This is a genomic window from Curtobacterium sp. PvP017, from assembly GCF_054060195.1.
Genome location: NZ_JBSSCY010000010.1, coordinates 57672 through 98889, shown reverse-complemented (window position 1 = coordinate 98889; position 41218 = coordinate 57672). Strand labels below are relative to the sequence as shown.

Below are 41218 nucleotides of genomic sequence, written 5' to 3'. Positions count from 1 at the left end.
CCCGGTCACATTCCGAACCCGGAAGCTAAGCCTCTCAGCGCCGATGGTACTGCAAGGGGGACCTTGTGGGAGAGTAGGACGCCGCCGGACTTAACGTAAGAAGATGTGGCCATCGGCCCTCCATCGTGAACTCGTAGGGGAGACCCTCGTTCACGGTGGTGGCCGGTGGCCATTTCTGTTTCGCCGCTCGTCGCTCGACGCCGGCTCCGGTTCGTGATGGACTGGAGCCTGAACGTCGGTCCGACCGACGCGGCACCCAACACAACGACACAGCGGACGAACGCCCGACCTCAGGCTCGGGCACGCGATGAGGAGCAACGGTGGCGAACGACGACGAGCGACGGAACGACGGCGACCGGGGAGATCGACCCCGACGAGACGATCGGGCTCCTCGCCGCGACGGTGCGCCGCGGGGTGACGGTGCGAGCGGAGGTCGTTGGTCGTCTGGCCCTCGTGACTTCGAACGGCGCGAGGGTGACCGTCGCGACCGCCCGGAGCGCTCCGACCGTCCGTTCCGCGACGGTGCTGCGCGTCGTGACAGCGCTCCGCGCCGCGACGGCGACCGTCCGTTCCGTTCCGGTGACCGAGACGATCGTCCGTCGTGGCGGAGCGATCGCGGTGACTCAGGGCGTCCGCCTCGCGGCGATGGCCCTCGGGGTGCCGACCGTCCGCGCCGCGACGGCGACCGTCCGTACCAGGGCGGTTCTGACCGCCCCCGTCGTGATGGGGATCGGCCGTTCCGGTCGGACCGTCCCGCCCGAGATGGCGACCGTCCCGCCTACCGCGGTGGCTCGGATCGTCCGCGTCGTGATGGAGACCGTCCGTACCAGGGCGGTTCTGACCGCCCGCGTCGTGATGGCGACCGGCCCGCGTACCGCGGTGGTTCCGATCGTCCCGCGCGCGATGGTGACCGTCCGTACCGAGGTGGTTCGGACCGCCCGGCTCGTGACGGCGACCGTCCGTTCCGCGGTGGTTCCTCGGATCGTCCGCGTCGTGATGGCGACCGGCCCGCGTACCGCGGTGGTTCCGATCGTCCCGCGCGTGATGGTGACCGTCCGTACCGTGGCGGTTCGGACCGCCCGGCTCGTGACGGCGACCGTCCGTTCCGCGGTGGTTCCTCGGATCGTCCGCGTCGTGATGGCGACCGCCCCGCGTACCGCGGCGGCTCGGACCGTCCTGCCCGCGACGGCGACCGTCCGCGTCGCGACGACGACCGCCCGTCGTTCCGCGGTGGATCGTCGGATCGCCCGCGTCGTGATGGCGACCGGCCGGCGTTCCGTGGCGGCTCCGACCGTCCTGCCCGTGACGGCGACCGTCCGCGCCGTGATGGTGGCGACGACCGACGCCGCTTCGGCGACGGGACGCGTCACGCCGGCGCACGCTTCGGCGAAGCGGCCCGTGACGACTGGGAAGACCGCGACCCGTACGGCACGAAGTCGATCCGTCCGCGTCACGACGACCCGGACATCCCCGACGAGATCGACGCGCGTGATCTCGACCCAGCAGCGCGCATGGAGCTGAAGACGCTCAGCAAGGACAACGCCGACTGGGTCGCCCGGCACCTCGTGGCTGCGGCGCTGTTCGTCGACGAGGACCCCGCCCTGGCCAACGAGCACGCCCTCAGCGCCGCTCGTCGTGCGGGTCGCGTCGGTGTCGTCCGCGAGACCGCTGCGATCACGGCGTACCGCCTGGGTGACTTCGCGACGGCACTCCGCGAGCTCCGTACCTACCGGCGCATCTCCGGTCGCAACGACCAGCTCCCGATGATGGTGGACTGCGAGCGAGGCCTCGGCCGTCCGGAGCGAGCACTCGAGCTCGGACGTTCGGTGGAGCGTGCCGCGCTCGACACCGCGGTGCAGGTTGAGCTCGCGATCGCGATGTCCGGCGCCCGTATCGACCTCGGGAACCCCACAGCCGCGCTCGGTGAGCTGGAGATTCCACAGCTCGACCCGTCCACGGCCTACACGTGGTCGCCGGCGCTCTACAGTGCTTACGCGGCCACGCTCGAGGAGCTGGGCCGGCAGGACGAGGCCGACGAGTGGTGGGCCCGTGTCGACCGTGCGGCAGCGGCCCTGGCCGAAGCCGCCGACGAGAACGCTTGGGAGACAGTTGATGTGGTCGAGGAAACGCTCGAGGTCGAAGAACACGCAGACGCCGGCGAGCTCGACGACGCCGAGCAGCTCGACGACGCCGAGCAGCTCGACGACGCCGACTCCGAAGACGCCTACCTCGCCGACGAACCGGTCTTCGCCGAGCCCGACGTCGTCGGGGAGCCCGGCGAAGCCGACCAGCCCGGCGAGGTCGACGACGACAACCCCCGCGACGTCGACGGCTCCGCAGCCGACTGACGTCCCGACCGCGCCGACGGACGGCGTCGACGTCGTCCTGACGGACCTCGACGGCGTCGTCTACCGGGGGCGGAACGCGATCCCGCACGCGGTCGAGGCGCTCACACGGGCATCGCTGAGCGCCCGCGTCGGGTACATCACGAACAACGCGTCCCGGCGACCGATCGACGTCGCCGAGCACCTCGAGCGCTACGGGCTCGAGGTGTCCGAGGACGACGTCGTCACGTCATCGCAAGCGGGTGTCCAGCTCCTCTCGACGCTGGTGCCCGCCGGCTCGACCGTGCTCGTCACCGGTGGACTCGGACTCTCGAGCATCGTCGAGGCCGCCGGCTTCACGGTGACGAGCAGTGCCGAGGACTCCCCGGCCGCGGTCATCCAGGGCTTCTCCCCGGACCTCGGGTGGAAGGAGCTGGCCGAGGCGTCCTTCGCGCTGGCCGATCCGGCGATCCCGTGGGTCGCGACGAACATGGACTGGTCGATCCCGGTCGAGCGCGGCATCGCGCCGGGCAACGGCACGCTCGTGTCCGCCGTCCACCAGGCCGTGGGCCGCATGCCCGTGGTCGCCGGCAAGCCGGAGCGTCCGATCTTCGATGCAGCGGTCGAGCGCTTCGGCGGCGGGCGGACACTGTTCATCGGTGACCGTCTCGACACCGACATCAAGGGGGCGAACGACGTCGGGATCCCGAGCGTCCTCGTGCTGACGGGCATCGACCAGGCGAAGCAGGTGCTTGCCGCCGACCAACGCTCGCGTCCGGTGTTCGTGCTCGAGGACCTCCGCGGCCTGTCCGAGCCCTACCCGGTGACCGTCCGGCGACAGGACGACGACGGCACGCGGTACGTCACCGTCGGCAGCGCCACCGTGGCGATGCGCGGGCACGTCGTGCGGGTGCTCGATGCGGGGAGCGACATCGATCGCCTCCGCGCCGGTGCGGCCCTGATCTGGGAGTCGGGTCTGGCCATCTACGGCCTCGACGTGGACCCGCAGCTGTACGGCGGCGAGTAGCGTGTCGGACGTGCCGAACCCCGAGCAGCCGTCCGCCGACCTGGAACCGCAGGACGAGTTCGCCGCGCGCACCTCGGCGGCCGAAGCCCTGCCGCTCGTCGAGCGCGCCGACGCGTTCTCCGCACTGCACGACGAGCTGCGCACGCGGCTCGAGGGCGGCGGCTCCGCGAGTGCCTGAACCGGACGGAGCCGTGCCCGACGCGACCCCGGTCCGCCTCGACGCCCTCCTCGCGACGCGCGGACTCGCGCGATCGCGGACCGCTGCTTCCAAGCTCATCCAGGACGGCCGGGTGACGGTCGACGGCCGTCCCGTCGTGAAGCCCGCTGCCCCGACCGCCCCGGGCGCCGACATCGTGGTCGACGCGGCCGACGAGTGGGTCTCCCGCGCTGCCCGGAAGCTCGTCGGAGCGCTCGACGCCTTCGCGGTCGACCCGTCCGGTCGTGTGGTGCTGGACGTCGGCGCCAGCACGGGCGGCTTCACCCAGGTGCTCCTGACCCGTGGTGCTCGTCGTGTCATCGCGCTCGACGTCGGGCACGGCCAACTGCACCCGTCGATCGCGGTCGACGAGCGTGTCGCCGTGGTCGAGGGCACCAACGCCCGCAGTCTGACCCGGTCCGACTACCTCGCGCTCGACGGCGCCGCAGCCGAGACGACCCTGGTCGTCGGCGACCTGTCGTTCATCTCGCTGCGGCTGGTGCTGCCCGCCCTGGCCGAGGCCGTGCCCGCCGACGACTTCGTCCTGCTCGTGAAGCCGCAGTTCGAGGTCGGCCGCGGTGGGGTGCGCGAGGGCATCGTGCACGACCCGGCCCTCCGTGACGACGCCCTGATGAACGTCCTGTGGTCGGCGTGGGACCTCGGCTTCGGGACCACCGGGCTCGCGGCGTCGCCGATCATCGGGACGCACGGCAACCACGAGTACCTCGCGCGCTTCCAGCGTGGTGTCGGTGGCAATCCGACAGAATGGAGAGTCCGGGCAACCGAACTCACAGAGGGGACCGCATGAGCGACGACCGGCACATCCTGCTCGTCTCCCACACGGGTCGCCGTGACTCGATCGATGCTGCGGTGGAGGTCTGCGACCTGCTGCACGCCGCCGGTCTGGTACCGGTGATGCCGTTCGACGAGTACGCCGACATCCGCCGGGCCGAGGCCTCGGTGGGCCAGGTCGACATCCTCGGCGTCGACGTCCAGGCGGACCAGCTCGAGATCGTCATCGTGCTCGGTGGTGACGGCACGATCCTGCGCGCGGCCGAACTCGTGCGCGAGACGCGGGCCCCGATCGTCGGTGTGAACCTCGGACACGTCGGCTTCCTGGCGGAGAGCGAGCGGGACGCCCTCGCCGAGACCGTCGAGCGCGCCCTGTCGGGGGAGTACCACGTCGAGGAACGCGTCACCCTGCAGGTCGACGTCGTCGTCGGCAACCAGATCGTCTACTCGAGCTGGGCGCTCAACGAAGCCACCATCGAGAAGGCCTCGCGCGAGCGCATGCTCGAGGTGGTGACCGAGGTCGACGGTCGTCCGCTGTCCTCGTTCGGGTGCGACGGTGTCGTCGTGTCGACCCCCACCGGGTCCACGGCGTACTCGTTCTCCGGCGGCGGTCCGATCGTCTGGCCCGACGTCGACGCCCTGCTGATGGTGCCGCTCAGCGCGCACGCCCTGTTCTCCCGCCCGATCGTGGTGGGTCCGGACCGCGTCCTCGCGATCGAGGTCCTCCGGCGCACGAGCGGTGTGGGCGTCCTGTGGTGCGACGGTCGCCGGACGCACGACCTGCCGCCGGGCGCTCGGGTCGAGGTCCGACGGTCGCCGGACCCCGTGCGGGTCGCGCGCCTCAAGGACGCCCCCTTCACCGATCGGCTGGTCGCGAAGTTCCGGCTCCCGGTCACCGGGTGGCGCGGGCCGCAGACCGACGAGGACGACCTGTGACCGGCCGACAGGAGGACCACCGATGATCGAGGAGATCGCGATCCGTGACCTCGGGGTCATCGGCGAGACCACACTCGAACTCGGTCCGGGGTTCACCGTCGTCACCGGCGAGACCGGTGCGGGCAAGACCATGATCGTCACCGCCCTCGGATTGCTGCTCGGTGCCCGGGCGGACGCCGGTTCGGTCCGCCGCGGTGCGTCGAACGCCGTGGTCGAGGGCCGCTGGAACGTCCCCGAGCACGCCGCGGTCGCAGAACGCGTCGAGGACGCCGGCGGCGCCGTCGAGGACGGCGAACTGATCCTCACACGCACGGTCTCGGCCGAGGGCCGCAGCCGCGCCACCGTCGGCGGGCGGAGCGCCCCCGTGGCGGTCCTCGGTGAACTCGCCGACCAGCTCGTGACGGTGCACGGTCAGTCCGACCAGATCCGACTGACCTCGTCGACCGCGCAGCGTGCGGCGCTCGACGGCTTCGGCGGAGCGGCCCTCGAGAAGGTCCTGAATCGGTACGTCACGGCGTACGACGCGTGGCAGCAGCACACGGGCGAGCTCGAGACACTGACGCGGGACCGTGACGAGCGGGTGGCCGAGGCCGACCGGATCCGCGCGGCATCGGACGAGATCGAAGCGGCCGACCCTCAGCCCGGCGAGGACGTCGAGCTCGCCGAGCGCGCCGACCGGCTCGGCAACCTCGAGGAACTCCGACTCTCCGCCGCCCTGGCGCACGAGGCCCTGTCCAGCGAGTCGCTCGACGGTGTCTCGGACGTCGTCGGCCTGGTCGAGTCCGCCCGCCGTGCCGTCGAGCGCGTCGCCGACTCCGACGCCGCCCTGCAGCCGGTGCTCGAGCAGCTCACGGAACTCGGGATCCAGGCGGCCGAGGCCTCTGCGAGCATCTCCAGCTACCTCGGCTCGCTCGAGCCCGAGGCCGGGCACGACCTCGAGCTCATCAACGAACGACGCGCGCTGCTCGCCGGCCTCACCCGCAAGTACGGCGACACCGTCGACGACGTCATCGCCTACGGGCAGCGTGCCAGTGACCGCCTGCTCGAGCTGGACGGCGACGACGACCGCATCGCGGCGCTCCAGCAGTCCGTCGAACAGGACGAGCAGGCACTCGGGGCGGCGGCGGCGGCGTTGACCGCTGCTCGCACGAAGGCGGCAGCGGACCTCGCGAAGCGTGTCACGACTGAACTGAAGACCCTCGCGATGGCCGGCGCCACGCTGGTGGTCGAGGTCAGCGACGCGGGCGAGTACCGCCGGCACGGACGCGACCAGGTCTCGATCCTGCTGCAGCCGCACTCCGGCACCGACCCCCGGCCGATCGGCAAGGGCGCGTCGGGTGGCGAGCTCTCACGCGTCATGCTCGCGATCGAGGTCGTGATGGCCGGCAGCACGACGGTGCCGACGTTCGTCTTCGACGAGGTCGACGCCGGCGTGGGCGGTGCGGCGGCGATCGAGATCGGTCGTCGGCTGGCGAAGCTTGCCGAGCGCACGCAGGTCATCGTCGTCACGCACCTCGCGCAGGTCGCGGCGTTCGCGAACAACCACCTCAACGTGGTGAAGGACGCCAGTGGCGCCGTGACCTCGTCGAGCGTGCGACGACTCGAGGGCGAGGACCGCCTGCAGGAGATGGCGCGGCTGCTCTCCGGCCTCGGCGACAGCGCCAGCGGCGTGGAGCACGCCCGCGAACTGCTCGACGTGGCCGGCCAGACGGCCTGACGACCGCCGGCCGGCGGCCGAGCGCGAGCGCGCCCCGAACACCCGACCGCCGACCGCCGACCGCCGGCCGGCGGCCGAGCGCGAGCGCGAGCGCGGCCCGAGCACCCGGCGACCCACCCGCGCAACGCCCACGGCGAACCGGGGTCGCGCCTCCCGGCAGTTCTGACGTACGATGGAATCCCGTGGCGGACACTCTCAGCAGCGGTACCCAGGCAAACACCCCGACCCCGAAGGTGACGAAGCAGATCTTCGTGACCGGCGGGGTCGTCTCGTCTCTCGGCAAGGGCCTGACGGCAGCAAGCCTCGGCAACCTCCTCACGGCTCGCGGCCTCAAGGTCGTCATGCAGAAGCTCGACCCCTACCTCAACGTGGACCCGGGCACCATGAACCCGTTCCAGCACGGCGAGGTCTTCGTGACCGACGACGGTGCGGAGACGGACCTCGACATCGGGCACTACGAGCGCTTCCTCGACATCAACCTGGCGCAGTCGGCGAACGTCACGACCGGCCAGGTGTACTCCACGGTCATCGCCAAGGAGCGCCGTGGCGAGTACCTCGGTGACACCGTGCAGGTCATCCCGCACATCACCGACGAGATCAAGCGCCGGATGCGCGAGCAGGCGGAGAACGACCCGCAGCCCGACGTCATCATCACCGAGGTCGGCGGCACCGTCGGCGACATCGAGTCGCAGCCGTTCATCGAGTCGGCACGCCAGGTCCGCCACGAGCTCGGCCGCAACAACGTGTTCTTCGTGCACGTGTCGCTTGTTCCGTTCATGAACGCCTCGGGCGAGCAGAAGACGAAGCCGACGCAGCACTCCGTGGCTGCGCTCCGCTCGATCGGCATCCAGCCCGACGCGCTCGTGCTGCGGTCGGACCGTCCGGTGTCGGACTCGAACAAGAAGAAGATCGCGCTGATGTGCGACGTGGACGAGGACGCCGTGGTGAACGCCGTGGACGTCCCGTCGATCTACGATCTGCCGACGCTGCTGAACAACCAGGGCCTCGACCAGGTCATCGTCGATGCGCTCAAGCTCGAGGCCGGCCCGGTCGACTGGACCGCATGGACCCCGGTGCTCCGTGCGGTGCACGAGCCGAAGAAGGACGTCACGATCGCCCTGGTCGGCAAGTACATCGACCTGCCGGACGCCTACCTGTCGGTCACCGAGGCGCTGCGCGCCGGTGGCTTCGCGCACGACGCGAAGGTCACGCTGAAGTGGGTCGTCTCCGACGACTGCACCACGCCCGAGGGCGCTGCGAAGCAGCTCGGCGACGTGGACGGCATCTGCATCCCCGGCGGGTTCGGGGTCCGTGGCATCGAGGGCAAGCTCGGTGCGCTGCGCTTCGCCCGCGAGCAGGGCATCCCGACGCTCGGCCTGTGCCTCGGCCTGCAGTGCATGGTGATCGAGTACGCCCGCCACGAGGCCGGTCTCACCGACGCGTCGAGCACGGAGTTCGACCCGGAGACCTCGACGCCGGTCATCGCGACCATGGCGGAGCAGGTGGACATCATCGCCGGCGGCGACCTGGGCGGCACCATGCGCCTGGGCCTGTACCCGGCGACGTTCACGTCGGGGTCGTTGGCCGAGTCGCTCTACGGTGCGCCCGAGGCGTCCGAACGCCACCGTCACCGCTACGAGGTCAACAACACGTACCGGCAGCAGATCGCGGACGCCGGCCTGGTGTTCTCGGGCACCTCGCCCGACGGCACCCTGGTCGAGTACGTCGAGCTGCCGCGCGACGTGCACCCGTTCTACATCGCCACGCAGGCGCACCCGGAGCTGCGCTCGCGTCCGACGAACGCGCACCCGCTGTTCGCGGGGCTCGTCGCGGCCGCGATCGAGCGCCACGAGGCGTCCAGCCTGTTCGACCCGCAGAACGAGGAGCAGGTCGCGTAACGCGATCGGTCTCTGACGGGAGGCGCGGTGCCAGCCGGCACCGCGCCTCCCGTCCGTCAACGGATCCCGTCTACGACTGCTGCGCGCGCTCCAGCACCAGCTCGCGCACGCGGGCGGCGTCCGCCTGGCCCTTCATGGCCTTCATGACGGCGCCGATGATGGCGCCGGCGGCCTGGACCTTGCCGTCCTGGATCTTGGCGAGCACGTCGGGCTGCGCGGCGAGCGCCTCGTCGACCGCGGCGGTGAGCGCCGAGTCGTCGGACACGACCTTGAGCCCGCGGGCCTCGACGACCTGGGCCGGCGAACCCTCGCCGGCGATGACGCCCTCGAGCACCTGGCGGGCCAGGCGGTCGGTCAGGTCACCGGACTCGACGAGCGCGATGACCTCGGCGACGTGCTGCGGCGACACGAGGTCACCGGGCTCGGCGTCCTGCGCGTTCGCGACACGGCTGATCTCACCGGTCCACCACTTGCGGGCGGCCTGCGGCGCGGCTCCGGCGGCGACGGTGCCCTCGACCTGGTCGAGCAGCCCGCCGTTCACGACGTCCTGGAACTCCAGGTCGGCGAAGCCCCACTCGCCCTTGAGACGACGACGGCGAGCCACCGGTGCCTCGGGCAGGGACGCGCGGAGTTCCTCGACGACCGCGGGGTCCGGCACGACCGGCAGCAGGTCCGGCTCGGGGAAGTAGCGGTAGTCGTCGGCGTCCGACTTCGGACGGCCGGCCGACGTGCGGCCGGTGTCTTCGTGCCAGTGGCGGGTCTCCTGCGTGATGGTGCCGCCGTCGGCCAGGATCGCGGCCTGGCGCTGGATCTCGTAGCGGATCGCACGCTCGACGGCACGGAACGAGTTGACGTTCTTCGTCTCGGTGCGGGTGCCGAGCTTCTCCTGGCCGCGGGGGCGCAGCGAGATGTTGGCGTCGCAGCGCAGGTTGCCGCGTTCCATGCGGGCCTCGGAGACCCCGAGTGCCCGGACGAGGTCGCGGATGACCTGCACGTACGCGGCACCGAGCTCGGGAGCGCGGTGCTCGGCGCCGAAGATCGGCTTCGTGACGATCTCGACCAGGGGCACCCCGGCGCGGTTGTAGTCGACGAGCGAGTACTCGGCGCCCTGGATGCGGCCGGTGGCACCGCCGACGTGCGTCAGCTTGCCGGCGTCCTCTTCCATGTGGGCGCGCTCGATCGGCACGTTGAAGATCGTGCCGTCGGCCAGTTCGACCTCGACCTCGCCCTCGAACGCGATGGGCTCGTCGAACTGCGAGACCTGGTAGTTCTTGGGGTTGTCCGGGTAGAAGTAGTTCTTCCGGGCGAACCGCGACGACTCGGCGATCGAGCAGCCGAGCGCGAGCCCGAGCTGGATCGAGTACCGCACGGCCTGCGCGTTCACGACCGGCAGCGACCCGGGCAGCCCGAGGTCGACCGGCGTCACGTTCGTGTTCGGCTCGCCACCGAAGAAGTTCGGTGCGTCCGAGAACATCTTGGTCTTCGTCGCGAGTTCGACGTGCACCTCGAAGCCGAGCACCGGCTCGTAGCGCTCCAGTGCCTCGTCGAAGTCCATGAGCGCGTCCTTCTGCGCCATCAGATCACACCTTCCTGCGCAGCCGACTGCTGACTCTGGTCGAGGTCCGGGATCCGGTCGATGAGCGGGGCACCCCACTGCTGCTCGAGCAGACGCTCGAGCGCCGCACCGTAGCGGTACAGGCGGGCGTCCTCGCGCTGCGGGGCCATGAGCTGCACGCCGACGGGCAGGCCGTCCTCGGGCGCCAGGCCGTTCGGGATGCTCATGCCGGGCACGCCCGCCAGGTTCGCGGGGATCGTGGTGAGGTCGTTGAGGTACATCGCGAGGGGGTCGTCGATGCGCTCACCGATCGGGAACGCGGTCGTCGGGGCCGACGGGCTGATGAGCAGGTCGACCTGTTCGAAGGCGGCCTGGAAGTCCCGCTGCACGAGCGTGCGGACCTTCTGCGCCGAGCCGTAGTACGCGTCGTAGTACCCGGCGCTCAGGGCGTAGGTACCGAGGATGATGCGACGCTTCACCTCGGGCCCGAACCCGGCTTCGCGCGTGGCGGCCATGACGTCCTCGACGGTGGCACCGTTCTCGGGCGTGACCCGGAGGCCGAAGCGCACCGAGTCGAACTTCGCCAGGTTCGACGAGGCCTCGGCCGGCAGGATCAGGTAGTAGGCGCTGATCGCGTAGGCGAAGGACGGGGCGTCGATCTCGACGACGACCGCACCGGCCGACTCGAGCAGGGCGACGGTCTCCTGGAAGCGCTGGGTGACCCCGGCCTGGAAGCCGTCGCCACCGGCGAGCTCCTTGACCACGCCGACGCGCAGGCCGCGCAGCGTGTCCGCCTGCAGTCCTTCGCGAGCGGCGGCGGCCATCGACGGCCAGGCGTCGGGGATCGAGGTGGAGTCGCGCGGGTCGTGCCCGCCGATGACGTCGTGCAGGAGCGCGGCGTCGAGGACGGTGCGCGCGACCGGGCCGATCTGGTCGAGGCTGGACGCCAGGGCGATCGCGCCGTAGCGGCTCACCCCGCCGTAGGTCGGCTTCACGCCGACGGTGCCGGTGACGGCGCCCGGCTGGCGGATCGAGCCGCCGGTGTCGGAGCCGAGCGCGATGGGTGCCTCGTGCGCGGCGACGGCAGCGGCCGAGCCACCGCCGGAGCCGCCGGGGATGCGGTCGAGGTCCCACGGGTTGTGGGTCGGACCGTACGCCGAGAACTCGGTGGTCGAGCCCATCGCGAACTCGTCCATGTTGGTCTTGCCGAGCGGCACGAGGCCGGCGGCACGGAGCTTGGCGACCGGGGTGGCGTCGTACGGCGGCACCCAGCCCTCGAGGATCTTCGAGCCCGAGGTCGTCGGCATGTCCTGCGTGCACAGGACGTCCTTGATCGCGATCGGGACACCGGCGAGGGGCCCGAGGTCGTCGCCGGCCGAACGGCGCGAGTCGATCGACTTCGCGACCGCGATGGCGTTCTGGTTGACGTGCAGGAAGGCGTGCACGTCGCCGTCGACCGCGGCGATGCGGTCGAGGTGGGCCTGCGTGGCCTCGACGCTCGAGACGTCGCGTGCCACGAGGGCGTCGGCGAGCGCTGCGGCGCTCATGCGCGTGATGTCGGTCACTGTTCTTCTCCCAGGATCGCGGTCACTCGGAACCGTTCGCCGTCGGAGTCGGGCGCCCCGGAGAGCGCCTGCTCCTGTGTCAGCGTCTGGCCGACGACGTCGGGTCGGGTGACGTTGCCGAGCGGCACGGGGTGGCTCGTCAGCGGGACGTCGTCGGTCGCGACCTCGGCGACCTTGGCGACGCTCTCGACGATGTGCGACAGCTCCCCGGTCAGCTTCTCGATCTCGTCGGGCGTGAGTGCGATACGCGCGAGGTTCGCCAGGTGCGCGACCTGCTCGCTCGTGATGTCAGGCATGGTGCTCCGTCGATCGGTTCGTGGGATGTCCGACAGTCTATTGGCCCGAACAGTCACTTCCCGTTCTGGTCGCCCGCTGCCGGAGCCGCCGTGGCGGCGGGAGCCGCCGGTGCGGCCGGAGCGGAAGGAGCAGTCGACTGCGTCGGCGTGGTCGGCGTCGTCTGGTCACCCTGTGAGTCCCCCTGTCCAGACGAGGATCCCGAGGACGACTGCGAGGACTGCGACTGCGACGAGTGGCTGGCCTGCCCGATCATCGCCTGGCTCGGAGCGGGCAGCGCGTCCCCACCGACCGTCTGGTCCAGGTACGCCATCATCGACTTCCCGACGCCGAACTTCGCGCTGTACCCGGTGGTCCCCTGCAGGAACGGCCAGTTCGCCAAGCTCACGTTCCCCTGCACGTTGCCGATCCAGGTGGCGTTCGTGTACTTCGTCGACGACGCCACGAGCCAGTTCTGCACGTCGCCGTCGGTCGTGCCGGTCTTCGCGAACTTCGGCACGCTGTCGCCCGGGTTCGCGCTGGCGGCGGTGCCGGAGCCCGACAGCACACCCTGCAGCGCGTAGTCCACGGTGCCGGCGACGTCCGCCGAGACGCCCTGCGTGCAGGACGACGGCGTCGGGGTGATCTTGGTGCCGTCCGACTCGGTGACCGAGTCGATGGCGGTCGGCGTGCAGACGACACCGCCGTTCGCGAAGCCCGCGTACGCCTCGGCGAGGTCGATCGGCGACAGCTCGTTGACGCCGAGGATCGACGAGGGGGTCTGCCCGAGGGCACCGCCGTCGGCGCGGTGGATCCCCATCGACTGGGCGAGCTGCGCGATCCTGCAGAGGTCGAGCTGCTTGCCCATCGCGCCGAAGGCGGTGTTGATCGACTCGACGGTGGCGGCCTGCACGGTCATCGAGGCCGGCACGGACTCGGCGTTCGCGACGGGCCACGTCCCGCCACTGACGTTCTGGCAGGAGTTGGTGAACTCCGAGTTCTGGAAGGTGTGCTCGGTGGTCGACACCGATTCGGACAGGGTGTGGCCGGTCGCGAGCCACTCGGCCAGGGTGAACACCTTGTAGGTCGACCCCGTCTGGAACCCGCCGGAGTTGCCGTACCCGGAGTCCGCGCTGTAGTTCACCGCGGTCGACCCCGCTGCGGCGTTGTCCCCCTGCGTGTACGACGTGTTCTGCACCATCGACATGATGCGTCCGGTGCCGGGCTCGACGGTGACGTTCGAGCCGCCGACGTCGACGCCGGCCATCGTGGACGGCACGTAGGTCGACAGCGCGGTCTGCGCCTGGCTCTGCAGGTCGAGGTCGAGCGAGGTGTGGATCTGCAGGCCCTTGGTGTCGAGGGTCGCGATGCGTGCCGCGGCGGTCTTGCCGAACGCCGGGTCCTGCAGCACCTGGTCGCGGACGTAGTCGCAGAAGTAGCCGGCGTCCGCGTTCGTCGCCGCGGTCGAGCAGCCGTTCGCGGTCTCGGTGATCTTCGGCGTGACCGGCGTCGCGATCGCCTTCGTCATCGCGGCCTTCGTGATCGACCCGTGCGCCTGCATCCGGCGGAGCACGTAGTCGCGGCGCTCCTTCGTCAGCGCGTACCCGTTGGCCGAGCCGTTGTCCTTGTCGCTCGGTACGTCGATGCGCAGGTTCGACGGGTTGTTGAGGATCGCCACGAGCGTCGCCGACTGCACGAGCGACAGGTCCTTCGCGTGCACCCCGAAGTAGTACTCGGCACCGGCCTCGGCGCCGTAGACCCGGCCGCCCAGCCCGACGATGTTCAGGTACCCGGTCAGGATGTCGTCCTTCGAGTACTTCTTGTTGACGGCGATCGCGTACCGCATCTCCTGCAGCTTCCGCTGCGGGGTGACGCCGGCAGCGTCCTGGTAGCAGGCCTCCACCTTCTTCGCCGTGGCGGCCTGGTCCTTGCCGGTGAGCTCCTCGCACTGCTGCACGAGGACGTTCTTGACGTACTGCTGGGTGATGCTCGACCCGCCCTGGACGTCGCCGCCGACGACGGTCGCGGCGACGCCGCGCAGCGTGCCGAGGACGTCGATGCCGCCCTCGTCGTAGTACCGGGGGTCCTCGGTGTCGATCGCGGCCTGCTTGAGCGTGTCCGCCATCTGGTCGGCCGTGACGTTCGTCCGGTTCTCGGCGTAGAACGACGCGATCTTGACCTGCTTGCCGCCCTTCGTCGCGTACACCGACGACACCTGCTGCGGCGTCTGCACGTCGAGGTAGCTCGGCAGGTCCTCGAAGAACGCGACCGCTCCGGAGGTGCTCTCACCCGCGACGGCGACCGCCGGTGTCACCGCGACGGCGACGAGCATGCCGGCGAGCACGGACATCACCACGAACATCAGGAGAGCACCAGGCCATCGCACCACACGCATGCCCGAACCGTAGGGAGGCGGGCTGTACTGGTTCTGCCGTGGAACCGACTGAGGCTGCGCCGTCGCTCAGGTTGCCGCTCAGGCACCACCCGACGCGGGTCGCGATCCGCGCGCGGTCGCGGATCCGGCCGGGAGGCCCGGCGCACGCCCGGCACGTCGGCCACCGGTCACGATCCGGTCACGCCCGGGGCCGCACCGCGTCAGTCGCGCGGCTGCAGGTCCTGTGGACGGACCAGGTACATGTCGATCGACGCCCCGACGACGCCGTCGTCACCGGTGCTGCCACGTCGGACCTGCTCGCGGACGAGGTCGCCGCGGCCGACGCCGATCAGGGCGACGTCGTGCAGCGACGCGGTCCCGGGCTTGAGGTAGTCGTTGTGCCCGACCGGACGGCGGAACAGGTCGCCGGCGGCCAGCACGTCGGCCCCGCCGGCCAGGTCCATCACGGTGGCGCCGAAGGACGCACCGCCGGGATCCGTGCCGTAGTACCCGGACCCCGCGATCGGGTCGCTGTGCGCGACGCCGACGAACACCTCGTCCGAGGCGACGGCCAGCTCCGCCGACGACCGGACGTCGCTGCCCGGCGACCCGAGGACGGTGAGGGTGTCGGCGCTCATCCGTCCGGAGGCGAGCGCCATGAGCGCCATGGTCGACCCGTAGGAGTGCGCCACGATGTTCAGCCGGGGCTGGTCGCCGTCGCGGATCTGCCGCAGACCGTCGACGGTGCGCTCGAGTCGCTGTGCTCCGGTGTCGGCGAGGCTGAGCGACATGATGTTCGACAGGTCGGGCGTGCGGTAGCCCATCCACGCCACGACGGCGACGCCGGACCCGTCACCGGAGCCACCGGCTGCCAGCGGTGCGAGGGTCGCCTGCTCGCTCGCCAGGTCGTTGGCGGTGTTCGTGAAGTCGGCCATCTGCCCCGTCACGGTGAAGAACATCCCGGGCACGATGACGGTGACGTCCGCCGCCGTGTCGAGGTCGCCGATGCTGATCGCCGCTCGTCCCGCTGCCCGGGTGTCGAGCGTGACGAGGAACCGCTGCGGGTCACCGGGCTCGCGCCGCAGCGAGTCCCGTACCTGTCCGAGCATCGCGGCGTGGGCGGCACTCGTGTCGTGGTCGGCGAGGCCGCTGGCCAGGGTCGACCGGTTCGCCCGGTCGCGCACGGCGTAGGGCACGCCCTCGAGGTTGCCGACGATCGACGGCGCGTGCGCCAGGAGCGTGTCCTGTTCGCCGGCGTCGAGCCCCGCCCACCACTGCGCCACGACGGCCGCGGCGGGCGGGTCGTCCTGTGCGGTCGCCACCACGCGTCGGTCGTCCGCGGCACGGCGCAGGTCACCGGCGCCGAGGGTGCGGAGGTCGTCGAGGAAGGCACGTCCGTGCGCGGTCGCGACCGCGTCGACGTCGATCTGTCCCCCGGTCATGACCGGCTGGGGCACCGAGTCGCGTTCGGAGACCAGCGCGACCGTCACGGTGGCCGTGGTGGCGTCGGACGGAGGCGCGACGGGGGCCTCGATCACTCCGAGCGAGTGCATCGAGGCGGTGAGCAGAGCCGCGGCGATGAGCAGCAATCGGGTCTCCCCCTGGAAGGCCGTCCCGCCGTCCCCCTGCAGACGACGGGTGATGCTCTGTCGAGTGTAAGGAGAAAGCCCGAGGATCGGTCATGCGCGTTGCAACTTGTCCCCCGAACTGGGTGCGTCGGACGGCGCGCCGCGGCGTGCGGACACGTCGACGGCGTGCTCGCGGTCGGGCTCAGCCCTCGGCCGTGGTCTCCTCGGGTTCGGGGAGCGCGCTCGGGCCCTGGGTCACGAGCAGGTGGAACTGCTCGGCGTCGATGATCCGGAGGCCTAGCTGCTCGGCCTTCGTGAGCTTCGAACCGGCCCCGGGGCCCGCGGCCACGAAGTCGGTCTTCTTGCTCACGCTCGACGCCGCCTTGCCCCCGGCGGTGATGATCGCCTCCAGCGCACCTTCTCGCGTGTACCCCTCGAGCGATCCGGTGGCCACGACCGTGACACCGCTCAGGACACCGCCCTCGACCGCAGCACCGCCGGGGCCGGGGTGGTCCGGCGTGGTGAACTGCACGCCCGCCGCCGTCCAGCGGTCGATGATCTCGCGGTGCCAGTCGACCTCGAACCACGCGAGCAGGGCGTCGGCGATGATCCCGCCGACACCGTCGACCGCGGCGAGCTCCTCGCGCGAGGCGGCGCGGATCCGGTCGAGGGAACCGAAGTGGTTCGCGAGCGCCCGCGCCGCGACCGGTCCGACGTGGCGGATGCTCAGCCCGACCATGATGCGCCAGAGCGGTTTCGTCTTGGCCGCGTCGATGTTCGCGAGCATCTCGAACGCGTTCTTGGAAGGGTAGCGGCTCGGATCCCCGGTGTAGTCGGCACCGCGGGCGTCGGCGTCGAACGGCGGGTCGGTCTTCTTGCGCGCCCGGCTGAACGGGGTCACGCGCTTCGGCGCGCCGGCGTCGTTGACCTTCTCCATGCCGGTCTCGGCGTCGCGCACGATCACCTCGATCGGGACGATGTCCTGCATCGTCAGGTCGAACAACCCGGCCTCGGTCACGAGCGGCGGGGTCTCCGGGTGCAGCGGCTGCGTGAGCGCTGCGGCAGCGACCTCGCCGAGGCCCTCGATGTCGAGCGAGCCGCGCGAGGCGATGTGCTCCACACGACCGCGGACCTGCGCCGGGCAGCTCTTCGCGTTCGGGCAGCGGAGGTCGATGTCGCCTTCCTTCGCGGGGGCGAGCTCGGTGCCGCACTCCGGGCAGTGCGTCGGCATCACGAACTCGCGCTCCGTGCCGTCGCGCAGGTCGACGACCGGCCCGAGGACCTCGGGGATGACGTCGCCGGCCTTCCGCAGCACGACGGTGTCGCCGATCAGGACGCCCTTCGCCTTGACGACCTGCTGGTTGTGCAGGGTGGCCTGGCGCACGACCGACCCAGCCACCTCGGCCGGGGCCATCACGGCGAACGGCGTCGCACGACCGGTGCGGCCGACGCTCACCACGATGTCGGTGAGCGTCGTGTGGACCTCTTCCGGCGGGTACTTGTACGCGATCGCCCACCGGGGTGCCCGTGACGTCGAGCCGAGTTCCTCGTGCAGGGCGAGGTCGTCGACCTTGATCACGACGCCGTCGATCTGGTGCTCGACCGAGGCGCGGCGGTCACCCGTCGAGCGGACGAAGGCGTTCACCTCGTCGATGGTGTCGAAGACCCGGTAGTGGCTGCTCGTCGGCAGCCCCCACGTCTCGAGCAGCTCGTACACCTCGGACTGCGAGCGGACGTCGGTCTCCTGCTCGAGTTCGCGCACGGGCCACGCGCCGATGCCGTGCACGAGCATCCGCAGCCGCCGGATCCGGTCGACCATGAGCGCGCGCTTCGCCTCGGACTTGCCCTCCTCCTTCTGGCGGAGGGACCCGGCGGCGGCGTTGCGCGGGTTGGCGAAGACCCGCTCCCCCGCCTCGCGCTGGTTCGCGTTGAGCTCGTCGAACTCGGCGACCGGGAAGAAGATCTCACCGCGGACCTCGACCAGGGGCGGGTGGCCGGTGCCCGACAGGCGGTCTGGGATCGTGCCCATCGTCCGGACGTTGCCGGTGACGTCCTCGCCGACCACGCCGTCGCCGCGGGTGGCCGCCGACACCAGCCGGCCGTGCTCGTAGCGCAGGTTGATGGCGAGGCCGTCGATCTTCAGCTCGGTCAGGAAGCGGACGCGCTCGGCACCGGCGTCGCGCTGCACCTTGACGGCCCACTCGGTGAGCTCGTCCGGGCTGAACACGTTGTCGAGCGAGAGCATGCGCTCGGCGTGCTCGACCGGCGCGAACTGCGTGGTCTGCGCCTGGCCGCCGACGGTCTGGGTCGGGCTGTCCTCGGTCAGGAGCTCCGGGAAGCGCTGCTCGATCGCGTCGAGCCGCCGGACCAGCACGTCGTAGTCGGCGTCGGCTTCGGGCGAACCGTTCTCGCCCTGGTAGTAGGCCTGTCGCAGCTCGTTGATGCGTGCCCGCAGCCGGTCGACCTCGCGCCCGGCCTGGGCGGCGTCGAGCCCGTCGGGGTCGATGGTCTCGAACGTGGCGTCGGTCTCGCTCATGCCATCAGTTCTACCGCCTGCCACCGACGCGGTGTGCAGCGAGCGTGTGCCCCGGGAGCGGCGGGGTCAGGCGTCGACGGGGACGGCGCTGACGGTGCTGTCGATCGTGCACTGTCCGAGCACCCGCGTGCCGACGTAGACCACGGCCGTCTGCCCGGGTGCGACCCCGTGCAGCGGCTCGTCGACGTCGATCACGAGCACGTCGTCCTGAACCCGCGCGGTCGCGGGCACCGGGTCGGCGTGCGCGCGGATCTGCACGTCGCAGGCGAACGGCGTCGCCGGGTCGGCCGGGGCCGTCCCGGCCCAGGTGAAGCGCGAGCCCGACATCGACGTGACGGCGAGGGCTTCCTTCGGGCCGACCACGACGGTGTTGTCCTTCGGGCGGATCTCGAGCACGAAGCGCGGCTTGCCGTCCGGCGCCGGGCGACCGAGGGCCAGTCCCCGTCGCTGACCGACGGTGTAGCCGGTCGCGCCATCATGCGAGCCGACGACCGTGCCGTCGCGCTCGACGACCTCGCCGGGCGCGGTGCCGACGCGGTCCGCCAGCCAGCCGCGGGTGTCGCCGTCCGGGATGAAGCAGATGTCGTACGAGTCCGGCTTCTGCGCGACCGTCAGGCCACGCTCGGCGGCCTCGGCCCGGACCTCGTCCTTCGACGGGGTCGCCCCGAGCGGGAACATCGCGTGCTGCAGCTGCTCGGCGGTCAGGACCCCGAGCACGTAGGACTGGTCCTTCGCCCACGCTGCCGACCGGTGCAGTTCGCGCGAGCCGTCCGGTCCGGTGACGATCGAGGCGTAGTGCCCGGTCGCGACGGCGTCGAAGCCCAGTGCCAGGGCCTTCTCGAGCAGGGCGGCGAACTTGATGCGCTCGTTGCACCGCATGCAGGGGTTCGGGGTGCGGCCGGCCTGGTACTCGGCGACGAAGTCGTCGACGACGTCCTCCTTGAACCGGGCCGAGAAGTCCCACACGTAGTAAGGGATGCCGAGGGCCGCAGCGGCGCGCTGGGCGTCCATCGAGTCCTCGATCGTGCAGCACCCGCGGCTGCCGGTGCGGAGCGTGCCCGGCATCCGGCTCAACGCCAGGTGCACCCCGACCACGTCGTGCCCGGCGTCGACCGCCCGGGCAGCAGCCACCGCCGAGTCGACCCCACCGCTCATCGCCGCCAGAACACGCATGCCTCCAGGGTAACCCGCCGACGAAGCGGTACCGCTGGCGTACCGTTGTCGTGCGATGGCCACGACGGGGAACGACTCATTCGACTTCCGGTCCGTCCTGTTGTCCGGGTTCCTGCCGGCGGCACTGTTCGCGATCGGCGAGGGCGCGATCATCCCGATCATCCCGATCGCCGCCGACTCCCTCGGTGCGACCCTGGCGTTCGCGGGCTTCGTCGCGTCCCTCATCCTGGTCGGCGAGCTCATCGGCGACGTGCCGTCCGGCATCGTCGTCGCCCGGATCGGCGAGCGGAACGCCATGATCGGCGCCGCCCTGGTGTCGGTCGGCGGACTCGTCGTCTGCACGACCGCGGCGAACGCGTGGGTGCTGGCGCTCGGGGTGTTCCTGGTCGGTGTCTCGACCGCGGTGTTCGCACTGGCCCGGCACGCCTACATGACCACGGCGATCCCCGTCCGCATCCGCGCTCGGGCGCTCTCGAGCCTGGGCGGGGTGTTCCGCTTCGGGTACTTCGTCGGGCCGTTCCTCGCCGCCGGCGTGATCCACCTGACCGGCACCACCGCCAGCGCCTTCTGGATCCACGTCGTGTGCTGCCTGGCGGCGGCGACCGTGCTCCTGGTGCTGCGCGACCCGGCGACGGGCGCACGCGGTCTGCGGATGCCGCCACGGGCCTCCCGGTCGGGTTCCGACGCGACCGGCGTGACGGAGCCGTCCACCGACACCGGAGCGGTCTTCGTCGAGAAGGAGGCGCACGGGCTCTTCCGCACCATCCGCGCGAACGGCGCCGTCCTGCTGCGGCTCGGCAGCGGCGCCGCGCTCATCGGCGCCATGCGTGCCGGACGCCAGGTGATCCTGCCGCTCTGGGCGGTGAGCGTCGGGCTCGACGACTCGACGGCGGCACTGATCATCGGCATCGCCGGCGCCGTCGACTTCGCGCTGTTCTACACGAGCGGCCAGATCATGGACCGCTGGGGCCGCTTGGCGAGTGCGCTCCCCTGCATGCTCGGGCTGAGCATCAGCTACTTCCTGCTCGCCTGGAGCGGGCACCTCGACGCCCGCGTCGGCTGGTTCGTCGGCATCGCGATGGGCATGTCCCTCGCGAACGGCGTGGGCTCCGGCATCCTGATGACGCTCGGCGCGGACCTCGCCCCACGCGACGACCCGGCGCCCTTCCTCGGAGCCTGGCGGTTCACCGGCGACTTCGGGTCGGCCGCGGCACCGCTCGTGATCTCGGGGGTGACGGCCGTCGCGACGATCGCGGTGGCCAGCGGCGTGATGGGCGTGCTCGGCCTGATCGGCGCCGGCGTGCTGCTGCGCTACGTCCCCCGGTACCTGCCGCGGCAGCTGCGCTGACGCGCGCTGCACGGGGCGCGGCCGACGCACCGTGCGCGTTCCGCGACTCCGTGCGAGGTTCCCCGCTTCGTGCGCGCCTGCTGCGGCGCACGGAGCGGGCAACCCCGCACCGGGTGACGACCGGCGCACCGTGCGCACGTGCGCACCACCGCCCGGGAGGCCCCACGCACCCCCGCCACGAACGTCGCACCGTGTCGACACGGTCACCCACAACGCCGCTGGTCGCTTCGTGCGCGCCTGCTGCGGCGCACGGAGCAGGCAACCCCGCACCGGGTGACGACCGGCGCACCGTGCGAACGCACCGACGTCCGCCGAGCAGGGACCGCTCGGTAGACTGCCGCTGCTCGCGGGAGTGGTGGAATCGGTAGACACGCAGGATTTAGGTTCCTGTGCCCCAGGCGTGAGGGTTCGAGTCCCTCCTTCCGCACGGACCGTTGCGTGCTCGCGCATCTCATACCGCCGAGGGACGTCCGCGACATCGGCGAACGGTACCCTCGTCGTGCGGGTGACCCTCCCGTCACCGCATCTGCACGACCGGAAGAGACATGCACTCCGTCGCACTCGCCCTGATCCCATGGCTGGATCCGCAGTACATCCTCGACCACTTCGGGGCCGTCGCCGTGCTCGTCGTGTGTGCGATCGTCTTCGCGGAGACCGGTCTGCTGATCGGCTTCATCTTCCCGGGCGACAGCCTGCTCGTCATCACCGGCCTGTTCGCGTTCGACCGCGGCGGCGAGATCGGCGGCATCCCGATCTGGGTCGCGGCACTGATGATCGGCGCCGCGGCGTTCCTCGGCGGGGAGCTCGGCTACTTCATCGGCAAGAAGGCCGGTCCACCGATCTTCGAGCGCAAGGAGAGCGGACTGTTCTCCAAGGCCAACGTCGAGCGGACCAACGCGTTCTTCCACCGGTTCGGCCCGCTCGCGGTGATCCTGGCGCGCTTCGTGCCGGTCGTCCGCACCTTCGCCCCGATCGCCGCCGGCGTCGGCCGCATGGACTACAAGAAGTACTCGCTCTACAACGCGATCGGCGCCGTCGTCTGGGGTGTCGGCGTGACGTTCCTCGGGTACTTCATCGGGCACATCCCGTTCGTCGCCCACATCGTGCGCGAGTACATCGACATCATCCTGCTCGCCGCCGTCCTGGTGACCGTCGTGCCGATGGCGCTGACCTACATCCGGAACGCCCGCAAGGCGAAGAAGCACGAGCACCAGGCCGAGTCGCCGGCCGTCGACCCGCAGCTGTAACGGTCCGAACACGACAGGCCCACACCGTTCGGTGTGGGCCTGTCGTCGTCGCAGGTGGGCGGTTCAGCGCCCGAAGTGCTCCCGCACGATCGGCGCGATGCCGCGGAACGCCTTGCTGCGGTGCGAGAGCGCGTTCTTCTCCTCGCGGGTGAGCTCGGCCGACGAGCGGTCGGCGTCGTCCGGCCGGAACACCGGGTCGTAGCCGTGGCCGCCGTCGCCGACGGGCTCGGTCAGCACCTCGCCGTTCCACACCGCCTCGACGACGTGCTCGAACCCGTCGGGCGTCACGAACGCGGCAGCGCACACGAAGGCGGCGGTGCGCTCCACGACGCCCTCGAGGTTCTGCAGCAGCAGCGCGATGTTGTCAGCGTCCGACCGCGTGCCCGCGTACCGCGCCGAGTGGATGCCCGGGGCACCGTCGAGCGCGTCGACCGCGATGCCGGAGTCGTCGGCGAGCGCCGGCAGCCCGGTGTGTGCGACCGCCGCACGGGCCTTGATCAGGGCGTTCGCGGCGTAGGTGTCGCCGTCCTCGACCGGTTCGGGGCCGTCGTAGCCGACGAGCTCGACGCCCTCGCCCAGCGCCGACCCGAGGATCTCGCGCAGCTCGACGACCTTGCCCTGGTTGTGGGTGGCCAGCACCACCTCGCGGGACGTCACGCCAGGCCCAGGGCCGAACGCTGGATCGCCGCGAGCGACTGGTTGCCGGCCAGGCCCAGGTCGAGCAGGACGTTCAGCTCGTCGCGGTCGAACGGCGCGTGCTCCGCGGTGCCCTGCACCTCGATGAACTTCCCCGACCCGGTCGTGACGATGTTCATGTCGGTGTCGGCGGCGGAGTCCTCGGTGTACGCCAGGTCGAGCATCGGCTCGCCCGTGACGATGCCGACCGAGATCGCCTGCACGCTGTCGGTGAGCGGGGTGGCCTTCTTCGCGATGAAGCCCTTGCCGCGGCCCCACTCGATCGCGTCGACCATCGCCACGTAGGCGCCGGTGATCGACGCCGTGCGGGTGCCCCCGTCGGCCTGCAGCACGTCGCAGTCGATGACCAGGGTGTTCTCACCGAGGGCCTTCGTGTCGACCACGGCACGGAGCGAACGCCCGATCAACCGCGAGATCTCGTGCGTGCGGCCGCCGACCTTGCCCTTGATCGACTCGCGCTGCATGCGCTCGTTCGTCGAGCGCGGCAGCATCGAGTACTCGGCGGTGACCCAGCCGGTGCCCTTGCCGGCGAGCCAGCGGGGCACGCCGTTCGTGAACGAGGCGGTGCAGAGCACCTTGGTGTTGCCGAACGAGATGAGCGCGCTGCCCTCGGCCTGCGTGCTCCAGCCCCGCTCGATGGTGACGGGGCGGTGTTCCTCGGCCTGGCGGCCGTCGATGCGGGTGGTCATGGTGTCCTTTCGGTCCGGCCGGGAGGCGCGGTGCGGTTCGACGGAGCGGGCGGCGGCGAGCGGCTGGTCGCCGCTCAGGCCCGCCCACGGGGCAGCGTGATGGCGCCGGTCTCGAGGTGGCCGACGCGGACGATCTCGGGGCCGAGGAACCGGCGGGCGAGCCGCAGGAACCCGTCCTCGTCGTCGCCGGTCGACTCGAACGAGTACGTCGGAGCGGTCGTGGTGGTGCGTTCGAGGCCGTGCTCGACGAGCCGGCGGTAGACGTCGCTCGCGGTCTCCTCGGCACTCGACACCAGGGTGACGTCCGGGCCCATCACGTACTGGATGGCCGCGGACATCAGCGGGTAGTGGGTGCAGCCGAGCACGAGCGTGTCGACGTCGGCGGTGCGGATCGGGTCGAGGTACCCGGCGGCGACCTCGCGCAGTTCCGGTGACGAGGTGTCCCCCGCCTCGACGAACTCGACGAACCGCGGGCACGCCGCCAGGGTCAGGGTGACGTCCGAGGCCACCGCGAAGGCATCCTCGTAGGCGCGCGACGCGATGGTGCCGACCGTGCCGATGACGCCGATGCGCCCGGTCCTGGTCTGCTTCACGGCGGCGCGGGCGGCGGGCTGGATGACCTCGACCACCGGGATGCCGTACGCCTGCTCGTACCGTTCGCGGGCGTCGCGGAGCACGGCGGACGACGCCGTGTTGCAGGCGATGACGAGGGCCTTGACGCCCTGTTCGACCAGGTCGTCCATGACCTCGAGCGCGTAGCGGCGGACGTCGGCGATGGGCTTCGGGCCGTACGGCGAGTGCACGGTGTCGCCGACGTACCGGATGCTCTCGCGCGGCAGCTGGTCGATGATCGCGCGGGCCACCGTGAGCCCGCCGACCCCGCTGTCGAAGACTCCGATCGGTGCATCCGTCACGGTGACCAGCGTACCGACGCACGCTGCGGACGTCGGGACCGGCCACCTGCGCGCCGTGGGCTGCGCGCCCGAGCCCATCCGGGCCTCCCCACCGGCACGCCACTAGTGTCGACAAGGTGACCAGCGCACTCCTGACGGACCAGTACGAACTCACCATGGTCGACGCGGCCCTGAAGGACGGGACCGCCCACCGGCGCTGCGTCTTCGAGGTGTTCGCCCGGCGGCTGCCCGACGGCCGCCGGTACGGCGTGGCCGCCGGCCTCGGGCGGTTCCTGACCGCCCTCGGCGACTTCCGCTTCGGCGACGACGAGATCGGGTTCCTGCGCGACCGCGGGGTCATCGACGCGGGCACCGCGTCGTTCCTCGCCGACTACCGCTTCACCGGCGACGTCCGGGCGTACCGCGAGGGCGAGGTGTACTTCCCGAACTCCCCCATCCTGCAGATCGAGGGCACGTTCGCCGAGGCCGTCGTGCTCGAGACGCTCGCCCTGTCGGTGTTCAACGCCGACTCCGCCATCGCCTCGGCGGCCGCCCGCATGGTCTCCGCCGCCGACGGCCGCCCGCTCGCCGAGATGGGTTCGCGCCGCACCGGCGAGTGGAACGCCGTCGCCGCCGCGCGGGCCGCCTACATCGCCGGCTTCGGCGCGACGAGCAACCTCGAGGCCGGCCGCACCTGGGGCATCCCGACGATGGGCACGGCCGCGCACGCGTTCACCCTGCTGCACGACTCCGAGGAAGCGGCGTTCCGTTCGCAGCTCGACGCCCTCGGCAACGGCACGACCCTGCTCGTGGACACGTACGACATCGAGCAGGCCGTCGAGACCGCCGTCCGGCTGACCGACGGCAAGCTCGGCGGTGTCCGGATCGACAGCGGCGACCTGCCGTCCGTCGTCGCGGCGGTCCGGGCGCAGCTCGACCGCCTCGGCGCGACGGGCACGAAGATCACCGTCACGAACGACCTGGACGAGTACACGATCGCCGCGCTCCGGGCCGCCCCGGTCGACTCGTACGGCGTCGGCACCTCGGTCGTCTCCGGCTCCGGACACCCCGCCGCCGGCATGGTCTTCAAGCTCGTGGCGCACCAGTCCGCCGACGGCGACGACTGGGTCGCCGTGGCGAAGAAGTCGGCCGACAAGGCCTCGATCGGCGGGCGGAAGGAAGCCGGGCGTCGTCTGCGCAACGGTGTCGCCACGGCCGAGGTCGTGCTGACCGCCGGGCAGGTCGGCCCCGACGAGCGCCCCCTGCTCGTACCCGTCGTCACCGGCGGCGAGGTGGACCCGGCGTTCCTCGGGGTGCAGGGCGTCGAAGCCGCTCGGGCACACCACGAGCGTGCCAAGGCCGAGCTGCCGGCGGACGCCGCGCGCATCGGTCGCGGCGACCCCGCGATCCCGACCCTGGTGATCTAGCGCGCCGCTGCGCATCGCTTGGTGAGCAGAAATGGTCGGGTCCCCGAAGGCGACCCGACCATTTCTGCTCACGATGCGCGGGCTGCGTCTACTCGGCCTTCATCTTCTCGTAGATGGCCTTGCAGTCCGGGCAGACCGGGAACTTCTCCGGGTCGCGGCCCGGGATCCACTTCTTGCCGCACAGTGCCTTGACCGGCTTGCCGGACATCGCCGACTGCAGGATCTTGTCCTTCTTGACGTAGTGCGAGAACCGCTCGTGGTCGCCGGGTTCGATCGCTTCGTCTTCGAGGAGCTTCTCGAGCTCCCGGTCCATCACGTCGAGGCCGCCGCCTGGTTCCGTCATGCTCATGGGTCCAGGGTACGACGGTCTGCGCGCGGGCGCGCTGCGCTCCCTGCGCGTGCTCCGGAACGCTAGTTGCGCTGCGCCGCCGCCAGCAGGTCCGGTCCGCGTCGGTCGAACAGCCGACCACCCGCGACGATCCCGGTGACGAGCACGACCACGCCGATCCCGATGCCGACGGAGAGCGTCAGCATCGACCACGGCTCGGCGCCGCGGACGAAGGCGAGCACCGCGAGCCACGCGGCCGGGACGGTGCAGAGCACGATGCCGATCACCATCATCGACTGCGCGACCGTCGCCGTCACCCCGGCGGCCTGCGGCTGCTGGAACGGGTGGTCCCCCGGCCGCACGGTCGGGTAGGGCAGCAGGACGGACACGACGCTCGACAGCCCGAGTCCGGACAGCAGCGCGCTGGCGCTCACGCCGATCAGGAGCGGTAACGCCGTCCAGTCGGCGAACAACCAGGCGGACAGCGCCGAGCCGGCCACGATCGCCGGCGCACCGACGACGAGCACCGGGACGACGCGGCCCAGGCGGTCGCTCCACCCGGGAGCCCCGGAGGCGACGTGCAGCCACACCGCAGTGTTGTCGTACGAGACGTCGTTGTGCGGCAGGAACCCGGCGATCAGCGCCATCAGCGGCAACGGCACGAGCGCCGTCCAGTGCCACGGCACGCCGGCGACCCCGAGCGGGATGACGACGAGCGGGACGAACAGGATGATCAGGTACGAGGTGCGGTACCGCGGGTCGCGGACCCAGTAGGTCAGGGCGCGGGCGGCGACGGCGGCGACCGGGGTCGACCCGAGCCGGTCGAACCAGCCGAGCCCCTGGTACCGCCGGGTCCGGGTGCGACCGTCGACGGTGTCGAGCGCGCGACCGACGAGCGCCCACCACGCCCAGGTCAGCAGGGCGACGACGGCGATCGCGACGAGCAGCTTGAGGAACCCGGTCCCGACGTGGCCGCTGGCGACCTCGGCGGGCACGGCCCAGGCGGCGCCCCACGGCGTCCACCCGGCGACGTCCGCGACGCGCTGCATCTCGGCGCCCTCGGGGTCGAGCCAGTCGACGCGGAGCAGCAGCGACACCGTCGGGATCGCGAGCACGATGATCACGAGCGCGACGAGCCAACCGGCGTCACGGGACCGGTGCGGACCGATCAGCCGCGAGCCGACGGTGCAGCACACGCGGACCAGGAGCGCGCACGTGACGATCGCCAGCAGCCCGCCGACGACCGCGAGCACCCCGGTACCGGCGTCCCGCGCCCAGACCACGGACTGTGCGACCGCCACGACGACGACCCCGATGACGGGGATGCCGATCAGCCCGGCGACGACGAGGCCGACCGCGAGCGTGCGTCGGCCGATGCCGAACACCGCGAAGCGCCTCGGGTCGAGCTGGTCGCTCCGGCCGACCACGAGCGGGACGACGGTGAACGCGAACGCGATGAGCGTGCCGACCGGCACGGTGACCGCTCGGGCCGTGTCGGGGTCCGCCGACCGCAGTGCGACCGTCTGCGTCGCGACGAAGACGGCGGCGAGGAGTCCGACGAGACTGCCGAGCACGACGAACACGGACCGGCGGGCGCTGCCGCGGACCTCGCCCGCGAGCAGGTCGGCCCTCAGCCGGAGAAGCTGTGCAACCATTCCATGCTCTCTGCCACGACGCGGCCGCCCGCGAGTTCGACGAACTTGTCCTCGAGGCTCTTGCGGCCGCGCACCTGGGCCATCGTGCCCGAGGCGAGCACCTTGCCGCCGACGATGATGGCGACGGAGTCGCACGTGCGCTGGACGAGCTCCATGGAGTGGCTGGAGAGCACGACGGTGCCGCCACCGCGCGTGTACCGGCGCAGGATGTCGGTGATGGTCGCGGCGCTCACGGGGTCGACCGACTCGAACGGTTCGTCGAGCACGAGGACCCGCGGCGAGTGGATGAGGGTGGCGGCGAGGGCGATCTTCTTCGCCATGCCCACCGAGTAGTCGGCGACCTGGCGACCGAGTGCCTCGCCGAGCCCGAACGCCTCGGCCAGGTCGGTGCTGCGCTCGCGCGCGGTGGCACCGTCGAGGCCGCGCAGGGTGGCCGAGTAGTAGAGCAGCTGCGCGCCGGTGAGTCGGTCGAACAGCCGCAGACGGTCCGGCAGCACGCCGAGGCTCCGCTTGGCGGCCGTGGGGTCGGCCCAGACGTCGTGGTCGAGGACGGTGACGGAACCGGCGTCGGGACGCAGCAGTCCGGTGATCATCGACAGGGTGGTCGTCTTGCCGGCGCCGTTGGGGCCGACCACGCCGAAGATCGAGCCCTGACGGATCTCGAGGTCGACCTCGTCGACGGCGAGCGTCTGCCCGTACCGCTTGACGAGGCCGTTCGCGGCGAGCACGACGGGCTGCTGCTTCTGCGGGGCCTTCGGCGCAGTGGCCCGGGGGGCGCGCTTCTTGGCGGCGGGGCCGGTCGCGGAGCCCGCCTCCGCTGCGCCCGTCTCCGGTGCGCCCGTCTCCGGTGCATCCGCCTCGTGCGCGGCGGTCACCGGTGCGTCCCCGGTCGCGTTCGTCACGGACGTCGCGTCGCTCGCGGTCGGACCGGGAGGCACGGTGCCCGTCGCGCCGTCGGCCTTCGCCGGTCGCTTGGTGCGCTGCTTCGTGGTGCGCGCCTTGGCGGGTCGGGCGCCGGTGGTGGTCGTCGGGGCCGCTGCCGCGGCACGCGCCGCGGGACCGGGTGCGGCAGCCGACTCCGGCTCGGTGGTCGTGGGGTCGGTGGTCGTGGTGTCGGTGGCCGTGCTGTCGTCGGTCATCTCGTCATCAACGGAGGCGTCGCGCGCATCCGGTTCCCCCATGTCGTCGTCGTCGGCGTCGTCCCCCGCCGCGGCGTCACGCTCGTCGGCGTCGCTCGCTTCGGTCATCCAGGCAGCGTCGGTCGTGGCGTACACGTCCTCGTTGTCTGCTCCGGCGGCCATCGCCCAACCGTACCAACGCTCTCCGGACAGCGGGGAACCGCCTGCTCCAGTGTCACGAAATGAGTACGAAGCGCCGCTGACCTACCCCTTGAGCGGGTGTTTCCGTATCATTCACCAGGGCACGAAGGAGTGTTCACCACTTGGAAACCTGCTCCGGCGGGCTCTCCGACACCGCACAGCGGCAGGCCCGACGGGTCCGCGGCGTCTGGTTCTCGGCGAACTCGGACGTTCCGCGAGCAGACTCGACGAGGCCCGCCCGTGCCCCAGGGCGCGCGGGCGGACACCAGAAGGGACCAGCATGACCACGCAGATCGTGATCCTCGCAGCGGGGATGGGGAGCCGTCTCGGCCGCAGCCTGCCGAAGCCGCTCACGGAGCTCAGTGACGGCCGCACCATCATGCAGCAGCAGTTCGACAACATCCGCGCCGCGTTCGGTTCGAGCGCCCGCGTGACGATCGTCGTCGGCTACAAGTCGGAGCACATCGTCGAGGCCTTCCCCGACGCGTCCTTCGTCTACAACGAGTCCTACGACTCCACCAACACCTCGAAGAGCCTGCTCCGCGCCCTCAAGGCGACCGGCAAGAGCGGTGTCCTCTGGATGAACGGCGACGTGGTCTTCGACCCGATGGCGCTCGTCCGTGCGGCCGACATGATCGACGAGGACCACTCGTTCGTCAGCGTCAACACCGACAAGGTCTCCGACGAAGAGGTCAAGTACACCGTCGACGCCGAGGGCTTCATCCACAAGCTCTCCAAGCAGGTCGTCGGTGGGCTCGGCGAAGCCGTCGGCATCAACTACGTCTCGGCGAACGACAAGCAGGCGCTCATCCGCCAGCTCGGGCGCGTCGACGACCAGGAGTACTTCGAGGGCGGCATCGAGGCTGCCATCGCCGAGGACGGGCTACGCTGGTCCCCGATCGACATCTCCGACCTGTACGCGGTCGAGATCGACTTCGCCGAGGACCTCGAGCGCGCGAACAACCTGTTCGCCTGAACCTCCGTCAGGACCCCTTCGGCGGTTCCGCCCGAAGGGAAACCGTGACCACAGCGAGCGCGCCGACCGTGCCCGCGGCTGCCGCACCAGCGGCGACCCGGAGCGCCGGTCGGCGCTATCGTCATGCCCTCTGGTTGCTGACCGTCCGCGACCTGCGGGTCCGGTACTCGACCTCGGCGCTCGGCTACGTCTGGTCGATCCTCGACCCGCTCGTCATGTCGGCGATCTACTGGTTCGTCTTCACCCAGGTGTTCCACCGCGGTTCCGTCGGCGAAGACCCGTACATCGTCTTCCTGCTCTCCGCACTGCTGCCGTGGATGTGGTTCACGGGCGGCGTCTCGGACTCCACGCGGGCGTTCATCAAGGAGTCGAAGCTCATCCGCTCGACGACGATCCCCCGCACCATCTGGGTCGCGCGGATCGACGCGTCGAAGGGCATCGAGTTCCTGCTGAGCCTGCCGGTGCTGGCCGCGTTCGCGATCGCGACCGGTGCGCACCTGCACTGGCAGGTCGTCTTCTTCCCGTTGGCGATCGTGCTGCAGTGTGCGCTCGTGTACGGCCTCGGCCTGATCGTCGCCCCGCTCGTCGTCTTCTTCCGCGACCTCGAGCGCGCGACCAAGCTCGTCCTGCGGTTCCTGTTCTACGCATCGCCGATCATCTACGGCACGAACGCGCTGCCCGACGCCCTGCGCCCCATCGCCGCGGTCAACCCGCTCACCGGCATCTTCGGGATGTACCGGGCGGCGTTCTTCCCGAGCCAGCTCGACTGGTTCGAGGTCGGCGCATCGGTGGTCATCACGGGCATCGTCCTGATGATCGGCTTCGCGGTCTTCCGCCGGAGCGAGCACCGCGTGCTGAAGGAGCTGTGATGACCGCCACCGACCAGACCCGACGCACCGAGACCGTCGCCCCGGTGATCTCCGTGCGCGACGCCGGCATCTGCTTCAAGCGCAACCGGCGGGCGAGCCGCAACTTCAAGGACCTCTTCGCCGGACGAGGACGCCGCAAGCGCGCCGACGAGTTCTGGGCCCTCCGCAACGTGTCGTTCGACGTCCGCCCCGGAGAGGCGATCGGCGTCGTCGGTCGGAACGGTCAAGGCAAGTCCACGCTCCTGAAGCTCGTGGCCCAGGTGATGCTGCCGGACGAGGGACGGGTCGACGTCGGCGCCGGTGTCGCACCGCTCATCGAGATCACCGGCGGCTTCGTCGGCGACCTGTCCGTCCGCGACAACGTCTACCTCACCGCCGGCCTGCACGGCATGTCGCGTGCCGAGATCCGCGCCGCCTTCGACGAGATCATCGCGTTCGCCGAGATCGCGGACTTCGTCGACACCCCGTACAAGCACCTGTCGAGCGGCATGAAGGTGCGCATCGCCTTCGCGGTCATCTCGCGGCTCGACGAACCCGTCATCCTGGTGGACGAGGTCCTCGCCGTCGGCGACAAGGCCTTCCGCGAGAAGTGCTACAAGCGGATCGAGGAGCTCCTGGCCGGCGGCCGGACGCTGTTCTTCGTGTCCCACAGCGACAAGGACCTGCGCCGCTTCTGCGACCGCGGCCTGTACCTCGACAAGGGCCGGCTGCAGCTCGACGGCACCATCGAGGAAGCCCTGGCGCAGTACTCGGCCGACTACGGCGTCTGAACGGCTGGGGCACTCCCCCTCCACAACCCGGGCACCACGCTCCCCCTCCACAGCGACGGGGCCCGCGCGCCACACCAGGGCCCCACCGTCGGACCCTCCCCCTACCGTTCCACCCATGCACCACCCAGCACCCGCGTACGCCGTCCCGTTCACCATCGACCGCTCGCAGGCCCCGCGCCGTTACGACCTCGTCAACACCGGGGACGAACCGGTCGACGGACTCACCCTCACGCACCTGGGCACCGGCTACAGCCCACCACTGGCGGTCCGCCGGCTCGAGCCCGGTCGACACCTGTCCGTCGCCGTCTTCGGCGCCGATCCGCAGGACACCGGCGTCGTCATCGTCCGCTGGCGTCGCCCGGACCGGTCCGAGTACCTCTGGCGGATGTCACTCGTCGGCCCCGGCCTGCACCCGTGACCACGTCGAGACGGGGGTCAGCGCTCTCCGCGCTCGGCGGCGACGGTGCGCCAGCGCTCGAGCAACCACTCGACGGCGGCGTGGAACCGGGCCGTCGCGGCGCCGGGCGTGGTGTCGCCGAAGTACTGCGCCACCCAGTGCTGCAGCTTGGCGAGCTCGGCGGCGTCGCCCACGGCTGCGTCGATCCGTGCGAGCACCGACGACGCATCGGCCGCGGTCAGCCAGTTCGCGTCGCTCAAGTACCCGCGCTCGTCGACGTCGGCCTCCGGCGACACCGGCCGGGTCACGATGAGCGGCTTGCCGACCGCCAGTCGGTCGTAGATCATCGCGCTGATGTCGGTGATCGCCACGTCGGCGTCCGCCAGCTGCCAGCCGAGTTCCCCGCCGGTGTCGTGGACGTGGTGGGCGGACGGGTCGGCCGTGTTCGCCGCCGTGATCGCCGCGACGATGCGCTCGTGCGCGGCGCGGTAGGTCGGCTCGAGCACGCCGCTCCGCGGGTGGGGTCGGTACACCAGGCGGTGCCGGGGCGATGCGAGCACCTGCTCGGCGATGGTGGTGCCGTGGGACGCGATCGACCCGTAGGCAGCGGCGCCCCGGTCGCCCTCCCACGTCGGCGCGTACAGCACGACGGTGCGGTCGTCGTCGGGGTAGGGGGCAGCGCCGGCGAAGTGGTCGGCCTGGGGACGACCGATCGCGATGGTCCTGGCGTCGAGGTCGTAGTCCCACAGGGCCTCGGCGAGCCGACCGCGCGCGGCGTCACCCGCGATCAACGCGTAGTCGTAGGCCTTGAACTGGTTCGTCGTCATGTACATCTTGTCGCTCTCGCCGTGGTTGACGAAGACGTGCCACATGCGCCCGTACCGCATCATCTGGAAGTTGCGGGCGTTCTGGTTGACGTACAGCACCACCTTCGGAGCCTGCGTCTCGACGAAGTGCTCGAGGTCGACGACCTGGCGGGCGTACACGGCGGGGACGGGCGACTCGTCGATCAGCGTCGTCATCGTGCCGGGGCTCCGCGCGATGATCGCGACCGGGTGGGTCTTCGCCAGTTCGGCCAGCGGTGCGTACCACTGGCGCACCTGGTACATGTTCACGGGGCCGTCGGCGAAGTACACCGCGATCTCGATCGTGCCGGGTGCCGGCACCGCGACCGAGGGCAGACGACGTGCGAGTTCGCGGCGGCTCCGGCGCGAGGCGAGCAACCGCTGGGCCAGGCGCACGGCGGTCCGCAGGTCACTGGTGATCGGCATGCTCTGTCTCCCGTTCTGCGGTGGCGGTGGCGGTGTGGGTCGGGGTGGTCAGACGACCGGCGGGCGGCCGGCGATGGTCATCCGTGCGACCGTCAGCCAGCTCATCGGCCGGGTCGGTCCGCAGTCGGTGGTCCAGCCCTCGCGGATCCCGGCGAACCACGTCGCCAGGCGTCGCGGGTGCCGCCACCAGCGTGCGACCTGGATCGCGGCCCACGAGCCGACGTACAGCGGCCGGAGCGGCGCCGGCAGGTTCCGTCGGGCCAACCAGACGCGGTTGCGGGCGTTCAGGCGGTAGTACTCGGTGTGCCGCGCCGGGTCGATGGCCGGGTGGTGGGCGACCAGGTCGCCCGCGTACCAGGCACGTCGACCGGCGTCCCACACCCGCCACGCGAGCTCGATGCCCTCGTGGGCGTAGAAGTACTCGGCACCCCAGCCACCGACGACCCGGTAGACGTCCATCGGCAGCACCACGGCGCCCTCCCACACCGAGAACACCGGCGACGAGTGGTCCGGCTCACCCTTGCGGATGCGCGGGACCCAGCGACGCGGGTTCGCGGCGCCGGTCGGGTCGACCACGCGTGGCTGGAGCAGTCCGAGCGAGGGGTCGCGCTCGAACCGGGCGACGGCGTCCTGCAGGAACGTCACCGACGGGATCGAGGCGTCGTCGTCCAGGAAGAACACGTAGTCCCCGTCGACGACCTCCGCGCCGGCGTTCCGTCCGGCCGGGATCCCGAGGTTCTCCGGCAGCGCCAGCGTCCGGACCCCGTCCGGCAGACCGGTCGGCTCCCAGCCGTTGCCGACGCAGATCACGTCGAGCTCGACGCCCTGCTGCGCGAGCACACTGTCGAGCCCGCGGCGGAGGTCCTCCGGCCGGGTGCCCTGCGACAGGCTCACGACGGCGACGCGCGGCCGCGCACGGTGCGGGACCGCGTGGCGACGCACCGTCCCCGGCGTCACGGGGTCTGCGGTCTCCGCGTCGTCGGTCATGCCTTGACCCGCTTCGACGCGATGATCGCCAGGAAGTGCCCGACGGTCGCCAGCACGGCGAGGGGCAGCAGCGCGCCGACCAGGATCCGGCTGGCGAGCGTGTCGCCGATCGCCAGTCCGATGAGCGCGAACAGGAACGCCAGCATGCTCAGCTCGACCGAGTGGTACAGGCGGTGGAACGGCAGGAACCGGGCCAGGCGGCGCAGCGAGGCGAGCTTCCGGCCGGACGGCGCGGTCGAGGCGTCGCGTCGGTCGACGAGCTTGTCGAGCCCCGCGTTCGCGCGGGCGACGTGCACCATGTCGTTGAGTGCCTTGTTCAGCACGATGACCAGACCGAGGGCGCAACCGATCGTCGTCCACATCCAGTCGGCGCCGTGGATCGGCCAGGTGGCGGCACGGATGCCCAGCGCGACCGGGATCAGCCCCTCGGTCGTGTAGTGCCCGACCTTGTCCAGGAACACCCCGGCGGGCGACCGGGTGCCACGCCACCGGGCGACCTCGCCGTCGCAGCAGTCCACGAGCATCTGCAGCTGCCCGAGCACCAGGGCGAGCGCTGCGCCCCAGATGCCCGGGATGAGCAGGGCCGCGGCGATGCTCCACCCGACCAGGATCATCAGACCGGTCACCTGGTTCGCGCTGACGCGGGTCTTCAGCAGCACCCAGGTCAGGTACGGCGAGACGTCGCGCAGGTACAGCGACGCCGTCCAGTGCTCGGCGTTGGCGCGGGCACGGACCTCGTCCGGCTGGGCGACGGCCCGCAGCTCGGCGATCGACGTCGGGCGTGCGGATCCGCGGCCGGGGGTGGCGTGGTCGGTCATGCGTGTCACCGTCCGGTGTGGGTGGTCAACTCGGAGGTGCGGGTGAGGAACCCGATGATGAAACCGAGCCCCCAACCCACGTGGATGCAGGGCAGCACCACGAGCAACCAGAGGAAGGTCGCCACCCCGGACCGACGCGCGACGGCGACCGACCCGACGATGACGAAGAGCAGGTACACGGCGGGCACGGCGAACCCGAGCAGTGCCCAGGCGACCGGGCTGCCGAGGGCCGCACCGATGATGCCGACGATGCCGGCGAGGATCCCGACGGCCATCGCGGCGACCATCGCCGGTGGCACGAAGTACCGCAGGCCGTTGTTCGCGGGGAACCGGCGGGCGAGCTCCCCGCGCCACAACCCGGTCGCGACGAACTGCCGCACCAGGCGCTTCAGGCTCGGTCGCGGGCGGTAGGTGACGACCAGCTCGGGGGTGAACCAGACGGTGCCGCCGGTCTGGCGCAGGCGTCGGTTGAGCTCCCAGTCCTGACCACGCTTGATGCCCTCGTCGAACAGGCCGACCTCGAACAGGCGGTCGCGACGGAAGACGCCGAGGTACGCCGTCTCGGCGGGGCCCGCGGTCCCGCCGACGTGGTGCGGGGTCCCGCCGAGCCCGACGCGGCTGCCGTACGCCAGCGCGACGGCCCGCTCGAACGGGCTGCGGCCCTCGGCGCGCATGATGCCGCCGACGTTGTCCGCGCCGGACTCGAGCAGGGTGCGGACGGCGATGCGCGTGTAGTCCGGGGGCAGGACCGAGTGTGCGTCGACACGGACCACGACGGGGTGCACCGACGCCCGGATCGCGACGTTCAGACCCGCCGGTGTGGACCCGACCGGGTTGTCGATCGCCCGGATGCGCGGATCGGCCGCACTCATCTCGGCGACGAGCTCGTTCGTGCCGTCGATCGAGGGGCCGAGCGCGAGGATGACCTCGAACACGCCGGAGTAGTCCTGGTCGAGCAGGCTGGCGACCGCAGCGCGGACCTCGGTGACCTCGTTGAGCACGGGCATCACGTACGAGACGCCCGGCAGGGGCTGTCCGTCTGTCTGCATGCGTACCTCGGGGTGCTGGCTGGGTGCACGGGACGCACCGGGGCGGTGCCGCCCCGCAGAGCGACCATGAGCCTATCAAGACCCGAACCCGGAACCTGCGGTGCGCCCGCGACGCGGCCCGCAGACGGACGGGAGGCCCGGCGCACGTCGTGCACCGGGCCTCCCGTCCTGTCCGTGGTGGCGTCAGCCCTTGCTGTCGTACGTACCGAGGGTCACGTCCGCCTCGTGGGACTGGCCGTTCCGGATGTAGCTGATCGTCGTCGACGCGCCGCCCGCGAAGTAGCGGACCTGCGCCGTCAGGTCGGTCGCGTCGGAGACGGTCGCCGAACCGATCTTCGTGACGACGTCGCCCTTCTGCAGGCCGGCCTTAGCGGCCGCCCCGCCGGACGAGACCGACTTGATGAGGGCACCCATCTGGGTCGCGCTCGCGTCCTCGGATGCGTCGCCCACGGTGGCACCGAGCAGACCGTGCGTGGCCGAGCCCTTGTCCTTGATCTCGTTCGCGACGCGCTCCACCAGGTTCGACGGGATCGAGAAGCCCACGCCGATGCTGCCGGCCGCCGAGTCCGACGACGACGAGCTGCCGGCCGACGCGATCGCGACGTTGATGCCGATCAGCTTGCCCTTCGCGTCGAGCAGCGCACCACCGGAGTTGCCGGGGTTGATCGACGCGTCGGTCTGGATGACCGGCAGCGAGACCGTCGTGTTCGCGGACGAGCTGCTGCCGTTGTCGCCGTTGCCCCAGAAGTCGAAGGGACCGCTGCCGCCGTTGCCGCCCTCGTTGGAGTCGCCGCCCTCGCTGGGAGCGCTCGACGTGACCTGGATGCTGCGGTTCAGGGTCGAGACGATGCCGTCCGTGACCGTGTTCGACAGGCCCAGGGGCGCACCGATCGCGACCGCGGTGTCACCGACGTTGAGCTTCGACGAGTCGGCGAACTCCATCGGCTTGAGGTCGGTCGCGTCGATCTTGATGACGGCGAGGTCGACCGTGGGGTCGGTGCCGATGAGCTTGCCCGCGTAGATCTTGCCGTTCGAGGTCGTCACCGTGATGCGGCCGTTCGAACTGTCGCCGTCGAGCGTCACCACGTGGGTGTTCGTGACGATGTAGCCGTCCTTGCTCATCACGACGCCCGAGCCGGTTCCGGCCTCGCTGCTGGCCGACACGTTGATCGTCACGACCGACGGTGTCGCCTGTGCCGCGACCGCGGTGACGACGGTCGCGGAGTCGTAGTCGTTCACAGTCAGGTTGCCGCCCTGCGACGATCCGGGCGACGAGGTGACCGTGCCACCCTGCGACGACCCGGCGAGCCAGCCGGCACCGCCGCCGACCAGACCTGCGACGACCAGTCCGGCGATGATCGGCAGGACGAGCTTGCTGCGGCCCGAGCGGGTGCCGGCGGCGGTCGAGGCCGCGCCGGAGGTGCTGTCGTCGAAGTAGTGGCCGTTGCGCTGGTTCGCGCCGTCGACGTCGCCGAAGGCGCTCGTGGCGGACTGCGGCGCCTGCGCCGATGCGGTCGCGTACTCCGACGAGGACGCGGGGGCCGCGGCGGAGGCCGGCTGGGCGTACTCGCCGTACCGGGGCTGACCCGCGGTCGGCTGCTGGCCGTACTGCGGCTGCTGGTTCTGGCCGTACGGGGACTGCTGGTTTTGGCCGTACGCGGACTGCTGGTTCTGGCCGTACGCGGACTGCTGGCCGTACTGGCTCTGCTGGTTCTGACCGTACTGCGGCTGCTGGCCGTACTGCGACTGCTGGCCGTACGGGCTCGTCTGGTCGGCCGCAGGCTGCTGCCCGTACTGGGACGCCTGCCCGTACGGCGAGGTCTGCTGTCCGTAGCCGGTCTGCTGCTGGCCGGGGCCGCGCTGCTGGTCACCGGAGAGCGTCGGGTACGGAGCCGTGTAGCGGTCCGTGGGGTGGTCGGTCGCCGACGGGATCACATCGGTGTGGTCGGCGCCCGTGGCGTCGTCGGACGGAGCCGCGTGCTGCGCGGCGGCGTCGGACCGCTCGGCGTCGTTGAACTGCTCGGAGTCGTTCGGCATCGACGTGTTCCCCTTCGTGGCCGCTGCGGCGGCGTCCTCGCTGGCGGCAGGCGATGCCGCATCGTCCGGACGGCGTTCGTCGCCCTGCCCGTTGGGCGTGGTGTCGGTCATGCTGGACGTGCTCCTTTCAAGCTCGTGCAGTCTGTCGCAACCACCTGAGCGGTGCTTCTGGCGACGCTGGAAGCATCCTCTGCCGATCTTATGCGTGGGCTGTGGGTCCGTCCCCGGATCGCCGTCGGACGGCCAGCTAGGTTGGGGTCCGTTCAGCGCGACACGTCGTCGCCGTCACCGGAGGGAACCACATGCGGCAGGCAGGACCCTGGTTGCGAGCAGCCGAGGGAGCGATGCTCCTGGGACCGGACGGCATCCCCGCGCCCACCGTCTTCGCCGAGATGAGCGCCCTCGCCGCGAGCACCGGAGCCGTCAACCTCGGGCAGGGCTTCCCCGACCAGGACGGCCCCGCCGAGGTGCTCGAGGCCGCGGTCCGCGCCATCCGGGACGGCGTCAACCAGTACCCGCCCGGACGCGGGACGGCCGACCTCCGCACCGCCGTGGCCGAGCACCAGCAGCGGTGGTACGGCCTCGACGTCGATCCCGACCGCCAGGTCCTGGTCACCGCCGGCGCCACCGAGGCCCTCGCCGCGACGCTCCTCGCCCTGGTCGAACCGGGCGACGAGGTCATCACGTTCGAACCGTTCTACGACGCCTACGGCGCGCTCGTCCGGCTCGCTGGTGGCACCCACGTCACGGTGCCCCTCACGGCCCCCGACTTCCTGCCGGACGAGGACACCCTGCGGGCCGCGTTCACCGACCGCACCCGCGTCGTCCTCGTCAACACGCCGCACAACCCGACCGGCAGGGTCCTGCCCGACGAGGTCCTGCGCACGATCGTGGAACTCGCGACCCGGTACGACGCCGTGATCGTCACCGACGAGGTCTACGAGCACCTGACGTTCACCGTCCCGCACACGCCCATCGCCACCCTGCCCGGAGCCGCCGAACGGACGGTGTCGATCTCGAGCGCCGGCAAGACCTTCAGCACGACCGGGTGGAAGATCGGGTGGCTGACCGCTCCCCCGACGCTCGTCGACGCGATCACGACGGTGAAGCAGTACCTGACCTTCGTCAACGGGGCGCCGTTCCAGCCGGCCGTCGCCGTGGGACTGCGGTTGCCCGACGCCGTCTTCGCCGGGATCGCCGCCGACCTCGCCGCCAAGCACGAACTGCTCGCCTCGGGGCTCCGGTCGGCGGGCTTCGACGTGATGCGCCCGGACGGCGGGTACTTCGTGATCGCCGACACCGCGCCGCTCGGGTACGACGACGCGCGGGCCTTCTGTCTGGAGTTGCCCGCACTCGCCGGGGTCGTCGGCGTGCCGGTGTCGGCGTTCGTCCGACCGGACCACGCCGCGGGCTACCGGTCGCTCGTGCGGTTCGCGTTCTGCAAGCGGCGCTCGGTCCTCGAGGACGCCGCCGGCCGCCTGGCACGCCTCCACGCGCCGTCCTGAGCCCGATCCCGCCACCGGCGCAGCCGCGACCACGCACCGGACGGGACGCACGCGTCAGGGGCGAGCCGCGCCTCCGGGCAGGGCGCGCAGCGCGACGTCGTACCGCCGGAGTGCCAGCGACGGGTTGACCTGCCGGACCGCCGCGGTCACGGCGGTGTCGACGGTCGCGACGAGCGTGCCGGGCGTGGACCCGGCGGCGGCGACCGCGACGCCGGAGGGGTCGAGCACCACCGAGGCGCCGATGCCGATCGGCGGTGTCTGGCCGACGCCGACGACCCAGACGGTGTTCTCGATCGCCCGCGCCGTGAGCAGCGTCCGCCAGTGGTGTTCCTTACCCGGGCCGCGCACCCACTCAGCCGGCAGCACGACGACGTCGGCTGCACCGTGCTCCTGTGCGGCCAGCCGCCGGGTGACCTCGGGGAAGCGCAGGTCGTAACAGGTCTCGAGTCCGACCCGGACGCCCTCGAGCTCGAACACCGGCAGCTGCTCCGGATCGCCGGACTCGATGCGGTCGGACTCCCGCGACCCGAAGGCGTCGTAGAGGTGCACCTTCCGGTACGTCGCCGCGAGCTCGCCGGTGGGGAGCACCGCCACCAGGGTGTTGCGGAAGCGCGTGGGCCCCGCCGTGGTCGCCGCGCCCGTCGTCGCTGCTTCTGTCGTCGCTGCTTCTGTCGACGCTGCTTCCGTCGCCTCGGCGATCCCGACGACCAGGGCGACACCGGTGTCGCGGGCGATGTCCTGCAGCCCTGACACGAAGGGGCCGTCGAGCGGTTGCGCTGCGGCGACGAACCGGTCGTCTATCTCGGCCGTGAAGTACGACGAGTACTCCGGCGTGACGAGCAGGGCCGCTCCCCGCGCGGCGGCGTCGACGGCCGCGGCCCGGACGGTCTCGAGGTTCGCGGCGCTGTCGTCCGCGGGAGCGAACTGCGCGGCGGCGATCGTGAGGGTGCCCATCCGCCGAGCGTACCGGCGCGCCGCGGCGCACCGCGGCGCGCCCCCGCGT

The 41218-nt window shown here is 71.3% G+C and carries 35 protein-coding genes, 1 tRNA gene and 1 rRNA gene; 18 read left to right on the top strand and 19 right to left on the bottom strand.

Annotation, left to right across the window (positions count from 1 at the left end; translation table 11 throughout):
• The 9 genes from rrf to ACVKXF_RS16510 all read left to right on the top strand — a co-directional run.
• Nucleotides 1-90, top strand: a 5S ribosomal RNA gene (gene rrf, locus ACVKXF_RS16550); the annotation flags it as partial.
• A 384-nt stretch (nucleotides 91-474) separates the two neighbouring features.
• A complete protein-coding gene (locus tag ACVKXF_RS16545; protein WP_456796378.1) occupies nucleotides 475-1521 on the top strand; it encodes a hypothetical protein in 1047 nt (348 codons plus the stop codon).
• Nucleotides 1512-2348, top strand: a complete 837-nt coding sequence (locus tag ACVKXF_RS16540; RefSeq protein WP_456796377.1) for a hypothetical protein — start codon at nucleotides 1512-1514, stop codon at nucleotides 2346-2348. Before ACVKXF_RS16545 ends, ACVKXF_RS16540 begins: the two co-directional genes overlap by 10 nt.
• Nucleotides 2349-2385: 37 nt before the next feature.
• Nucleotides 2386-3351 carry an HAD-IIA family hydrolase gene (locus ACVKXF_RS16535; RefSeq protein WP_222661475.1) on the top strand — a complete coding sequence of 322 codons (966 nt, stop codon included), beginning with the start codon at nucleotides 2386-2388 and terminating at the stop codon, nucleotides 3349-3351.
• 10 nt (nucleotides 3352-3361) lie between these two features.
• Nucleotides 3362-3529, top strand: a complete 168-nt coding sequence (locus ACVKXF_RS16530; RefSeq protein ID WP_185021517.1) for a hypothetical protein — start codon at nucleotides 3362-3364, stop codon at nucleotides 3527-3529.
• A 13-nt stretch (nucleotides 3530-3542) separates the two neighbouring features.
• The gene (locus ACVKXF_RS16525) at nucleotides 3543-4355 is read left to right on the top strand and encodes a TlyA family RNA methyltransferase (protein WP_456796376.1); all 813 of its coding nucleotides are present in this window, start codon (nucleotides 3543-3545) and stop codon (nucleotides 4353-4355) included.
• Nucleotides 4352-5275, top strand: a complete 924-nt coding sequence (locus ACVKXF_RS16520) for an NAD kinase (protein WP_123314358.1) — start codon at nucleotides 4352-4354, stop codon at nucleotides 5273-5275. Before ACVKXF_RS16525 ends, ACVKXF_RS16520 begins: the two co-directional genes overlap by 4 nt.
• Before the next feature lie 22 nt (nucleotides 5276-5297).
• Nucleotides 5298-6992 (top strand): DNA repair protein RecN, encoded by a 1695-nt coding sequence (gene recN / locus ACVKXF_RS16515; protein ID WP_456796375.1) that lies wholly within the window; start codon nucleotides 5298-5300, stop codon nucleotides 6990-6992.
• A gap of 182 nt (nucleotides 6993-7174) precedes the next feature.
• The gene (locus tag ACVKXF_RS16510) at nucleotides 7175-8890 is read left to right on the top strand and encodes a CTP synthase (protein WP_222658593.1); all 1716 of its coding nucleotides are present in this window, start codon (nucleotides 7175-7177) and stop codon (nucleotides 8888-8890) included.
• A 70-nt stretch (nucleotides 8891-8960) separates the two neighbouring features.
• Here ACVKXF_RS16510 and gatB read toward each other — a convergent pair whose 3' ends face one another.
• The 7 genes from gatB to mnmA all read right to left on the bottom strand — a co-directional run bounded on the left by gatB (nucleotide 8961) and on the right by mnmA (nucleotide 19934).
• On the bottom strand, nucleotides 8961-10466 hold the full coding sequence (gene gatB, locus ACVKXF_RS16505; RefSeq protein ID WP_222660049.1) for an Asp-tRNA(Asn)/Glu-tRNA(Gln) amidotransferase subunit GatB: 1506 nt from the start codon (nucleotides 10464-10466) through the stop codon (nucleotides 8961-8963).
• The gene (gene gatA / locus ACVKXF_RS16500) at nucleotides 10466-12010 is read right to left on the bottom strand and encodes an Asp-tRNA(Asn)/Glu-tRNA(Gln) amidotransferase subunit GatA (RefSeq protein WP_340197394.1); all 1545 of its coding nucleotides are present in this window, start codon (nucleotides 12008-12010) and stop codon (nucleotides 10466-10468) included. Before gatA ends, gatB begins: the two co-directional genes overlap by 1 nt.
• Nucleotides 12007-12306: an Asp-tRNA(Asn)/Glu-tRNA(Gln) amidotransferase subunit GatC gene (gatC, locus tag ACVKXF_RS16495; RefSeq protein WP_111085021.1), complete on the bottom strand. Its 300-nt coding sequence runs from the start codon at nucleotides 12304-12306 to the stop codon at nucleotides 12007-12009. Before gatC ends, gatA begins: the two co-directional genes overlap by 4 nt.
• Before the next feature lie 53 nt (nucleotides 12307-12359).
• Nucleotides 12360-14678, bottom strand: a complete 2319-nt coding sequence (locus ACVKXF_RS16490) for a transglycosylase domain-containing protein (RefSeq protein ID WP_456796374.1) — start codon at nucleotides 14676-14678, stop codon at nucleotides 12360-12362.
• Nucleotides 14679-14878: 200 nt separating this feature from the next.
• Nucleotides 14879-16246, bottom strand: coding sequence for an alpha/beta hydrolase (locus ACVKXF_RS16485; protein ID WP_456796373.1), 1368 nt, complete (start codon nucleotides 16244-16246; stop codon nucleotides 14879-14881).
• Between the two features lie 181 nt (nucleotides 16247-16427).
• Entirely contained in the window at nucleotides 16428-18761 is a 2334-nt protein-coding gene (gene ligA / locus ACVKXF_RS16480; RefSeq protein ID WP_456796372.1) for an NAD-dependent DNA ligase LigA, read from the bottom strand.
• 66 nt (nucleotides 18762-18827) lie between these two features.
• Nucleotides 18828-19934, bottom strand: coding sequence for a tRNA 2-thiouridine(34) synthase MnmA (gene mnmA, locus ACVKXF_RS16475; RefSeq protein WP_340197390.1), 1107 nt, complete (start codon nucleotides 19932-19934; stop codon nucleotides 18828-18830).
• A gap of 55 nt (nucleotides 19935-19989) precedes the next feature.
• On the opposite strand from mnmA, the gene ACVKXF_RS16470 reads away from it, so the two are divergent.
• From ACVKXF_RS16470 to ACVKXF_RS16460, 3 genes are all read left to right on the top strand, one after another.
• Nucleotides 19990-21282: an MFS transporter gene (locus ACVKXF_RS16470; RefSeq protein WP_456796371.1), complete on the top strand. Its 1293-nt coding sequence runs from the start codon at nucleotides 19990-19992 to the stop codon at nucleotides 21280-21282.
• A 346-nt stretch (nucleotides 21283-21628) separates the two neighbouring features.
• Nucleotides 21629-21709: transfer RNA gene (locus ACVKXF_RS16465), tRNA-Leu, on the top strand.
• 118 nt (nucleotides 21710-21827) lie between these two features.
• The gene (locus ACVKXF_RS16460; protein ID WP_123313368.1) at nucleotides 21828-22529 is read left to right on the top strand and encodes a DedA family protein; all 702 of its coding nucleotides are present in this window, start codon (nucleotides 21828-21830) and stop codon (nucleotides 22527-22529) included.
• A gap of 63 nt (nucleotides 22530-22592) precedes the next feature.
• Here ACVKXF_RS16460 and rdgB read toward each other — a convergent pair whose 3' ends face one another.
• The 3 genes from rdgB to murI form a co-directional block, all read right to left on the bottom strand.
• Nucleotides 22593-23186, bottom strand: a complete 594-nt coding sequence (gene rdgB / locus ACVKXF_RS16455) for an RdgB/HAM1 family non-canonical purine NTP pyrophosphatase (RefSeq protein WP_340197388.1) — start codon at nucleotides 23184-23186, stop codon at nucleotides 22593-22595.
• The gene (gene rph / locus ACVKXF_RS16450) at nucleotides 23183-23914 is read right to left on the bottom strand and encodes a ribonuclease PH (RefSeq protein ID WP_123313366.1); all 732 of its coding nucleotides are present in this window, start codon (nucleotides 23912-23914) and stop codon (nucleotides 23183-23185) included. The genes rdgB and rph overlap by 4 nt, the downstream gene beginning before the upstream one ends.
• Before the next feature lie 74 nt (nucleotides 23915-23988).
• A complete protein-coding gene (gene murI, locus ACVKXF_RS16445) occupies nucleotides 23989-24828 on the bottom strand; it encodes a glutamate racemase (RefSeq protein ID WP_456796370.1) in 840 nt (279 codons plus the stop codon).
• Nucleotides 24829-24983: 155 nt separating this feature from the next.
• Here murI and ACVKXF_RS16440 point away from each other — a divergent pair, with 155 nt between their 5' ends.
• Nucleotides 24984-26234 (top strand): nicotinate phosphoribosyltransferase, encoded by a 1251-nt coding sequence (locus tag ACVKXF_RS16440; RefSeq protein ID WP_425340838.1) that lies wholly within the window; start codon nucleotides 24984-24986, stop codon nucleotides 26232-26234.
• An 88-nt stretch (nucleotides 26235-26322) separates the two neighbouring features.
• Here the strand turns inward: ACVKXF_RS16440 and ACVKXF_RS16435 are convergent, their stop codons facing one another.
• From ACVKXF_RS16435 to ACVKXF_RS16425, 3 genes are all read right to left on the bottom strand, one after another.
• On the bottom strand, nucleotides 26323-26583 hold the full coding sequence (locus ACVKXF_RS16435) for a DUF3039 domain-containing protein (protein ID WP_123313364.1): 261 nt from the start codon (nucleotides 26581-26583) through the stop codon (nucleotides 26323-26325).
• Between the two features lie 62 nt (nucleotides 26584-26645).
• The gene (locus ACVKXF_RS16430; protein ID WP_456796369.1) at nucleotides 26646-28217 is read right to left on the bottom strand and encodes an ABC transporter permease; all 1572 of its coding nucleotides are present in this window, start codon (nucleotides 28215-28217) and stop codon (nucleotides 26646-26648) included.
• The gene (locus ACVKXF_RS16425; protein WP_456796368.1) at nucleotides 28193-29518 is read right to left on the bottom strand and encodes an ATP-binding cassette domain-containing protein; all 1326 of its coding nucleotides are present in this window, start codon (nucleotides 29516-29518) and stop codon (nucleotides 28193-28195) included. The genes ACVKXF_RS16430 and ACVKXF_RS16425 overlap by 25 nt, the downstream gene beginning before the upstream one ends.
• Before the next feature lie 298 nt (nucleotides 29519-29816).
• Here ACVKXF_RS16425 and ACVKXF_RS16420 point away from each other — a divergent pair, with 298 nt between their 5' ends.
• The 4 genes from ACVKXF_RS16420 to ACVKXF_RS16405 all read left to right on the top strand — a co-directional run bounded on the left by ACVKXF_RS16420 (nucleotide 29817) and on the right by ACVKXF_RS16405 (nucleotide 32569).
• Nucleotides 29817-30512, top strand: a complete 696-nt coding sequence (locus ACVKXF_RS16420) for a phosphocholine cytidylyltransferase family protein (RefSeq protein ID WP_111085011.1) — start codon at nucleotides 29817-29819, stop codon at nucleotides 30510-30512.
• A 44-nt stretch (nucleotides 30513-30556) separates the two neighbouring features.
• Nucleotides 30557-31381 carry an ABC transporter permease gene (locus ACVKXF_RS16415; RefSeq protein WP_456796367.1) on the top strand — a complete coding sequence of 275 codons (825 nt, stop codon included), beginning with the start codon at nucleotides 30557-30559 and terminating at the stop codon, nucleotides 31379-31381.
• On the top strand, nucleotides 31381-32151 hold the full coding sequence (locus ACVKXF_RS16410; protein WP_123313362.1) for an ABC transporter ATP-binding protein: 771 nt from the start codon (nucleotides 31381-31383) through the stop codon (nucleotides 32149-32151). Before ACVKXF_RS16415 ends, ACVKXF_RS16410 begins: the two co-directional genes overlap by 1 nt.
• Nucleotides 32152-32266: 115 nt before the next feature.
• Complete coding sequence (locus ACVKXF_RS16405) at nucleotides 32267-32569, top strand: hypothetical protein (protein WP_123313361.1); 303 nt, start codon at nucleotides 32267-32269, stop codon at nucleotides 32567-32569.
• 17 nt (nucleotides 32570-32586) lie between these two features.
• Here ACVKXF_RS16405 and ACVKXF_RS16400 read toward each other — a convergent pair whose 3' ends face one another.
• The 5 genes from ACVKXF_RS16400 to ACVKXF_RS16380 form a co-directional block, all read right to left on the bottom strand.
• Complete coding sequence (locus tag ACVKXF_RS16400; RefSeq protein ID WP_456796366.1) at nucleotides 32587-33819, bottom strand: CDP-glycerol glycerophosphotransferase family protein; 1233 nt, start codon at nucleotides 33817-33819, stop codon at nucleotides 32587-32589.
• Nucleotides 33820-33867: 48 nt separating this feature from the next.
• Entirely contained in the window at nucleotides 33868-34806 is a 939-nt protein-coding gene (locus ACVKXF_RS16395; RefSeq protein WP_456796365.1) for a glycosyltransferase family 2 protein, read from the bottom strand.
• Nucleotides 34803-35624 (bottom strand): CDP-alcohol phosphatidyltransferase family protein, encoded by an 822-nt coding sequence (locus tag ACVKXF_RS16390; RefSeq protein ID WP_123313359.1) that lies wholly within the window; start codon nucleotides 35622-35624, stop codon nucleotides 34803-34805. Before ACVKXF_RS16390 ends, ACVKXF_RS16395 begins: the two co-directional genes overlap by 4 nt.
• A gap of 5 nt (nucleotides 35625-35629) precedes the next feature.
• Nucleotides 35630-36673 (bottom strand): glycosyltransferase family 2 protein, encoded by a 1044-nt coding sequence (locus ACVKXF_RS16385; RefSeq protein ID WP_340197381.1) that lies wholly within the window; start codon nucleotides 36671-36673, stop codon nucleotides 35630-35632.
• Between the two features lie 183 nt (nucleotides 36674-36856).
• Nucleotides 36857-38821, bottom strand: coding sequence for a S1C family serine protease (locus tag ACVKXF_RS16380; protein ID WP_456796364.1), 1965 nt, complete (start codon nucleotides 38819-38821; stop codon nucleotides 36857-36859).
• Nucleotides 38822-39012: 191 nt separating this feature from the next.
• Here ACVKXF_RS16380 and ACVKXF_RS16375 point away from each other — a divergent pair, with 191 nt between their 5' ends.
• On the top strand, nucleotides 39013-40215 hold the full coding sequence (locus ACVKXF_RS16375; protein ID WP_456796363.1) for an aminotransferase class I/II-fold pyridoxal phosphate-dependent enzyme: 1203 nt from the start codon (nucleotides 39013-39015) through the stop codon (nucleotides 40213-40215).
• A gap of 54 nt (nucleotides 40216-40269) precedes the next feature.
• Here ACVKXF_RS16375 and ACVKXF_RS16370 read toward each other — a convergent pair whose 3' ends face one another.
• Nucleotides 40270-41169 carry a carbon-nitrogen hydrolase family protein gene (locus ACVKXF_RS16370; RefSeq protein WP_456796362.1) on the bottom strand — a complete coding sequence of 300 codons (900 nt, stop codon included), beginning with the start codon at nucleotides 41167-41169 and terminating at the stop codon, nucleotides 40270-40272.
• Nucleotides 41170-41218: the final 49 nt, after the last annotated feature.

Excerpts from the sequence above, each read along its gene's own strand:
- ACVKXF_RS16460 (WP_123313368.1), top strand. The coding sequence starts at position 21,828 with ATGCACTCCGTCGCACTCGCCCTGATCCCATGGCTGGATCCGCAGTAC.
- gatC (WP_111085021.1), bottom strand. The coding sequence starts at position 12,306 with ATGCCTGACATCACGAGCGAGCAGGTCGCGCACCTGGCGAACCTCGCG.
- ACVKXF_RS16410 (WP_123313362.1), top strand. The coding sequence starts at position 31,381 with ATGACCGCCACCGACCAGACCCGACGCACCGAGACCGTCGCCCCGGTG.
- ACVKXF_RS16435 (WP_123313364.1), bottom strand. The coding sequence starts at position 26,583 with ATGAGCATGACGGAACCAGGCGGCGGCCTCGACGTGATGGACCGGGAG.
- ACVKXF_RS16400 (WP_456796366.1), bottom strand. The coding sequence starts at position 33,819 with ATGCCGATCACCAGTGACCTGCGGACCGCCGTGCGCCTGGCCCAGCGG.
- ACVKXF_RS16520 (WP_123314358.1), top strand. The coding sequence starts at position 4,352 with ATGAGCGACGACCGGCACATCCTGCTCGTCTCCCACACGGGTCGCCGT.
- ACVKXF_RS16425 (WP_456796368.1), bottom strand. The coding sequence starts at position 29,518 with ATGGCCGCCGGAGCAGACAACGAGGACGTGTACGCCACGACCGACGCT.
- ACVKXF_RS16420 (WP_111085011.1), top strand. The coding sequence starts at position 29,817 with ATGACCACGCAGATCGTGATCCTCGCAGCGGGGATGGGGAGCCGTCTC.
- ACVKXF_RS16375 (WP_456796363.1), top strand. The coding sequence starts at position 39,013 with ATGCGGCAGGCAGGACCCTGGTTGCGAGCAGCCGAGGGAGCGATGCTC.
- ACVKXF_RS16540 (WP_456796377.1), top strand. The coding sequence starts at position 1,512 with ATGGAGCTGAAGACGCTCAGCAAGGACAACGCCGACTGGGTCGCCCGG.
- ACVKXF_RS16370 (WP_456796362.1), bottom strand. The coding sequence starts at position 41,169 with ATGGGCACCCTCACGATCGCCGCCGCGCAGTTCGCTCCCGCGGACGAC.
- ACVKXF_RS16390 (WP_123313359.1), bottom strand. The coding sequence starts at position 35,624 with ATGACCGACCACGCCACCCCCGGCCGCGGATCCGCACGCCCGACGTCG.
- ACVKXF_RS16385 (WP_340197381.1), bottom strand. The coding sequence starts at position 36,673 with ATGCAGACAGACGGACAGCCCCTGCCGGGCGTCTCGTACGTGATGCCC.
- recN (WP_456796375.1), top strand. The coding sequence starts at position 5,298 with ATGATCGAGGAGATCGCGATCCGTGACCTCGGGGTCATCGGCGAGACC.
- ACVKXF_RS16490 (WP_456796374.1), bottom strand. The coding sequence starts at position 14,678 with ATGCGTGTGGTGCGATGGCCTGGTGCTCTCCTGATGTTCGTGGTGATG.
- rph (WP_123313366.1), bottom strand. The coding sequence starts at position 23,914 with ATGACCACCCGCATCGACGGCCGCCAGGCCGAGGAACACCGCCCCGTC.
- ACVKXF_RS16380 (WP_456796364.1), bottom strand. The coding sequence starts at position 38,821 with ATGACCGACACCACGCCCAACGGGCAGGGCGACGAACGCCGTCCGGAC.
- ACVKXF_RS16430 (WP_456796369.1), bottom strand. The coding sequence starts at position 28,217 with ATGGTTGCACAGCTTCTCCGGCTGAGGGCCGACCTGCTCGCGGGCGAG.
- gatB (WP_222660049.1), bottom strand. The coding sequence starts at position 10,466 with ATGGCGCAGAAGGACGCGCTCATGGACTTCGACGAGGCACTGGAGCGC.
- ligA (WP_456796372.1), bottom strand. The coding sequence starts at position 18,761 with ATGAGCGAGACCGACGCCACGTTCGAGACCATCGACCCCGACGGGCTC.
- ACVKXF_RS16440 (WP_425340838.1), top strand. The coding sequence starts at position 24,984 with ATGGTCGACGCGGCCCTGAAGGACGGGACCGCCCACCGGCGCTGCGTC.
- ACVKXF_RS16395 (WP_456796365.1), bottom strand. The coding sequence starts at position 34,806 with ATGACCGACGACGCGGAGACCGCAGACCCCGTGACGCCGGGGACGGTG.
- ACVKXF_RS16405 (WP_123313361.1), top strand. The coding sequence starts at position 32,267 with ATGCACCACCCAGCACCCGCGTACGCCGTCCCGTTCACCATCGACCGC.
- ACVKXF_RS16470 (WP_456796371.1), top strand. The coding sequence starts at position 19,990 with ATGGCCACGACGGGGAACGACTCATTCGACTTCCGGTCCGTCCTGTTG.
- mnmA (WP_340197390.1), bottom strand. The coding sequence starts at position 19,934 with ATGCGTGTTCTGGCGGCGATGAGCGGTGGGGTCGACTCGGCGGTGGCT.